Origin of the sequence: Buchnera aphidicola (Sipha maydis) (assembly GCF_024029855.1) — a bacterium.
In the GTDB taxonomy this organism is placed as follows: Bacteria; Pseudomonadota; Gammaproteobacteria; order Enterobacterales; family Enterobacteriaceae; genus Buchnera_J; species Buchnera_J aphidicola_BI.
Map to the genome: position 1 here is coordinate 403,700 of NZ_CP097205.1, position 57,671 is coordinate 461,370.

The following is a 57,671-nucleotide window of genomic DNA, read 5'->3' on the forward strand; positions in this document are numbered from 1 at the left end:
AAAATAAAAAGAGAAATAAGATTCCTTCAACAAACTTTAATTTATCATAATTATTTATATTTTTGTTTGGATAATCCCATTATTTCAGATCATGAATATGATTTTTTGTTTAATAAATTAAAATTTCTTGAAAAAAAATATAAAGAAAGAAAAAGTAATTCTCCTACGCAAATTGTTGGTTCAAAAATTTTTTCTAATTTATTGTTAAATCGACATTTAACACCTATGTTGTCGTTAGAAAATATTTTTAAAAAAAATGAGTTTTTTACCTTTCATAAAAAAATTTTAAAATATAAGAAAAAAGATCAATTAATAGATTTTACTTGTGAGTTAAAATTAGATGGAGTTGCTGTAAATTTAATTTATGAAAATGGAATTTTAAAAAAAGCTTCTACAAGAGGAGATGGAGTAAAAGGAGAGGATATTACAAAAAATATTTTTTTAATAAAATCTATACCTAAAAAAATAAATACAAAAATTATTCCAAAATTAATGGAAATTCGTGGAGAAGTCTTAATTTCCAAGAAAGATTTTAAAAATTTAAATAAAAAAAACATTTTTTTAAAAAAAAATGTATTTTCTAGTGCTCGAAATTTAGCTTCTGGATCTTTACGTCAAAAAAATTTAAAAAATTTTGTTAATAGAAAATTAGTTTTTTTTTGTCATGGTTTTGAGATGTTTAATTTTTTTTTACATAATAGTTATTATGATATTCTTTGTAAAATTAAAAAATGGGGATTTAGTATTAGTCCGGAAATTTTTTTTTCATCATCTTATGAAAAGATTTTAAAATTTTATTCGAAAGTTCAAAATAAGCGCTCTTTATTGGAATTTGATGTAGATGGAATTGTTATCAAAGTTAATGATTTAAGATTAAGAAAGAAAATTGGAATGAGATCTAGATCACCGCGTTGGGCTATTGCATATAAATTCCCTAATCAAGAAAAAAAAACTATTTTAAAGAAAGTGACTTTTCATGTTGGAAGAACTGGAATTGTGACTCCTGTCGCGCATTTTATTCCGATCTATATTTCTGGAATTAAAATAGAGAAAGCTACTTTATATAATAAAAATTTTTTAGAAAGTTTAAATTTACATATTGGAGATAAAATTATTGTTTGCAGATCTGGAGATGTAATACCGAAAATTATTAGTAAAGAAATTACATGTTTTAAAAAAGAAAACGTTCAGGTAATTTTTCCTAAAAAATGTCCTTCTTGTAAAAATTTGTTAAAAAATTTAAATAATAGAAAAACTGTTTGTAAAAATTATTTTTTTTGTAAATCTCAAATTAAAAAACGTTTAATATATTTTTTTTCTAAAAAGTCTTTTGAAATACAGGATCTCGGTCCAAATATTATTAATCAATTAGTAGATAAATTAAATTTTAAAAATCCGATAGATTTTTTTCAATTAGATATAAAAACTTTAAATGATTTAAATAATGTAGGAGAAAAAACCGCCACAAGTATTGTAAAATCTATTAAAAAAATTCAATCAATTTCTTTAGAAAAATTTATTTTATCTTTTGGTATTTTAGGTATTGGGGAAATAGCATCTAAAAAAATAGCAAAGCATTTTAAAAGTATAAATAATGTTTTAAATTCTAGAAAAAAAGATCTTATTAAAATTAATGGTATTGGAGAAATTACAGCAAAAAATTTTTTGCGTTTTATAAATAGTTATCATAATAAAATGATAATTAAAAAACTGATGAAAAATTGTCAAATTAATATTTTTTTTTCTCAAAAAAATTTTCATAAAGAAAAAAAATCTTCTTTTTTTTTAGATAAACAAGTTTTAATAACAGGAGTTTTAAAAAATTTTACTAGAAGAAATTTATTTAAGATATTAGAAAATTTAGGTGCGACTCTTCAATATAGTTTTTCAAAAAAAGTTAATTTAGTTATTAGAGGTCAAAATCCAGGAAAAAAATTAGATTACGCTAAAAATTCAGGTGTAAAAATAATAAATGAAAATGATTTATTGAAAAAAATTCCAAAAAATTTTTTGGGTCGTGCAGGATTTGAACCTGCGACCAATTGATTAAAAGTCAACTGCTCTACCGAGCTGAGCTAACGACCCATTAAAATAAATTAGGTAATGACGGATTCGAACCGCCGACATCCTCCGTGTAAGAGAGGCGCTCTACCAACTGAGCTAATCACCTTTGTAAATAAAAAATAATTTTATTTAAATTTTTTATTTTTTTTATTTATTATATAATATTTTTAATGAAAAATAAAATTATATTTATTAATAAAATAAATTATGTTAATTAAAACGCGTTTTGCTCCTAGTCCATCTGGAGAATTACATTTTGGAAATATTAGGACTGCTTTATACTCATGGTTATATGCTAAACAAAATAATGGAGTTTTTATATTACGCATTGAAGATACAGATACATCAAGATCTTGTAAAAAATTTTCTAAAAATATTATTGATACATTAAAATGGTTAAAATTAAATTGGAATGAAGGTCCTTATTTTCAGAGTAAAAAGATACATCGTTATCAAGAAATTATTAATTTTATGTTATCTCAAGATTTGGCATATAAATGTTATTGTGGAAATGATCAGTTAAATTATGTAAAAAAAATACAATCTTTGCGAGGAATTAAAACAAAATATAATGGAGCATGTAGAAATTTAAAAAAAAATCTTCATACTTTACAAAAATATGTTGTTAGATTTAAAAATCCCTTATCTGGTGAAGTTACTTTTCATGATATGATTAGAGGGAAAATTGTTGTAAAAAATATAGAATTAGATGATTTAATTATTCAGCGCGAAAATGGAATTCCTACATATAATTTTTGTGTAGTTATTGATGATATGGACTCAGAAATTACTCATGTCATAAGAGGAGAAGATCATATTAATAATACTCCACGTCAAATAAATATTTTGAATGCTTTAGGAGCAAAAATACCAAATTATGCGCATTTATCTATGATTTTAAATAGTAATAAAAAAAATCTTTCTAAAAGAAATAATTTATTAAGTGTATTGAAATATAAAAAATTAGGGTATTTACCTGAAGCAATTTTAAATTATATTGTTCGTTTGGGTTGGTCACGAGGAAACAAAGAAATTTTTAGTTTGAAGGAAATGATTGATTTATTTAATTTTAAATCGATGACTAAATCTTCTAGTGTGTTTGATGGTAAAAAATTACTTTGGATTAATAAATATTATATAAATTCTTTGAAAAAAAGTAAAATTACCAATCTCATAATAAAAATTTTTAAAAAAAAAAATATAGATTTTACACAAGGTCCTCGTTTATCAGATGTAATTTCAGTTTTTTCTTCACGTGTTTCAACAATTCTTGATTTATTTCATGAAGTATCTTTTTTTTATAAAGATATTTTTATAGAATATGATAAAAAATATTTAAATAATTATTTTAATTTGCAATCTTTAAAAATTTTACGACAATCTTATAAAGAGTTTTTAGGTCTTTCTAATTGGAATATGCAAGAAATTTTTCAAATTATAAAGAAATTATCAATTAGATTTAATGTATTAATAAAGGATATTATTTATCCTATGAGAGTTGCTTTAGTTGGAAAATCTAATTCTATTGGAATAAATAAGGTTATGTTTTTTTTAGGAAAAGAAAAATCTTTATCTAGGTTAAAAAATTTTTTAAATATTTATAATGAATTTTTTTTATAGTGTAATTTTATAAATTTTTTTTTATAAGTTGTATATAAAATTTATTAGAAAATAATACTTTTTTTAAAAAAATCTTGTACTAAAAATATACTTATAGTACAAGATTGTCAATTTTTTTATATTTGTATATTCATTATTTCATGATACGTAGAAATTAGTGTATCTTCGATTTTTTCTAAATTTCTTAAAGAAATATGAGATTTTTGACAAGTATCTATTATATTTTTTATACAATTTTTGTTTTTTTGATTAATACTAAAATTATTCATTTCATTTGTAATGAAAGTAAATGTATTCATTTCATTTTTTAACGATTTTTTTATATATTCAGAAAATTTATTACAATTTATTTTTTCATTTTGAATGAATTGATTTTTTAAATAATTATTCTTTATATTAAAAATATAATGATATTTATTTATATACATATATTCCTTTAAAAATAAAAATTTTTGTATTAATATAATAATTATAACATGGATACATTAAAAAATATAAATTTTAAAATTGATATTTCAATTTATTTTAAATATTTTATTATAATAATTGTTTATACACAATTAATTCTATAATATATTTTGACTTAGGTTATTTAAAAATCATGAAAAATAATTCTATAGATCATGAAAATTCAAAGATTAAACAATTATATAAAAATATTTTTTTTTATTTTACAAAAAATAGAAAAATATTTATTTTATTTATATTTTTGAGTGTAATTATTTTTTCTTTTTCTTTTTTTTTAGTAAAAAGATCGAACTATATTATTGTATATAAGAATTTATCTGAAAGGTATAATGTTCAAAAAGTTTTTAAACAATTAAAGAGTTTAAAGATTCCATATAAATATTCATTTCAGTATGATTTTTTGTCTATTCCTTCAGATAAAATAGATGTATTTTATGCTCATCTGAATGATATGCATTTAAATAATGAAAATCTTCCAGGATTTGAGTTATTAGATCAAGAAAAATTTGGTTCTAGTTCTTTTCTTGAAGAAATAAATTATCAGCGAGCGTTAGAAGGAGAACTTTCTCGTACTATAGAAAAGTTTCATGCTGTTCAAAGTGCGCGTGTTCATCTTGTTTGTGTAAAAAATACACCCTTTCTTGACAAAGATAGTTTTTCTTCTGCAGCTGTTTTTATTACAATTGACAAAAGTATTCAATCAAATATTCATTTATATTATTCAATAATTTGTTTATTATCAAATAGTATTTTCAATTTAAAAAAAGAAAATATTACTATTGTGAATCAGTATTGTGATGTTTATAATGGAGATGATAAGATTTTTCAAAATAATCCAAAATTTCAACATATAGATTTTCATCAATGTAATAAAAGTCACTTGATAGAAAAAAAAAAATGTGATTTAGATATTCTAAATGCATGTAATAAAATGCCTACAGAGTGTTATTTTTTTATTGAAGAAAAATTAAGATCAGTTTATAATATAAAGGGTTTAAACAAAAAAGAATTTTTTAATTTAAAAAAAAATAATGTAAATTTTTTTAAAAATAATAATTTTAATATACAGTTACTACAAGGTTCTAATAAAAAAAATGTTATACATACTCGTTCTTTGCGCTGTCAAATATATGATGTCTTAAAAGAAAAAATTAAAAGTACACAATTTTTACATATTACTGGTGTCAGAAATAATAGTATAAAGTATCAAGAAAAAGATAATTTTTTAGATTTAAAAAGTTTTTTAAATATTAATACTATTATGAAAAAAAGTATAAATTTTGCTAGATTTATAAGAGAATCTTTTAATATTCTACATTGTAGATTTTTTAATACTAATGGGTTTATTTTTAAGAATATTCCTGTAGAGAAAGATAAATATTTAAAAAAAAAAATACTTTTATTTCCTTGGTTTTTAATGTTTTTTTTTGCTGTTTTATTTATGACTTCTTTTGTTTCTTTTAAGAAATTTATGCAAAAAATAAAGAATAATAAAAAAGTAGAAGTTATACATGATTTTACACAATATTATCAAAATAAAAATATGAAAGAAAAATAAAAATCTAATTTTCTTTAAAAAATTTATATAAATAAATGATTTTTAATTTTATTACTTTCAAGTTAATTTATAGATATTAAATAAAATAAAAAAGGATATTATTTTATTTTTTGAAAGAAATGTTTTTTTTATGAATTTCTATAAAATTATATAAAATATAATAGGATAATTAAAATTCTGAAATTTTTAAAGATTACAAAATAATTGATTTCATTATGTAAAGAAATCAATTATTTGATAGCATTTAAATGCTAGATAAATATATTAAGAATAAAAAAAAAAATAAGAAAATAAATATTTTTAATTTTTAAAATTAAATATTTTATTCAATATAAAAATAAAAGTTTTTTATAACTTTTAAAATAAAATAATTTAAAAATTATATCTTGTTTAATATAATTTATCTGTATTTTAAAAAAATAAATTTTTGAGAATAATATAATGATATTTCGTAGTTTTTTATTTTTATTTTTATGCTTTTTTCCTTCTCAAGCTTATGCAAATAATCTAGATGTAATAAATAATTTCTGGAAAGATAATGCATTTTTATTTGAAAATACTGTTTCTATAAAAACTTTTATCATTGTTTTTTTATTAACATGTTTTCCATTTTTTCTGTTAGCAATGACATGTTTTACGAGAATTATAATAGTTTTTGGAATATTAAGAAACGCAATGGGAACTCCATATCTTCCTTCTAATCATATTTTAATTAGTTTATCTTTATTTTTAACTTTTTTTATTATGGAACCTGTTTTTAAAAAAATTTATTCTAAAGCTTATGTTCCTTATGTACAAAAAAAAATTACTTTTGATGTTGCATGTCAGAGAAGTTGGTGTCCATTAAGAGTTTTTATGTTAAAACAAATGCATAAAAAAGATTTATTATTTTTTTCAAAACTTGCGCATATAAATTCAATTAAAGATATTAAAGATGTTCCAGTCCGTGTTTTGATACCTTCTTTTATTATGAATGAAATAAAAACAGCATTTAAAATTGGAGTAACTATTTTTATTCCTTTTTTAATTATTGACTTATTAGTTTCGAGTGTTCTTATGTCTTTAGGAATGATGATGGTTCCTCCTTCGACAATTTCTTTGCCTTTAAAATTAATTATTTTTGTTATGTCGAATGGTTGGCAATTACTGATGGAATCATTAGTATATAGTTTTCGTACATAAAAAATTAAACGAAAAAAAAAATATTTTTTTGATAGGATTTTAAAGATAAAGGTATTTTCACATAAAATGTTTATGAAGAATGTTTTTTTGGATGCAATAAAAATTTTATTTTTACTATCATGCCCTTTATTGTTTTCTGTTTTTTTTGTTGCAGTAATTATAAGTACTCTCCAAGCAGCTACGCAAATTAATGAACAAACTTTATCTTTTATACCAAAAATTATTACTGTTTTTATTATTTTATTTTTTTTTGGTCCATGGATGATCGATGTATTAATTCAATATATAAATAGTTTGTTTAAAAGTATAATATATATTATTGCTGAATAAATATATGAATAAATTTATATGCAAAATTCGTACAATTTAATTGTATTAATAAATATAATTTTTTTTCTTTCTATAAGAGTTTTTTTTATTTTTTATAGTATTCCTTTTTTTAATAAATATTTAAATTTATATATTAAAGTTTATTTATCTGTTTTATTAAGTTTTGTTACCGTTTTTTATATTCCATCGTGTAGTTTGTTATTTCCACATCGATCTGGATTAATTGTTTTTTTTGTACAAATTTTTGTAGGTACTTTTTTTGGATTATGTGTAAATTTAATTTTTTCTATTACTCACATTGCAGGAGAAATTTCTGGTTTACAAACTGGTTTATCTTTTTTTAATTTTTTTGATAATACAAATCGTACTAATTTTCCAGTTTTATCGCGTTTTTTCAATATTTTATTTATTTTTATTTTTTTATCATTGAATGGGCATTTTTGGATTATCATGATGCTTGTAAAAAGTTTTTATATATTTCCTTTTGATTGTGAATTTGTTTATTCTCGTATTATACTTTCAGGATTTCAATTATTTGAAGTAGTTTTTTTTAGCGGTATACAAATGATATTTCCTTTTATTTTGATTTTATTATGCATAAATTTAATTATATACTATTTGAATAAAATTTTTCCTCAGGTATTAATATATTCTGTTCTTTTTCCTATAACTTCAATTGTAGTGATTTTATTATTATATCTTTCAATATATTATTTTATTCCTTTCTTAAAAATTTATTGTGATAAAATGTTTGTATTAACTTTTGATTTTATTTAAAAGAGTTTCTTTTGATTGAGAAAGTAATATAGTATAAAAATACTACAGCATTTTTATACTATTTGAATAAAATTTTTTTGAATTTTTCAATATTTCTTGAAAATTATTTTTTTATGATTATGTGAACAAAAATATTTTATTTTATTTTATATTCTTTATATATAGTTCTTTTTTTTGCAATCGGATCATATTTTTTTAGTTCTAATTTTTTTGTTGTATTTCTTTTATTTTTTGTTGTTGTATAATAATGTCCAGTATTTAAAGAGGATATTAATTTTATTTTTTCTCGTATTTTTTTAGCCATTTGAATTCCTTTTGTATTATTTCAATTGTTTTATTTTGTTTTCTTGTAGTACTTTTTCAATACTTTTTTTATTAATTATTCTAATAGCTCTTGTAGATAATTTTAATTTAATAAATTTTTTTTTTTTAGCAATCCAGAATTTATGAGTTTTTAAATTAATGTTAAATTTTCTTCTAGTAGTATTTAAAGAATGTGATTTTTTATTTCCAAAAAGACTTTTTTTTCCAGTAATTTGACATATTTTTGGCATGGTTTATTCCTTGAAAAAAATTTACATAAAATAAATTTTTTTATATAAAATTTTTTACAGCTTTGATATAGATAGAAATAATAAAATATTATTAATTTATTTTTTTTTTAAATTTTAATATAGAAATTTTTATATATTGATTTTTCAATCAATAATATATTAATTATTTTCTGTAATATTTATCGTGTGTTTTGTGAATATCTCTTTACGGATAATAAAATTTCTTTTTTTGCATGTTTTGCATTTTCCCATTTTATAATTTTTGTCCATTTTTCTTTTTCTAGTTTTTTATAACATTCAAAAAAATGTTCTATTTTTTTTAATAAATTTTTTGATAGATCTTTTACTTCTTTAATTTTTTTGTTTTTTTTGCAAACATTATTAGTAGGAACACATATTATTTTATGATCGAATCCAGATTCGTCTTGCATATTCAGCATACCTATCGGTCTGCATTCAATGACAGAATATGGTAGTAAAGGGTAAGAAGTAATTACCAAAGCATCTAAAGGATCTTCGTCAAGAGAGAGTGTTTTATTAATAAATCCATAATTACATGGATAAAACATGGCTGTAGGAATAATTCTATCAACAAAAAGCATATTATTTTTTTTATTTATTTCATATTTTATTGGATAAGAATTAGCTTGTATTTCAATGATTACATATATTTTTTCTGGAATTTTCTTTCCAGATGGTATTTTATTTATATTCATATTATATACTTGTAATTTTTATAAAAATAAAGATTAATTTTTTTTACATTATATGTTTTACATATCATAATAGCAATTTTAGAACTTTTATTTTTTTTTATTTTTTTTTTTTTTTTTTTTTTTTTTTGAATTGTTCATATTGAAGATTTTAATATTTTTGAAAATTTTTATAAAAAAATATGTTACAGGATAAATAAATTATTAATCAAAAATGAAAGGGTAATAAATGTATGAATTAAAAGATATTTTAAAAGATGAACAAACTTTAAAAAAAATTATTTTTCAAGCTCTTTTTGAACTTCAAGGGAAAGTGGATGATTCTCATATATGTATTCAAAAAACTTATAATAATATTATAACAGTAAGAAATGGATTAACAGAATATATAGAGTTTAGTGATGACATTTTTTTTTCTATTACTGTATACTTAAATCATAGGAAAGGAACTGTTACATCAACTGATATTAGTATAAAATCTTTAAAAAGAACTATAAATTCTGCTATTGAAATTGCTAAATTGACTTCACCTGATTATAATTCAGGTCTTCCAAAATTTAATTTATTTTCTTATGAAGCATTAGATCTTGATTTATTTCATCTTTCTATTTTAGATCTAAAAGATGGAGTAAAATTAGCTCGTTTAACTGAAAAATATGCTTTGAACTTTGATAAAAGAATTATTAATACAGAAGGTAGTTGTTTTTCTTCTAGTATAAAAATTACTGCTTTTGGAAATACGAAAGGAATTGTTCAAACATATAAATCTAGTGAATATTCTTTATCTGTTTGTACTATTTCTCAAGAGAGACATTCGAAAAAAAAAGAAAGAGATTATTATTATTCTATTTCAAGAAAGTTCAATGATTTAAAATCTCCGAAATATATAGGGAATAAATGTTCAGAAAGAGCTTTAATGCGTTTAAATTCACATAAAATATCTACTCAAAAATTATCTGTTATTTTTATTTCGGATATATCTTCAGAAATATTTGATTGTTTAGCACAAGCTATTCAAGGAGATAAAGTATATAAAAAATCTACTTTTTTATTAAATAGTTTACAGAAAGTTATCTTTCCAGTTTGGTTAAATATATTTGAAAATCCTCATATAAAGAGAGGTCTTTATTCTGCTCCTTTTGATAATGAAGGAACTTTGACAAAACCACGTTTTATTGTAAAAAATGGAGTTTTACAGACATGGTTGTTAAATTCTTATTCTGCAAGAAAATTAAATTTACAGAATACAGGGCATGCAGGCGGTATTTATAATTGGATTTTTTTACAAAAAAATAATATTGCACTAGAATTTTTGTTACAAAAAATGAATTTTGGATTAGTTATAACAGATTTTATGGGAGATGGATTTAATTTAGTAAACGGAGATTTTTCAAGAGGCGCGTCAGGATATTTGATAGAAAATGGAACTTTTAAACATGCTATTAGTGAAATCACTGTTTCTGGAAATTTAAAAGAAATATATAAAAATATTGTTTGTATGAGTAATGATTATGATAGAAGAAAAAGTATACAATCAGGATCAATTTTAATATCTGAAATAAATATTTCAGGAATGTAGAATAAATTTTGTAATAAAGTTTTTATTTCAGTGGATAATGATTATATAAAATTTATTTCTTTTGAAGTTGACCGATAAGCCGGGTTCTGTTTTAGACAATCATTTATCTTGACTAAATATCACTATTTAGTTCTAGCAGCCTACCCAGGTTTAAGTACGGACAAATACTGTATTTACCTATATTTGGCCTTGCTCAAAGAGGAGTTTACCGAAGCTATAAACTGTTACCAATTTATACGGTGCGCTTTTACCGCACCTTTTCACCCTTTCCGTTTATTAAATAATATTTAAAATAAACAAAAATATTTAATATTTTGGTGGTTATTTTCTGTGGCACTTTTCGTAGATTGACATCTCCCAGATGTTATCTGGCTCTTTTGTCCTATAGAGCCCGGACTTTCCTCTCTTTTTATTTTTTTAATATTCTAAAAAAGAGCGATTGTCTGGTCAACTTCATTTTAAATATTATAATAATTTTTTATTTTTGTCATTATTTTGTTTTTTTAACAGGTATTTATATAAAGAATTTTTTTTTATTTTATGTATTTTGGATGTTAATAATGCTGTTTTTTTTAAAGAAAAATATTTTTTTAAAATTTTTAATGTTTTTTTTATCTTTTCAGAAATTTTTTTTTTTTTATTGTATCCTGAAATTATTAAAACTATTTCTCCTTTACAAATTATTTTATTTTTCTTATATTTATTAAATATATAAGAAATTTTATTACAATAAATTGATTCCCAATATTTAGTTAATTCTCTTGCTATTGTTATTTTTCTATTTTCTCCAAATTCTTTTAATAATTCTTTTAAACTTTTTTTAATTCTACGCGCAGTTTCAAAGAAAATTATTGTTCTTTCTTCGAATTTTAAAGATTTTATTTTTTTTATACGTTCTTTTTTTTTAGATGGAATGAATCCTTCAAAACAAAATCGGTTTGATGGAATACCGGAAGCACTTAAAGCAGTAATAATTGAACACGCACCTGGTAAAGGAATAATTTTAATTTTTTTGAAATGACATTCTCGAATGAGTAAAAATCCTGGATCATTAATAGTAGGTGTTCCAGCTTCTGATACTAAGGCGATATTTTTTTTTTTTAAAAGATTAGAGATAATTTTTTTTATATTTTTAAATTCATTATGTTGATGTAAAGATATTATTGGTTTTTTGATATTAAAGTTATTTAATAATCTTAATGTTTTTTTATAATTTTCTGATGCTATATAATCAATTTTTTTTAATGTTTCTATTGCTCTATAAGTTATATCAGATATGTTTCCTATTGGTGTTGGTACAATAAAAAGATTTCCAAAATTTTTTATCATTTTTATTTAAGATATTTTATTTTTTATAAAATTATATCATATTTGTATAAATGTATTTTTTTGTTGTTTAAAAATATAAAAAATATTAGGAATTATATGAAAAGAGTTGTAGTTACTGGTTTGGGAGTATTATCTAATATAGGAAAAAACAAAAAAACTGTTTTAAAATCTTTAAAAAATGGACGATCAGGAATTATTTTTTCAGAAGAAATGCAAAAAATAGGAATGAAAAGTAATGTTTGGGGTAAAATAAATTTTAATTATCAAAAGATTCTACAAAAAAAAATATTTAAATATATGAATACGGAAACTATGTATGCATATTTTGCTATGAAAAATGCTTTAAAAGATTCTCGATTAAAAAAAAATGAATATCAAGAAAATGAAAAAGTTGGGATAATTGTCGGAACAGGTTTTTGTTCTGCAAGAAACAATTTTTTAGAATTTAAAAAAAATATTTTTTATAAAAAAAATATTTTTGATGAAAATTTTGATAATTTAGATATTTATTATTTATTTAAAGTTATGAATTCTAGTGTTTCTGCTTGTTTATCTACTTGTTTTAAAATTCATGGATTAAGTTATTCGATTAGTTCAGCTTGTGCAACATCAGCTAATTGTGTTGGTCATGCATATGAATTAATTAAATCTGGGCAACAAGATATAATTTTTGCCGGAGGATCAGAAGCATTGACATTAGATACTGCTTATTCTTTTGATCTGATTAATGCTCTTTCAAGTAAATATAATAATTTTCCAAAGAATGCTTCTCGTGTTTATGATATGAATCGTGATGGATTTGTTATATCTGAAGGGAGTGGAATAATTGTTTTAGAAGAATTAGATTCTGCTTTATTAAGAAAAGCGCATATTTATGGAGAAATTATATCATATAGTTCTAATTCTAATGGAAGTAGTATGTTTTTTCCTTCGGAAAAAGGAATAATTAGATGTATTAAAAATGCTATTGGTTCGAAATTTATGAAAATAGATTGTATTAATGTGCATGCAACTTCTACAAAAATCGGAGATATTATCGAATTAAATGCTATAAAAAAAGTTTTTAGAAATAAATATTTACCTTTAATTTCATCAACAAAATCTATGACAGGCCATTCTTTAGGAGCTTCTGGATCACATGAAATAATTTTTTTGTTATTAATGTTAGAAAATAATTTTATTGCTCCAAGCATTAATATAGAAAATTTAGATCCAAAAATTAAAGATATTAAAATTATAACTCAATATTACAAAATTTTTTTAAAAACAGTTATGTTAATTAGTTTAGGATTTGGAGGTGTTAATACTGTTTTGATTTTTAAAAAATTTAAAAATAAAAAATGATTTTTTTTAAAAAATATAATTATTAAAATAAGTTAATATATAATATTATAATGTTTTTTATTTTTTAATTAAAGGTGAATTTATTTTATGAATCAATTAGAGCAATTAAAAAATTATACAAAAGTTGTTGTAGATAGTGGCGACATTAATAATATAGAAAAATATAAACCACATGATGCAACAACAAATCCTTCTTTAATTTTAAAAGTCATAAAAATGCCAGAGTATCAATATTTATTAAAAGATGCGATAAATTATGCACATAAAAAGGGAGGAAATAAAACACAAAAGATCATTAATGCTACAGATAAAATTATTGTCAGTATTGGAATAGAAATTTTAAAGAAAATACCTGGATTTATATCTAGTGAAGTAGATTCAAGATTATCTTTTAATACTGAAGAAAGCATTTTAAAAGCTCATAAAATTATTGAGATGTATGAACAAGAATATGGAATTCCAAGATCGAAAATATTAATAAAGTTAGCATCAACATGGGAATGTATAAAAGCTGCACAGTTTTTAGAAAAAGATAATATTAAATGTAATTTAACTTTGTTATTTTCATTTGCTCAAGCTCGAGCTTGTGCAGAATCTAATGTTTTTTTAATATCTCCTTTTGTAGGAAGAATATATGATTGGTATAAATCTAAATATCCAGAAATTATATATAATTCTTCAAATGATCCAGGAGTAAAATCTGTTAAAAAAATTTATGAATATTATAAAAAATATTCTTATAATACAATTATTATGGGAGCAAGTTTTAGAAATGTTGATCAAATTTTAGAGTTATCAGGATGTGATCGTTTAACTATTTCTCCTGAATTATTAGGTTTTTTGCAATGCAATACTAAAAAAATTTTTTGTAAATTAAAAAAACCGAACAAGAAATATCAACATCCAAAACATCGACTATCTGAATCAGAATTTAGATGGTTACATAACCAAGATGCTATGGCTGTTGAAAAATTATCTGAAGGAATACGGCAATTTAGTCTTGATCAAGATATATTAGAAAAAATTGTATTAAAAAATTTTTAATTTTTTAAGAAAATAATTTATTTTTTTTTTTTTTTTTTTTTTAAATTTATTATTTGATAATAGGAGAAAAAATGTTTTTGAAAAAAAATTTATCTAATGCTATTCGTGCATTAAGTATGGATGCAGTACAATTAGCTAATTCTGGACATCCAGGAACACCAATGGGAATGGCAGATATTGCAGAAGTTTTATGGCGTTATTTTTTAAAACATAATCCTAAAAATCCATTTTGGGATAATAGAGATCGTTTTATTTTATCTAACGGTCATGCATCTATGCTTTTATATAGTTTATTACATTTAACAGGATATGATGTAAAAATTTCTGATTTAAAAAATTTTAGAAAATTACATTCGAAAACTCCAGGTCATCCTGAAATAGGATATACTCCAGGTATAGAAACTACGACAGGTCCTTTAGGACAAGGTATTGCAATATCTGTAGGAATGGCTATAGCAGAAAGAACTTTAGGTTTGTATTTTAATAAACCGAATTATAAAGTGGTTGATCATTATACTTGGGTATTTGCTGGTGATGGTTGCTTAATGGAAGGAATTTCGCATGAAGTTTGTTCTTTAGCTGGAACTTTAAAATTAGGGAAGTTAGTTCTTTTTTATGATAGAAATAATATTTCAATAGATGGAAAATTAGATGACTGGTTTTCTGAAGATGTTAAAAAAAGATTTGAATCATACAATTGGTATGTCATTGATAACATAGATGGGCATAATCAAGATTCTATTTTTGATGCAATTAATCAAGCTAAAAAAATAAAAAATAAACCAGTAATTATAATTTGTAACACAATAATTGGTTTTGGATCACCTAATAAATCTGGCACAGCTGATGCTCATGGAGCTCCTTTAGGCGAGGAAGAAGTTTTATTATCGAAAAAAAATTTAAATTGGAAATATAAAAAATTTGAAATACCAGATTATATTTATAAAGAATGGAATGCTGAAAAAAAAGGAAAAAAATTAGAGCAGTCTTGGAATATTATGTTCGAAAAATATAAAAAGAAATATCCAAAATTAGCCAATGAATATAAACGTCGTATGAAAAAATCTCTTCCGAAAAATTGGAAAGAAATTATTGATAATTTAGTTAAAAAATTGAAATTATGTAAAGAAGATATATCTACTAGACAAGCTTCAAAAAATATTATTGAATATTTTGGTCCTTATCTTTTAGAATTAATTGGTGGATCTGCTGATCTTGCTCCAAGTAATTTAACTAAATGGTCTGGTTCAAAATCAATTAATAAATATTTTTCTGGAAACTATATTCATTATGGTGTGCGAGAGTTTGGAATGACAGCTATCGCAAATGGAATTTCACAACATGGCGGCTTGATTCCTTATACAGCAACTTTTTTAATATTTTTAGAATATGCACGCAATGCAGTAAGAATGTCTGCTTTAATGAAAACACAACAAATTTTAATATATACACATGATTCAATTGGTTTAGGTGAAGACGGTCCAACTCATCAACCAATAGAGCAATTAATGAATTTAAGATCTACTCCAAATATGAGTGTTTGGAGACCATCTGATTATTTAGAAACTTTGTTTTCTTGGAAACATGCCATAGAAAGAAAAAATGGTCCAACAGCTTTAATTCTATCTAGACAAAATTTAAGTTTTATTGAAAGAGATAATATGCAAATTAAAAATATTAAAAAAGGAGGGTATATATTAATTGATAGTTCTAAAAAATTAGATATTATTTTAATATCTACTGGTTCAGAGTTACATTTAGCTGTTTTATCTGCGGAAAAATTGATAAAATTAGGATATTCTGTGCGTGTCGTATCTTTACCTTCAACAGATGTTTTTGATAATCAAGATTCAGATTATAAAGAATATGTTTTGCCTGAAAAAATAAAAAATAGAATTGTTATTGAAGCAAGTTTTTCAGATTATTGGCATAAATATATTGGTTTAGATGGTATGATTATTGGAATGAAAAATTTCGGAGAATCTGCTCCTGCGAATGATTTATTTAAAAAATTTGGATTTACTGTCTCTAATATTGTTAAAAAATCTATCTCTTTAATTAACAAAAAATAATTTTTAATTCAAAATAATATATAAAAAATTTTTATGTCAGGAAGTTATGCTTAATTCTATTATTAATTTAAGTAAAGAGTTAATTAAAATTCCTTCTATTAGTCCTCTTGATTTAGGTTGTCAAGAGATTTTAGCTCAAAAATTAAAAAAAATTGGTTTTATTATAGAAAATATTAAAATTAATCGAACCAGTAATTTATGGGCATATAAAGGACATGGAAAGACTTTGACTTTCGTTGGTCATACTGATGTTGTCCCAGCTGGAAATATTAAAAAATGGAAAATTCATCCATTTCAACCTATAGTAATTAATGATTATTTGTTTGGTCGAGGTTCTGCAGATATGAAAGGATCTATTTCTGCAATGATTTGTGCTACGGAAAATTTTCTTAAAAAATATAATTTTCATAAAGGAAGAATTTCTTTTTTATTGACTTCTGATGAAGAATCTCGTGCTTGTGATGGCACAAAAAAGATTGTTCAAATTTTAAAAAAAAGAAAAGAAAAAATAAATTATTGTTTAGTAGGTGAACCAACTAGTAATAAAATTTTAGGTGATTGTATAAAAAATGGGAGAAGAGGATCTCTAAGTGCTGTAATTACTATATATGGAATTCAAGGACATATTGCGTATCCTAATTTGGCAGAAAATCCTATTCATAAATCTATTGTTTTTATTAAAAAATTAATTAATTTAGAGTTAGATCGTGGAAATGATTATTTTAAACCTAGTTGTTTGCAAATTTTTTTTATTTCTTCTGGAAAGTTAAATATTACAAATATGATTCCTGATTCTATTAAAATTGGTTTAAATATTAGATATACTCCTGAAATCAAGAAAAAAAATATTGTTTTAAAAATTGAAGAAATGTTAAAAAAAAATAGTTTAAAAAATAAAATATCTTGGTTTTTTTCAGGTGATCCTTTTCTTACTAGTTCAGGAAAATTATTACAAGTTACAAAATCTTCTATTCAAAAGATTTTAAAAATCTCGCCTTATTTATCTACTTCTGGAGGCACTTCAGATGGTCGTTTTTTTCCTTTATTAAAATCAGAAATTATAGAATTAGGACCAGTAAATAAAACAATACATAAAATAAATGAATGTGTAAAAGTTCAAGATTTATATTTATTAAGTAAAATATATGAAAATATTTTAAAAAAACTATTTTTATAAATAATTTATTGAAATATATTTCAAAGAGAAATATATTTCAATTTTTTTCTTTATTTTGTAAAAATGAAAATTTTTTTTATTATTTTTTTTTAAAAAGATTAAAAATATTATTTTTTTTAGTAGTGTAAATCTTCTTTTTTTTCAACTCTGTAGAAATAATTTTTCTTAATTTTTTTGATGGTTGTGTCATAGGTAATCTTAACGTATTATATTTAATTAAACCTAATTTGTAAGCAGCCCATTTAATTGGAATGGGATTAGATTCCAAGAATAAAATATTATGTAATTTAATTAATTTTTTATTTATTTTACGTGCTTGAGAAAAATCTCCAGATAGAGATAATTGACATATTTTTGACATTTCTTTCGCAGCGATATTTGCAGTCACTGAAATGATTCCATTCCCTCCAAGTTGCATAAAATCAAGACTAGTACTATCATCACCGCTAAAAATCAAAAAATTTTTGTCTACTAAGTATTTTATTTGATTTAATCTAGATAAATTTCCACTTGCTTCTTTAATTCCAATAATATTTTTTAATTTAGATAATTTATAAATTGTTTGTGGTAATAGATCACATCCTGTTCGAGATGGAACGTTATATAAAATTTGAGGAATATTAGTGTTTTCAGATATTGTTTTAAAATGTTGATATAATCCTTCTTGTGAAGGTTTATTATAATATGGAGTAACACTTAAACATGCTGAAATTCCACTTTTTTCGAATTTTTGAGTTAAAAGAACAGCTTCTTTAGTTGAATTTGCTCCTGTTCCAGCAATGATAGGTATTTTGTTTTGTGATAATTTTATTGTTAATAAGACTAATTTTATATGTTCTTGATGAGTAAAAGTAGATGATTCTCCTGTTGTTCCTAAAGAAACTATTGCTTTTGTTTGATTATAAATATGATAATTTATAATATTTCTTAAACTTTTTAAACAAATTTTTTCTTTTTTATTCATAGGAGTAATTAATGCAACAATATTTCCTTTAAACATTTTTTTTTCCATAATAATTTTAAATATAAATTTAATGATAAAATTAATAAATTTTAAAAAAAAATTACTTTTTATTAAAATACAATGTTATATTTATATGACATAAATTTTATTGCAACAAGATATTAGAATATTTTTTTACAACAAATAATAAAAAAGATAATTTTTAAAAGATTTTTAAAATTTGAATAATAATAATTTTTAATATTTTATATATTTGATTTTTAATCAATCGTTTGTATTAATTTATTTTTTTAAACATTGAGCTTTAAATCGTAGTATATGATCCATAATTACAATAGCAATCATGGATTCTGTAATAGGAACAGCTCGTATTCCTACGCATGGATCATGTCTTCCTTTTGTAATAATATTTATAGGTTTATTATTTATATCGATTCCTTGTGCTGGTATACGTATACTCGAAGTAGGTTTAAACGCACTTTTAACAATGATATCTTGTCCGTTGCTAATACCTCCTATTATTCCACCATCCCGGTTACTTAAATATCCTGTAGAGTTCATTTCATCTCTATGTTGACTTCCACGTTTTTGTATAACAGAAAATCCATCTCCTATTTCTACTCCTTTTACTGCATTAATACTCATTATTGCATATGCGATTTCTGCATCTAGTTTATCAAAAACTGGTTCTCCTAAACCACAAGGAACATTTTTTATTATTGTAGTGATTTCTGCTCCTATAGAATCTCCATTTTTTTTAATTTTTCTGATTAAAGAATCTATTTTTTGTATTTTATTTTTGTCTGGACAAAAAAAATCATTTTTTTCTATTTCTTTTAAAGAAATTAAAGGAATTTTTATATTACCAATTTGTGATAAATATCCTTGAATAATAATTTTGTAGTTTTCTTTTAAATATTTTTTTGCAATCGCTCCTGCTGCTACCCGCATAGCTGTTTCTCGCGCAGATGCTCTTCCTCCTCCCCTATAATCTCTGATTCCATATTTTTTTTGATAAGTATAATCAGCATGACCTGGTCGAAAAGAATCTTTAATATTTTTATAATCTTGTGATCGATGATCTGTATTTTTAATAATTAATCCAATACTTGTGCCAGTGGTTTTATTTTTAAAAACTCCTGATAATATTTTAACAGTGTCTTTTTCTCTTCTTTGAGTAGTATATTTATTTTTTCCTGGTCGTCGTCTATCTAATTCTTTTTGAATATCTGATTGAAGAATGTTCATTCCTGGAGGCATTCCATCAATAATACATCCTATTGATTTTCCATGGGATTCACCAAAAGTAGTTACTATAAATATTTTTCCAATTGAATTTCCTGACATGTTTTCCTCGATAATAAAATATTTTCAATATTAGTAGAATTTAAAGAAAATTTGAAAATATAAATTTGATAAGGTATTATTGTATAAAATTGTTTTTTCAAATTAAGTTTTTCATATATTATATAAAAATTTTTGATCAAAATTTTTTATTTCTAAAAAAAAAAGAAATTAAAAAATATAAAAATATTTTTATATATTTATTTTTTTTGAATTTTTATTTAATAAATTTTATTCTGGTTTGTAATAATGAGTAAAAAAAACTTTTTAAGTTCTAAAGATAAATTTATTTTTAGAAAATTAATTCGTGGAACCAAAGAAATAACACAAGATACTATTTATTATTCTAATAATAATTTATGTTTTTTATCATGTAAAATGAAAGAACATAATGAACACTTACATCGTGATTATTTTTCTCATACTCACTCTCGCAATAAATTACACAACAATCCTTTATATTATATAAGATATGATTGTAGTGCAAATAGATTAAAAAAATTAAAAAAGGGTCATTATATTCCAGAAATTTTCTTAGATTTACATGGATTGAATAAGTTTCAAGCTAAAGTAGAATTAGGAAAACTCATGTATTTTTGTGTTAAAAAAAAAATTAAATGCGTTAATGTTATGCATGGATATGGAAAAAATATATTAAAAGAAAAAATTCCATTGTGGTTATCAAGACATCCGAATGTTATTGCTTTACATCAATCTCCAAAAATTTTTGGGAATGATGCAGCTGTTTTAGTGTTAATTGATTTTTCATAAAGAATTCTTCAATATTAGATTTTATTTAATTTTTTAAATTTTAAAAATTTTATATAATTTATTTTTTAAATTTATATAAAGAGATTTTTTATTAATAAAAAAAAGAAATTATACATTTTATAAAAATTTTATAAAATTTTTTATTAAAAAATTTTATGTTTTATAAATTTATATATGTTTTAAAAAAAAATAAAAAAAAATAAAATTTTTTTAATAATTTCTTATTTTATAAGTTTATTATTATTTTTTTCAAAAGGTTTATAAATGTTAAATAGTAATAGATTAAGAATAGCGATGCAAAAATCTGGTCGTTTAAGTCATAATTCTAAAAATTTATTAGTAAATTGTGGGGTTAGAATTAATTTACAAGATAAGAAATTGATTTCTTTTGCTGAAAATATGCCAATTGATGTCATTCGCGTGAGAGATGATGATATTCCTGGATTAGTAATGAATAAAATAGTAGATTTAGGAATTGTTGGAGGAAATGTTTTAAAGGAAAAGATATTAAGTCGTGCATTTAAAAAACAAAAATCTTCTTATAAATTATTACTAGATTTAGATTTTGGATTATGTCGATTATCTTTAGCTTGTCCAAAAGATAGTTTTTATAAAGATTTATATTCTTTAAAAAATTTTACTATAGCAACTTCATATCCATATATATTAAAAGAATATTTAGAATCAAAAAATATTAATTTTAAGTCTTTTACTTTAAAAGGATCCGTAGAAATAGCTCCTAGAGTTGGTTTGTCAGATATGATATGTGATTTAGTATCAACAGGAGCTACATTAGAGGAGAATAATTTACGTGAGATAAATGTCATTTATAAATCTAATGCGCAAATTATCTCTAGAACTGGAAAATTTTCTTCTATTAAAAAAGAATTAATTCATAAATTAATTACACGTATAAAAGGTGTAATTAAAGCAAGAGAATCAAAATATATTATGCTTCATGCTCCAACATCAAAAATTAATCAAGTCGTTTCTTTATTAAAAGGAGTTGAAACTCCAACTATACTTAAGTTAGCTGGAAACTCAAAAAAAGTAGTTATGCATATGGTAAGTAAAGAAAATTTTTTTTGGGAAACTATGGAAAATTTAAAAAAATTAGGAGCAACTTCTATATTAGTGTTACCAATTGAAAAAATGATGGAATAAATTTTATATGAAAGTTTTAAATAAAATAATTTTTTGGAATGATATTTCACATCATCATAAAAAAAATATATTAAAAAGATCTATTTTTAATAAAAAAAAAAATATTGAAAAAGATGTATTAAAGATTGTTCAAGATATTTTTTTAAAAAAGGATGCAGCATTGAAATATTATACATCGTTATTAGATAATTTTTTTTTGAAAAATATAAAAATTTCTAAAAAAAAAATATTAAAATCTGAAAAATATATGAGTAACGAGTTTAAAAAATCTATTTTTCATGCTATTAAAAATATTTCATATTTTCATTCACAACAACGCATAAAAAATCTTGATGTGGAAGTGCGTCCTGGAATACGATGTGAACAAATTATTAAACCAATAAATTCTGTTGGATTATATATTCCTGGTGGTTTATCTCCCTTATTTTCTACTTTATTAATGTTAGCTATACCTGCAAAAATTTCTGGATGTCAAAATATTTCTATTTGTTCTCCTCCGCCAATTTCTAAAAAAATATTATATTTAGCGAAAATATTTAAGATATATGATATTTATCAAATTGGAGGTGCTCAAGCTATTTCTGCATTAGCTTTTGGAACAGAAAGTGTCAAAAAAGTAGATAAAATTTTTGGTCCTGGAAATGAATATGTTACTGAAGCTAAAAGACAAGTGAGTTCTTTCTTTAATACTGTTTCTATAGATATGTTAGCTGGACCTTCAGAGTTGTTAATTATTGCTGATTCATATGCAAATAGTGATTTTATAGCAGCTGATTTATTATCTCAGGCAGAGCATGGAAAAAATTCTCAAGTTTTTTTAGTAACTGATTCTGAATATTTAGCTATAAAAGTTTTGAAAAAACTAAAATATTATTTATATACATATAAAAATATTGAGATAATAAAACATTCATTGAAAAAAAGTCATATTATTGTAACTAAAAATTTAGAACAATGTGTAAAGATTTCGAATAAATATGCACCTGAACATTTAATTATTAATACGAAAAATTATCGTGAGTTATTGAAAAATATTATTAACGCAGGATCTATTTTTTTGGGTCAATGGTCTCCTGAAACTGCAGGTGATTATGCTTCTGGTACTAATCATGTTTTGCCGACTTATGGATTTTCTAAAAGTTGCTCTGGAATTAGTGTTTCTGATTTTTCTAAAAAAATTACTGTACAAGAGCTTACAAAAAAAGGATTTTATGATTTGTCTTCTGTGTTACAGAATTTATCTTGTGAAGAAGGTATGTTAGCTCATAAGAATGCTGTAGATGTGCGATTATCTTTATTAAAGGAATAAATTACGATGATTAATATTAATAAATTTGTTCGTAAAAATATAAAAAAATTAATTCCTTATCAATCTGCAAGAAGAATTGGAGGAGTAGGAAAAATTTGGTTAAATGCAAATGAATCTCCTTTTCGAAATAATAAAAATCTTTTTTGTAAAAATTTGAATAGATATCCTGATCAAGAATATCATATGTTACTAGATAAATATTCTAGATATGCAAACGTATTACCTGAAAATATTTTAGCAACAAGAGGATCAGACGAAGCGATTGAACTTATTATTAAAGCTTTTTGTAATCCAGGAAAAGATAAAATTATGTTTTTTCCTCCTACTTATGATATGTATAAAATTTATGCTGATATATTATGTATAAAAATTTCTACAGTATTGCAATTAAAAAATTTCCAATTAAATATAAATAGCATAAAAAAGAAGTATTCTTCAGTAAAAATAATTTTTATTTGTAATCCAAATAATCCAACTGGAAATACTATTTTATCTCAAGATATTATAGATATTTTAGAGTTTTTTAAAAAAAAATGTTTGGTTGTTATTGATGAAGCTTACATAGATTTTTGTTTACAAGAAACTTCTATTATGTTATTAAATCGTTTTTCTAATTTAATAATTTTACGTACTTTATCTAAAGCTTTTGGTTTAGCAAGTATTAGATGTGGATTTCTTATCTCTAATGAAAGAATTATTAATATTATTAATAAAATTATTGCACCCTATCCTTTAGGTACTCCTATTTTAAATATTGCTTTAGATGCATTAACTAAAAGTAATATCTCTGTTATTAAAAATAATATTTTCAATCTTATAGAGAATAAAAATTTTTTAATAACAAAATTAAAAAAACATAAATTTATAAAAAAAATTTATCCAAGTAAAACTAATTTTATATTAATTAAATTTTTTTCATCTAAAGATGTTTTTAATTTATTATCTCAGTTTGGAATTATTACAAGAGATCAAAATTTTAAGATTTTTTTAAAAAATTGTATTCGAATATCTATTGGAACATATGAAGAATGTTTAAATTTAGTTAATATTTTAAAAAAAATTGAAAAATAAATTTTATATATTAAAGAGAAATTTTATGTATAAAAAGGTTTTATTTCTTGATCGAGATGGTACATTAATTCGTGAACCAAAAGATAATTATCAAATTGATAACATAGAAAAACTGGAATTTGAACCTAACGTTATTGTTATTCTTTCTAAATTACAAAAAATGAATTATAAATTTGTAATGGTTTCGAATCAAGATGGTTTAGGAAAAAAAAAATTCAATTTACGTGATTTTTATTTATGTCATAATTTAATGCTTTCAATATTTTTTTCTCAAGGGATTTCTTTTTATGACGTTTTGATTTGCCCACATACTTTAGGCCAAAATTGTGAATGTAGAAAACCAAATATTGGTTTAGTAAAAAAATTTTTTTTTTCACAAAATAAATTATCCACCAAAAATTGTTTTGTTATTGGAGATAGAAAATCCGATATAGATTTTGCTAAAAATTTAAATATTCCAGGTATCTTATATTCAAGAAAGAATTGTAATTGGGAAAATATTTATCAAAAACTTAAATATAAGGAAAGATTTTCAGAAATTTTAAGAAAAACTAGTGAAACAGAAGTTCATGTTAAAATTAGCTTAGATAATTTACAAAAAAATTTCTTTGATACAGGAATATTTTTTTTTAATCATATGTTAGAGCAAATTTCTATTCATGCCAATATATCTATTTATATCAAAGTGAAAGGTGATATAGAAATTGATGATCATCATATTATAGAAGATGTAGGAATAGCTTTGGGAGAATGTTTTTTACGGTGTTTAAAAAATAAAAAAGGGATTTGTAGATATGGTTTTGTCCTTCCTATGGATGAAAGTATTGCATCTTGTATTTTGGATATTTCTAATAGACCGTTTATATCTTTTCAAGCGAAATTTCAATATCAAAAAATTGGAGATTTAAGTACAAATATGATTTTTCATTTTTTTTATTCATTAGTTTATGCAATGAAAATTACTTTACATTTAAAATCTAAAGGGAAAAACGATCATCATTGTGCTGAAAGTTTGTTTAAAGTATTTGGTAAATCTTTAGGGCAAGCAATACTAAGAAATGGAACATCGTGCGTTCCTAGTTCAAAAGGAACTTTACAATGAATATTGTAATTGTAAATACTGGTTTTTCGAATTTATCATCTATTTATTGGTCTATTAAAAGAATTGGATATGATCCTATTATTAGTTGTGAGAGAAAAATCGTTAAAAAGTCAGATAGATTAATCTTACCTGGTTTAGGAACTCCAGATTTTGTTATGAATAGTTTAGAAAAAAATAAATTGGTAAATGTTATTCAAGAGTATAAAAAACCTGTTTTAGGAATTTGTTTGGGAATGCAATTATTTTTTAAATTTAGTGAAGAAAGTAAAGATATTTCTATGTTAAATATTTTTGGTAGAGATTGTATTTATAAATTACAAACTTGTAATTTAGTTTTACCTCATATGGGATGGAATAAGGTTTATTTTCAACAAAAAAATCCTTTATTTAAAAATATTTCCAGCGGAGAATGGTTTTATTTTATCCATAGTTATTTTGCAAAAATTAGCGCAATTACGATTTCTAAAACATTTTATGGAAGTTTTTTTAGTTCAGCTGTACAATATAATAATTTTTTTGGAGTGCAATTTCATCCTGAAAAATCAGGATTTTCAGGAATGCTTTTATTAAAAAATTTTTTAGAGATTAAAATATGATGATAATTCCATCTTTAGATTTTAGAAAAGGGAAAATTGTTCGTTTATATAAAGGAAATTATTTAGAAAAAACAGATTATCAAGAGAGCTACGCGCATTATATAGAAAATTGTATAAAAAATGATATAAAAATGATGCACATAGTTGATTTAGATGGTGCAAAAAATCCTAATAAAAAACAATTTTTTTTATTAAAAGATATTTTAAAAGATAAAAGAATGAATTTTCAGGTTGGTGGAGGTGTAAGGAAGGAAAAAGATTTAGAAAAATTATTTTCTTTAGGTGCTAAAAGAGTTGTTCTGAGTTCAGTAATTTTTGAAAAAAATATTGATGTTAAAAATTGGATTCAAATATATGGTAATGATAGCATTGTTTTAGCACTGGATGTTCAAATAAAACGATATTTTAAAGAAGTTGTTGTTTCAGGATGGAGAAATTATACTGGAATTTCTATCGAAGATATTATTAATGAATTTTTAGAAAATAATATTAAATACATTTTATGTACTGATATTTCCAAAGATGGTACTTTAACTGGTCCAAATTTATTGTTGTATTCTGAATTAGTTAAAAAATATCCTTCTATTTCTTTTCAAGCATCAGGGGGTGTTAGTTCGCTACATGATATTTTTAATTTAAAAAAAACAGGTGTGAAAAATATAATTATTGGAAAAGCATTTTTAGAAAAAAAATTTACTTTTTCTGAAGCAATCAATGTTGAAAAAAATATTTTTTAGTTTTATTTTAATAAATATATCTCATGTATTAAGTATTATTAATAATTAATTTTTATATTATATATGTATTTTAAAGGTTTGGTTCAATGTTAGCAAAAAGAATAATTCCATGTTTGGATGTAAAAAATGGTTTAGTAGTAAAGGGTGTAAAATTCCAGAATCATAGAATTATTGGAAACATTTTATCTTTAGTAAATAAATATATTCAAAATAGCGCTGATGAATTAGTTTTTTATGATATTTCTGCCTCTATCAAGAATACCATTGTGAGTAAAAAATGGATATCTATGATTTCTGAAATTATTAATATTCCATTCTGCGTTGCTGGAGGAATAAAAAGTTTTAATGATGCACGAGATATTTTATCTTGTGGAGCAGATAAAATTTCAATTAATTCTTATGCAATTCAGAATCCTATTTTAGTTAGTTCTATTGCAGAAAAATTTGGAGTTCAGGCTGTTGTTGTTGGCATAGATTCTTATTATCATAAAAAAGAAAAAAAATATTTTGTACATCAATATACTGGAGATTCAAAGTTTGAAAAAAAAACAAGTTTAGAAACTATTGAATGGGTTGATAAAATGCAAAATTTAGGTGCAGGAGAAATTGTTTTAAATTCTATGAATCAAGACGGTGTAAAAAATGGATATGATATTAAGCAATTAAGGGAAATAAGAAAAATATGTAAAATTCCATTAATTGCTTCTGGAGGTGCTGGAAATATGAATCATTTTTATGATGTTTTTAAATTTTCAGATGTTGATGGCGCTTTGGCAGCATCTGTTTTCCATGATAATATTATTAATATTAAAAAATTAAAAAATTTTTTATTAAAAAAAAACATAGAGATTAGAAAATGTTAACTATTGATCAAATGCTAAATTTAAATTGGAAAAAAGTAAATGGATTAATTCCTGTGATTGCACAAGATTTTGTTTCTAATGAAATTTTAATGCATGGATATATGAATAAAAAAGCTCTTTTAAAAACATTTAATAGTAAACATTTAACTTTTTTTTCGCGTACAAAAAATCGTTTATGGACTAAAGGAGAAACATCTAAAAATTATTTAAAAGTTATAGATATTATTGAAGATTGCGATAGAGATTCATTATTAGCTTTAGTTAAACCTGTTGGTCATACATGTCATTTACAGCGTAAAAGTTGCTTCAATATCGTAAGTACAAATTTTTCTTTTATTTTACAATTAGAAAAAATTTTAGAAAATAGAAAAAAAAAAATTAATAGTAAATCTTATACATATTCTTTGTACAAAAAAGGAGTAAATAGAATTGCTCAAAAGGTTGGAGAAGAAGCGGTAGAATTAGTTATTTCTTCAATTTGTAAAAATAAACAAGACATTATTAATGAATCTTCTGATTTATTTTATCATTTATTAGTATTATTACATGATCAAAATTTAGAATTTTCAGATATTATTTCTGTATTAAAAAAAAGAAATTCTTTATAGATTTCTTTTTGAAAAAATATTGTTATAAAACAATTCCAAGATGTAATAATTTTAAATTAGGAGAAAATATAATGTCTTTAAATCAAATTGGAGTTATTGGCATGGCAGTTATGGGAAAGAATTTGGCTTTAAACATTGAAAGTAAAGGATATACGGTATCAATTTTTAATAGATCAGCAGAAAAAACTAAAAATGTTATTGATAATAATAAAAATAAGAATATTTATCCTTTTTTTAAGATTAAAAATTTTGTTTCATCATTACAAAAACCTCGTATTATTTTGTTAATGATTAAATCTGGGAAAGCAACAGATATTACGATTGATTTGATTTTACCATATTTAGATAAAAAAGATATCATAATTGACGGAGGTAATAGTTTTTACAAAGATACAATTAAAAGAAATATTTATTTATCAAAGAAAAATATAAATTTTTTAGGTGTAGGAATATCTGGAGGAGAAGAAGGAGCATTAAATGGACCTGCGATTATGCCTGGAGGTAATAAAAAAGCATATTTAAAGTTAGAAAATTTATTTAATAAAATTTCTGCAAAAACAAAAAATGGTACACCTTGTGTAAATTACATTGGTTCTGATGGTTCAGGACATTATGTGAAGATGGTGCATAATGGTATTGAGTATGGAGATATGCAATTAATTTCTGAAGCATATTTTATTTTAAAAAAATCGCTAAATTTAAATAATAAAATTCTCCATAAAATTTTTAAAGAATGGAACAAAGGAGAGTTAAAAAGTTATTTAATTGAAATTACAAAAAATATTTTTTTAAAAAAAGATAATTCTGGAAAATATATTCTCGATACTATTTTAGATTCTGCAAGTAACAAAGGTACTGGTAAATGGACGAGTAAAAGTGCTTTAGATTTAAACGAACCTTTATCTTTAATTACTGAATCTGTTTTTTTTAGATATTTATCTTCTTTAAAATCTCAAAGAATGAAAGCATCTAAAATTCTTTTTGGTCCGAAAAATAATTTTTCTGTTATGAATAAAAAAAAATTTATTGAGGATGTTAGGCGTTCTTTATATTTAGGAAAAATTATTTCATATGCACAAGGTTTTTCTCAATTAAGTAGAGCATCTGATGAATATCAATGGGATTTGAACTATTCTAATATTGCAAAAATTTTTCGTTCTGGATGTATTATACGAGCAGATTTTTTGAAAGAAGTTATATATGCATATAAAAAAAATAATCAATTGATTAATTTGTTATTGATAGATTATTTTAAAAATATTGCTAACTCTTATCAACATTCTCTTAGAAATATTGTTTCTTATTCAGTTTTAAATGGAATTCCTATTCCTGCTTTTTCTTCTGCTATTTCGTATTATGATTCTTATCGTTCCTCTGTACTTCCTGCGAATTTAATACAAGCTCAAAGAGATTATTTTGGAGCTCATACATATTTTCGGGTTGATAAAAGTGGAATTTTTCATACAAATTGGTTAGAATAAGTTATTGAAATTTAATTTTTCTAAAAATATTTTTAGGAGATATTTATGTCTATATTATTTTATATTTTTAGTTAATAAGTTTTATTGTTTTTTATTTCAAAACCTTCTTAGAGAAAAATAAAATTATATTCTATCTAAGAAGGTTTTTGTAATAGTTTTATTTGAGAAAATTTATTTATTTTTTTTATATATTTGGTTTAATTTCCAAATATTATTTAATATTTCAATCATAACGTATACGGAAGATTTTAAAAGATTTTTAGATGTATGTGTTGAGTGGAACTTTTTATTGTTATATTCTGCAATTAAATTAATTTTATTGAAAATTTTTTTTCCTTTTGTGATAGAACTTATTTGAAAATTTTTAATAAATATGTTAAAACTAGAAATTTTTTTTAACCCTTGATAAATTTTTTTTATTACATCATTTTTTGTTTTAATAAATAATTTTTTAATTTTTTTTCCACATATTAAATCTATAAAAATTTTTGTTTTACCATAAAATTTTAAAATAATTTTTAAATTTTTTAAGATAAAATATGGTTTTTTTTCTAAATATTTTTTTTTAAAAGCTAATTTTTCTAGATCATAATCACAAATTTGACCTTTTTTATCGGCTAGTTTTAAAAAATTTTTATATAATTTTTTTAAATTATAATCTTTTTTTTCTATATATCCTATTTCTTTCATTCTCTGTTTGACTGCTGCTCGTCCTGAGCGTGGTGTCAAGTTGAATTGTATTTTTTTTAATCCTATGTCTTTTGGAGACATAATTTCGTAATTTTTCCTATTTTTTATAACACCATCTTGATGAATTCCAGAAGAATGAGAAAAAGCATTTTCTCCTATAATTGCTTTATTTATTGGTATAGGAATATTACAAATTTCACTAACTATTTTACTAGTATGATAAATTTCTTTATGTTGGATATTTGTAAAAAAATTTAATAATTTTTTTCGTGTTTTAATAGCCATGATTATTTCTTCTAATGCTGTATTTCCTGCTCTTTCTCCAATTCCAGTAATAGTACCTTCAATTTGTCTTGCTCCAGCTTGGATTGCAGAAATAGAATTTCCAACCGCCATTCCTAAATCATTATGGCAATGTATGGATATAATTACTTGATCGATGTTTGGAACACGTTTATATAAATTTTCAATTATTTTGCTAAATTCATTAGGAATTGTATATCCAACTGTATCTGGAATATTTATTGTTTTAACACCATTTTTTATTAAAGATTCTACAATACGACATAAATTATCAATAGATGTACGTCCTGCATCTTCACAAGAAAATTCTATATCATCTGTATATTTTTGTGCTATTTTAATAGATTTTAATGCCATTTGATGTATTTCTTGAAAATTTTTTTTTAGTTTAGATTCTATATGTAATTTAGATGTTCCTAAAAATAAATGAAGACGAAAGTTTTCTAATTGAGACATTGCTTCTGCTGCAATTCTTATGTCTTTTTCAAGACATCTTGCTAAACTACATATAGTGCTATTTTTTACATGTTTACAGATTTGTTGCACAGATTTAAAATCTCCAGGTGAAGATATAGGAAATCCTGCTTCTATAATATCGATATTCATTTTTTCTAAAGCTAAAGCAATTTTCACTTTTTCTTTTATATTTAAGCTTGTTTGTAGAGATTGCTCTCCATCGCGTAAAGTCGTATCAAAAATAATAATTTTTTCTTTCATTGATTTATCTTATATAAAATATTATTCAAGATGTAATTTTTTAAATTATTTTTATTTAAAATTTTTTAAAATATATAAAAATTTTAAGAGAATAGTTTTCTATTTTCTAAATATTTTAGTTTATTTTTTTTTTCATAATCTATGATATTTTGAATTTTTTTTAATGTTAAATCAATTTTATCGAGTCCATTTATTAATTTAAATTTATAAAATTTATCGATTGAAAAGTGGTACTTGATTTTTTCAACATAAATTTTTTCTTTTAACAGGTTTACAATACATTTTGTTTTCTTATTTTTTTTGATGAATGAAAAAATTTCTTGTATTTGTTTTTTATTTAATTGAATTAATAAAAGATTATTATTTACACTATTATTATAAAAAATATCAGCAAATTGAGAAGAAATAATGACTTTGATTCCATAATCTATTAATGCCCATACTGCGTGTTCACGTGATGAGCCACAGCCAAAATTTTCTCCTGTTATTAATATACTTGTATTTTTATATTTTTTTTTATTTAGAACAAAACTTTTATTTTTTTTTTTGGATTTATTATCTATATATCTCCAATTGTGAAATAAATGTTTTCCAAATCCAGTTTTTTTTGTACTTTTTAAAAATTGTTTTGGTATAATAATATCTGTATCGATATTTACGATATTGATAGGAGCAATTATTCCAGTATGTTTTTGAAATTTTTTCATTTAATTTTTCTCTTGATATAGTTTTCTAACATCTATAAAGTGTCCAAATATTGCAGAAGCAGCAGCCATAGATGGACTTACTAAATGCGTTCTTCCACCTCTACCTTGTCGCCCTTCAAAATTTCTATTACTTGTTGATGCACATCTTTCTTTTTCTTTCAATCTATCTTTATTCATTCCAAGGCACATTGAACAACCAGAAAATCTCCATTCAAATCCTGATTTAATAAATATTTTATTTAATCCTTCTTTTTCTGCTTGAAGTTTTACTTGATTTGAACCGGGAACAATTATTGCTTGAACATTTTTATTTACTTTTTTCCCTTTAACGATTTTTGCTACATCTCGTAAATCTTCAATTCTAGAATTTGTACATGAACCAATAAATACTTTATCAACTTTTGTTTTTTGTAAAGAAGAGTTAGGTAAAATTCCCATATATTTAAAAGAATTTTTTATAGATTTTTTTATATTTTTTTCTTGAAAATTTTCTATTTTTGGAGTTTTTTCATTAATTGATATGATTTGATCCAGATTTGTTCCCCAAGTTATTTGTGGAGATATATTAGTAATATCTAAGTTAATAATTTTATCAAAATAAGCATTTTTATCAGATTTAAGTGTTTTCCAATATTTTAAAGATTGAGTCCAATTTTTTCCTTTTGGAGAGAATTTTTTGTCTTTCAAGTAATTAAATGTTATTTCATCTGGAGCAATTATTCCAGATTTAGCACCCATTTCTATCGCCATATTACATACAGTCATTCTTTGTTCCATACTAAATTTTTTTATTATATTTCCACAAAATTCAATTATATATCCTGTTCCTCCCGAAGAACCTATTTGTCTAATTACATATAATATAACGTCTTTAGCAGTTATTCCTGTTTTTAATTTTCCTTGAATTTTCACTTTCATATTTTTAAATTTATTTTGTTGTATTGTTTGTGTGGCTAAAACATGTTCTACTTCTGATGTACCAATTCCAAAAGATAAAGCTCCAAAAGCTCCGTTTGTTGATGTGTGAGAATCTCCACATACGATTATTGTTCCAGGTAAAACCATACCTTGTTCTGGAGCAATGACATGCACTATTCCTTGATTTTCATGTAAAATATCATATAATGGTATTTTTTCATTTCTACAATTTTCTATCAGTTTTTGCATTTGTATTTTGGCCATTTTCCCGGATGCATTAATATTTTTTTCAGTTGTTGAAACATTATGATCCATAGTTGCAAAAGTTTTATCAGGTCTTCTTACACGTCTATTTTTCATTTTTAATCCATCAAATGCTTGTGGAGATGTCACTTCATGAATTAAATGAAGATCAACATACAAAATAGAATGTTGATCTTTTGTTTGTATTAAATGTGAATCATATATTTTTTGATATAAAGTTTTTTTCATTTATTATATTCCTTGATTAATGATTTTGTAATTTCATCTCCCATTTGATTCGTGGTAATAAATTTGTTTCCATTCGAAATATCTAATGTTTTATATCCTTTTAGTAGTGTTTTTTGTATAGAGAGATTTATTTTTTCAGAGATTTCATATAATTGAAAACTATGTTTTAAAAGTAGTGAAAAAGAAAGAATTTGCGCAATAGGATTTGCGATATTTTTTCCTTGAAGATCAGGAGCAGTTCCTCCAGCAGGTTCATATAGACCAAATTTTTTTTCATTTAAGCTTGCAGAAGCTAACATTCCTATAGATCCAGTTAAAATTCCGCATTCATCTGAAATAACATCTCCTATAAGATTTGGGCATAAAATTACATCAAATAAATTTGGGTTTTTAATGATTTGCATAATTGCATTATCAAAGTATAAATGTGATAAATTTACTTTAGGATATTTTTTAGCAACTTCTTCAACTGTTTTTTTCCATAATTTTGAAGTATTTAGTACATTAGATTTGTCTACAGATACTACTTCACATTTTCTTTTTAAAGATTCTTGAAAAGCAATATGTGCTATTCTTTCAATTTCATGTTTATGATAGATCGTTGTATCTAAAGCGTAATGCTTATTTTTTTTTTGTATTTCAATAGATGGTTTACCAAAATATATTCCACTTGTTAATTCTCTTACGCATAAGATATCAAATCCTTTATTAGAGATTTTTTTTTTTAATGGGGATAATTTATATAATTTCGGATGTAAAAAAGAGTGTCTTAAATTTGCAAATAATTTAAAATGTTTTCTTATTTTTAATAAAGAAGCTACTTCTGGTCTTTTGTGTGCAGGTAAAGAATCCCATTTTGGTCCTCCAACAGATCCGAGTAAAATTGCATGAGATTTTTCACATCCTTTTAGTGTTTTTTTAGGTAATGCTTGACCCCATTTTTCAATAGCAATTCCACCAATATCGTATTCTTTTATTTGTAAATCTATTTTAGATTTAATTTTGATGACTTCGATAATTTTATATACTTCACGCATTACTTCAGGACCAATACCATCTCCTGGAAGAACTGCTATTTTTAGTTTTTTTTTCATTTTTAATATTTATATTTGTTTTTAATTTTAATTTCAAAGTATCATTGATCGTACCATATAAAGAGTTAGTTTGAAACTTTTCAAAGAAATTACAAGTTTATTATTTTTATGTAAATTTTTATATTTTTATAAAAAAATAAATGAAGTATTAAAATTTTTTAAAAGTATTGATTGTAAAAAAAAATATGTTAATAAATTTTGTGTACATTAAGTATAATTCTTATTATAAATATAATTTTTAAAAAAAAAATATTATTTGTTTTATATATGTTAAAAAAATTTTGTGTTGGAATATTTTCTTAAATTTATTTTTTAAAATTTTTTATAAATAAAATTTTTTTGTGTTTTATATCAAAGAATTACTTTTTTAGAAAAATTTTTTATTTATCAAGTTTGTGCAAATTAAAATATTTTTTATTTACGTTCATAAATTTTTTTAATGGTAATGAGTTTTTATCTATGTCGATTTTGAATAAAAATTCGATCTAATTTTTATAGTAGTTTTTTAAAAAAATTTATTTTGATTTAAAATAAAATATTTTATATTGATTATAAAAAAAAATTTTTATATTTTTAATTGTTTAATTTAATAACTATTTTTGAAGTTTGAAATTATTTAAAATATTTTTATGTCATATAACAATGAAATTAATGTATTATAAATAGCATGAATGTAAAAAATTGAATTTTTTATTTTAAATTTTTTAAAAAAAATATAATTAGAAAAATTTTTCTACAATTTATAAAAATTTTTTAATTATTAAAGAAAGTGAAATTATATAATATGATGAAAAAAAATATTTTAGTTACATGTGCTTTACCATATTCTAATGGACCAATACATATTGGGCATTTATTAGAGCATATTCAAGCAGATATATGGGTGAGATATCATAAAATGAATAAAAGATCTGTTATTTTTATTTGCGCAGATGATACTCATGGAACTCCTATTATGTTAAAGTCTGATAAGATGAAAATGAAACCGAATGATTTAATTAAAAAAACTTTTCGTGAACATTTTCGTGATTTATCAAATTTTAATATTTTATATGATTATTACAGTCATACAAATACTAAAGAAAATTTATTTTTTACAAAGAAGATATTCTTATCTTTAAAAAAAAAAGGATTTATTATAGAAAAAAATATTTTTCAATTATATGATGTATTAAAAAATATTTTTCTTCCAGATAGGTTAGTTAAAGGAGAATGTCCGAAGTGTTTTTCAAGCAATCAATATGGAGATCATTGCGATAAATGTGGATCAGTTTATTCAGCTCAAGATCTTTTACATCCACGATCTGAAATTTCTAATTCTATTCCTATTTTAAAAAAAACTAAGCATATTTTTTTTAATCTTTCAAGTTTTGAAAAAACTTTAAAAAATTGGATTTCTTCAGGTGTATGTAATTTACAGGTTGAGCGAAAATCTAAAGAATGGTTTAAAAATGGTTTACGTTTGTGGGATATTTCAAGAGATGCTCCGTATTTTGGTTTTAAAATTCCTGGTTACAAAGAGAAGTATTTTTATGTTTGGTTAGATGCTCCTATATGTTATATTAGTACTTTAAAAATTTTATCAAAAAAAAGAAAAGATATATGTTTTGATGAATTTTGGAAAACTTCTCATAAAACTTCTATATATCATTTTATAGGTAAAGATATTATTTACTTTCATAGTTTATTTTGGCCTGCTATTTTAGAGGGAATTAATTTTCGCAAACCTACTGGAATTTTTGTACATGGATATGTAACGATCAATAATAAAAAAATGTCAAAATCAAAAAATTTTTTTATCAAAGCTTCAACTTGGTTAAAACATTTTGATTCTGATAGTTTAAGATATTATTTTGCATCTAAACTTTCATCTAAAATTCATGATATTGATTTAAATATAGATGATTTTATTTCTCGTATTAATTCTGATATCGTTAATAAAATTGTTAATTTAGCATCAAGATGCTCTACTTTTATTAATAAAGATTTTAATAATATGTTGAGTAGTTTCGTATTACAAGAAAAAATATACGTTTTTTTTTATAATAATACAAAAAATATTTTGTCTCTTTTTAAAAGAAGAGAATTTTCTGCAGTAATACGATCTATTGTAGAATATGCAAATTTTGCAAATAATTATATTAATGATATGCGTCCATGGGTTTTATCAAAAAAAAATAAATATGATATTCAGATACAATTGATTTGTACTATGGGAATTAATTTATTTCGTTTTTTAATGACTTGGTTAAAGCCCATTATGCCGGATTTAAGTTATCGTTCAGAATTTTTTTTATCTACAAAATTTTCATTTGAATCTTTAAAACATCCTTTGTTAAACCATAAAATTCTTAAATTTTTTTGTTTATATAAAAGAATTAATGTTTCTAGAGATATATTTTTTAAATAAAGTTTATATTTTTTTATTCCATATAATAGAAATTTTTTCTTTTTTTGTATTATATTTCTTATTCGTAACAAACATTCCTATAGCAGATATAAATGTATTATTATAAAACAGAAGAGGTATTTTTTTTCTTTTCCAGGGAGGTATTTTATATTCATTAAAAATTTTTTTAAGTGTTTTAGGGCGGTTGTTATTGATTTTTATTTTTTTATTTGTATGAAATTTAATACTTATAATTTGTTTTTTTTTTGGAGCTCTAATATTTAAAGATTTTTTCGTGTGTTTTTTATTTTTCATTTTCAAAAATCCAAAGTTTTTCGGAAATGTGATTTTTTTGTAAGGATAATGCCAAAATATAATAAAATCTTTCATCTTAGGAGTTTTTTTTATTAAATATAAATGTTCATTATAATTCCAAATTTCATATTTTTTAAATTCTATATGGGGATTTTTTTTTTTATTTTTTTGAAGGACATTTTTTATTATTTTTTTTATAAAATGATGTGAAAGATTTTTTTTTATGCGGAATGAAATCCATTTTTTAATAATTAAATATTGCATTTTATTATGCATTTTTTTTATTTTATTTAGTTTTAAAGCGTTTTTTTTGTATAAGTTTTTTTTTAATATTGATAATATCAATTTATTTAATAATTTATGTTCTTGATAAATTATTTTAGAAATTTTTAAACAATTTTTTTTAAAAAAATTCCATCTTTGATGAATTTTTGGAATGATTTTATGTCTTAAAAAATTTCTATCATATGATACATCGTAGTTACTTTTGTCTTCTATCCATGTAAGATTTTTAGATATAGCCCATTTTTTTATTTTATTTTTAGAAAATTTTAGCAAAGGTCTAATTAAATAATTTTTAAAAAATTTTTTTTTATAAGAAATTCCTGAGAGTCCTTGTAATCCACTTCCTCTTTTTATTGATAATAATAATGTTTCACATTGATCATCTAAATTATGTCCTGTTAATAAAACTTCTTTAGGAAGTAAATTTTTTTTAAAAATATGATATCTTTGTTTTCTTGCTTGTGCTTCAATATTTTTTTTTAAAAAATGTATTTTTTTTACAATTATCGGAATATTATTTTTATTACAAATTTTTTTACAATATTTACTCCAATTTTTTGATTCTGGATTAATTTGATGATTGATATGAATTGCTCGTATTGATATATTTTTTTTTTTTTTATATTTTAATAGTTTATATAATAAAACAGTTGAATCTATTCCTCCGCTATAAGCCAAAAGGAATTTTTTATATTTTGATATTTTTTTTTTAATGTTAATCACAGTTTTAAAATAAATTAGAATATTTTTGTGAAAATTTTGAATGAATTTTTTAATTAAATATACGTTCGAGTGGATTTGAACCACTGACTTCTACCATGTCATAGTAGCGCTCTAACCAAACTGAGCTACGAACGTTTGTCAATTTTTGAATATAAAATTCTTTATAAAAAAATATTTTTTTTTACTATGGACAATTATTCTAAAAAATTTATAGTAAATTATCAAGAAAAATTTTTTATTTCAAAAAGATATTTTATATATAATTAATATTTTTATAATTTATACCAATACCGAAAATATTTTTAAGATGTGTTATATGATGAATGAATATATAAAAAATATTGAAAATTCGAGAAAATTTTCATAGTAAAATAAATATAACATACTAGGAGATTTTTATTAAAAATTAATATGATTTATTTAATATTTATTAGATAACAATATAAAAAAAATTTTATAATTATTTAAAATATTATAAAAAATTTATATGTGTATGAAATTTTTATTTTTTTTAATAAATTTATAAATTTAATAGATCAAAAATATTTTAATTAAATTTGATTTTTTTTTAATTTTTTTCATATTATAATAAAAATATTTTTGTTTTTACATAAATCTGAAAGAAAAGTAAATACGTAAATAAAAATATGAATCAACAAAAAAGAATAAAAATCTTATTTTTATTAAAAAAAAAATATGGTTTAAAAAAAAAAACAGATTTAATTTTTTCATCTCCTTTTGAATGTTTAATTTCTGTTGTATTATCTGCTCAAGCAAGAGATACAGTAGTCAATAGAATTACTAAAAATCTTTTTTCTATTGCGAACAATCCGGTGAAAATGCTTTCTTTAGGAGAGAAAGGAATTAAGAATATAATTAGAAAAATTGGATTATTTCGTAAGAAATCTAAAAATATTTATAAAATATGTAAAATTTTATTAGAAAAATATAATAGTATTGTACCAAATAATAGAAGAGAACTGGAATTATTACCTGGAGTTGGAAGAAAAACATCTAATGTCGTATTAAATATTATTTTTAAAAAAAAGAAAATTGCAGTAGATACTCACGTTTATCGAGTGTGTCAACGTACTGCTTTTGCTTGTGGGAAAAATGTTATAGAAGTTGAGAGATTGTTATTAAAATATGTTCCAGAAAAATTTAAGATATATGTGCATCATTGGTTTATATTTCATGGAAAAAATACTTGTAAGGCAAGAAATATGAAATGCAATAATTGTATTATAAATAAATTTTGTGAGTATTATCAATATCTTGCAAAAGAAAAATTTTTAAAAATCTTTTAAAAAAATTTTAGAAAAGGTTGTATATGTTAGAAAAAAATATTTTAAATTATTTTAAAGAACGTAAATTAATTTCACAAATTACTAATGAAAAGAAGCTTGATGAAATTTTGACTAAAAAGAAAATTTCTGTATATTGTGGATTTGATCCAACTTCAGATAGTTTACATGTTGGTCATATTCTTCCTTTATTATTTTTAAGAAAGTTACAACTTCAAGGTCATACTCCTATTGTTTTAATTGGTGGAGCAACAAGTTTAATTGGTGATCCAAGTTTTAAACTACAAGAAAGAAATTTGTTTTTTTATCATGATATTTTTGAATGGATTGAAAAAATTAAAAAACAAATTTTTTTATTTTTAGATTTTTCAGATATTCCTAATAAAGCTATTATTGTGAATAATTATAGTTGGTTTAAGAAATTAAATATTTTATCTTTTTTAAGAGATGTTGGAAAAAGATTCTCTATTAATAAAATGATTAATAAAGAATCTGTTAAAAATCGTATTTCTAGAGAACAGGGAATTTCTTTTGCTGAGTTTTCTTATAGTTTATTACAAGCGTATGATTTTTCTATTTTATATAAGGAATATGGTGTTTATTTACAGATAGGCGGATCGGATCAGTGGGGAAATATTACTTCTGGAATTCATTTAACAAATGTTTTATATAATCAAGAAGTATTTGGTTTAACTATACCATTATTAAAAAAATCTGATGGAAAAAAATTTGGAAAAACTTCTTCAAAGACAGTTTGGTTAGATCCACAAAAAACTTCTCCTTATAATTTTTATCAATTTTGGATCAATGTTCGAGATACAGATGTTTATCGTTATTTACGATATTTTACTTTTTTAAGTATGGAAGAAATTAAAAGTATACAAGATCATGATAATTTCAAACGGAAAAATTTAAAATCAAAACAGATATTAGCAGAAATTATGACACGTTTAGTTCATGGAGATTCAAATTTTTTATTTGCTAAAAATAATTCATTAGTTTTTTTCTCTAAAAGTGTAAAAAATTTAAATAAAGAAAATTTGGTAAAATTGAAATCTAGTAATGCTCCATGTGTTATTTTAAAAAATGATTTATGTACTTTACAAAATGTTTTAGTGTTAACCAATTTAGCATCGTCCAAAAAAAATGCAAGAAATTTAATTTCTTCGAATGCAATTTCTATAAATTATCGGAAAGAAAATAATATTAATTATTGTTTTCAAGATTCTGATAAACTTTTTAAAAAATATACATTATTAAGTAAAGGAAAAAAAAATTTTTATCTTTTGGTATGGGAATAATTTTCAAATAAGAAATTATTATTTTTGAATTTGAAAGCTTATTCCGCATCCACATTTATTTTTTGAACTTTCATGGTAAAAAGAAAAATTTTGTTGAAATTTTTTTATAATAAAATCAATAATTATTCCATCTAATAAATGAATTTTACTTACTGGTAAAAAAATTGATATTTCATAATTTGAATATAAAATTTCTTTATCAGTTTTTTTTGTATATTTTTTTAGTATATATTTAAATCCAGCACATCCTGATTTTTTTATATCAATCATAATACCAAGAATTTTTTTATTTTTTTTTAATATTTCAGATATTTTTATATAAGCTTTTTTGGTAAGAAAAATTCCTTTGAGATTTTTACTTTTTGTTTGTAAAAAATATTTTTTCATTTTTATACTCTTTTTCTTTTAATTAATTTATACGGTTGAATAAAATTTATTTATTTCAAAAAAAATTTATATATTTTATATAAAATACATTTATTCATTATATAAATTAGTGTTAATTTTTTATTAAAATAAAGTATAATAAATTTTAAGATTAAAAATAAAATTTATTATTAATGTGATTTATTTTGTAAAACATAAAAAATGTAATAAAAATTCTTGAAAAATTATTTTTAAATTTTTTGTATTTATATTTTTTATTTTTTTTTTTATTTAAAGTAAATAAAATATAAAAGTAAACTTGTAATCATTAATATTTTTATAAATTAGTAAAAATTTTAAAGAAAAGATAAATATTTATTTAATTTTTTTTTTTTTTTAAATAAAAAATTTTTTTTCATATATTTATTTAAAATAAAATAAAATTTTTATAAAAATTTTTTATATTTATAATGGTAAGTAATTTTAAAATAGAGTATTATTTTTTTATTTTAATTATCTAAGAATTTTTAATTTGTATTAAAAATTATTTTTTTAATATTTTTTTATTTATATATTTTTATTAATTTAATCAAAATATTATTATATTATCATATTATATATTTTTATAAAAAAATTTTATATAAACATCTATTTAATTTTTTCTTTCAAATTTTTTAAAATTTTTATGTAAAATTTCATATATTTTTTGTATTATTTATTTTTTAATTTTTGCTATATAGAGGAAAAAATGAAAAAAACAGATGAATTAAGAACATGTAAAATGGATCCATTAGTTACTCCAGCTAGTTTATCAGAACGTTATGTACTTACTTCTAAGATTATTAATAATATAATTAAAACAAGAAATGCTATTTCAAACATAATGTCTGGAAAAGATAAACGTTTATTAGTTATTATTGGTCCGTGTTCTTTACATGATCCTGTTGCAGCTATGGATTATGCATATAAATTAAATGATTTACGCAAAAAATATAAATCATTTTTAGAAATAGTTATGCGTACATATTTTGAAAAACCCAGAACTGTTATTGGTTGGAAAGGATTGATTTCTGATCCGGAAATTAATAATACTTTTAAAGTAAATGATGGTTTAGCAATTGCTAGAAAATTATTATTAGATATCAATAAAATTGGTTTACCTGCAGCAACTGAGTTTTTAGACATGGTAGTTGGGCAATTTATTAATGATTTAATTAGTTGGGGAGCTATTGGAGCGCGAACTACTGAAAGTCAAATACATCGTGAAATGGCTTCTGCGCTTTCTTGTCCTGTTGGTTTTAAAAATGGAACTGATGGAAATATATTGATTGCTATAGATGCAATTCGTGCAGCTAGAGAGCGTCATGTATTTTTAGCACCTAACAAAAATGGAAATATGACAATTAATCATACTAGAGGGAATGCATTATCTCATGTTATTATGAGGGGAGGAAAAACTCCTAATTATCATAAGAAAGATATAGATATTGCAATAAATAGTTTAAAAAAATTTCAGTTACAAGAAAGATTAATGATTGATTTTAGTCATGGAAATTGTTTTAAAAAACATTTATTGCAATTTAAAGTATGTGATTCAGTATGTAAACAAATTGTAGATGGATCAAAAAATATTTTTGGTGTTATGATTGAAAGTTTTTTAGAAGAAGGATCACAGAATATTAAAAGTAAAGAAAAAATGAAATATGGTCAATCTATTACTGATTCATGTTTATCTTGGGAAGATAGTGCTTTAATGTTAAAACAATTATACCAAACAATAAAGAAAATCATTTAAAAAAAAATAAAATATTAGTTTTAACAAGAATATTTTTACATAAATTTATATAGAAATTTTCTAGTTTATTTATTTTAGGTAAAGGATTATATAATGCCTATTATTACATTTTCTGACGGATCAAAAAAAGAATATAAAAATTTTATTTCTATTAGAGAAATTATTCAATATGATTATAAAATTAATGAACAAAATTATATTTCTGCATTGTTAAATAATACAGTTGTTGATTTAGATACTAAAATTCAAGAAGATTCACAATTATTTTTTATTCATAAAAATGATAAATTAGCATTAAACATTATTCGAAATACGTGTATACAATTATTTAGTTATAGTATAAAAATTCTATGGCCAGAAATAAAATTATGTAATTTTTTTTTAAATAAAAATAATTTTTATTACGACTTTTATAAAAAAACTCCACTAAAAAAAAGAGATATCTGTTTAATTGAAAATAAGATGAATTCTTTAATTAAAAAAAAATATATTATTTTCAAAAAAAATGTTTTTTTTAGAGATTTTGAAAAAAAATTAAAAAATTTAAATGAATCTTTTAAATTAAAAATTTTAAAAAAAAATTTTCAAAATCAACATAAAATTAATTTTTATTTACATGAAAATCATATAGATTTTTTAACTGGAATACAAGCTCCAAACATTAATTTTTGTAAATATTTTAAATTAAATAGTATTTCTGGTGTTTATTGGAATAATAAAAAAAGTAACATAATGATACAAAGAATTTCAGGAGTTGTGTTTCAAAATAAAAAAGAATTGCAAAAATATGTGATTTCTTATAAAGAAAGAAAAAAATTTGATCATCGGAAAATTAATTCTAATTTAGATTTGTTTCATTTACAAAAAAATTCTCCAGGAATGGTTTTTTGGCATCATAATGGATGGTTTGTATTTAAACAATTAGAAAATTTTATTCGAAATAAATTAAAGAAGTTTAATTATCAAGAAGTGAAAACTCCTTTTTTAATGAATAAATTGATTTGGAAACAAACTGGTCATTTGGAAAATTATGAAAATTTAATTTTTTCAACTTCTTCAGAAGACAAAAAATATTGTATTAAACCTATGAATTGTCCTGGGCATATAGAAATTTTTAATTATAAATTACGTTCATATAAAGAATTACCGATACGAATTTCAGAATTTGGAAGTTGTCATCGAAATGAATTTTCTGGTTCTTTACATGGTTTAATGAGATTAAGAAATTTTACACAAGATGATGCACATATTTTTTGTAGAAAATCTCAATTAAAAGAAGAAATTAATAATTGTATTAAAATGATTTATGATATATATAATATATTTTCTTTTAAGAAAATTCTTGTTAAATTATCTACGAGACCAAAAAAAAGAATTGGAAGTAATGAAGTTTGGGATTATACTGAATCGATTTTAAAAAAAGTACTTATTGAAAATAAAATTTTATTTTCTTATCAAGTTGGTGAAGGTGCATTTTATGGTCCAAAAATAGAGTTTGAGTTACAAGATTCTTTTAATAGAACTTGGCAATGCGGAACGATTCAATTAGATTTTTATTTACCTAAAAGATTAAAATCTTATTATATAAGTAAAAAAAATTTAAGAAAAAATCCAGTATTAATTCATAGAGCTATTCTAGGATCTTTAGAAAGATTTATTGGAATTTTACTTGAAGAATATAAAGGATATTTACCTCTTTGGTTGGTTCCAATACAAGTAAAAATTATCAATGTATCTGAAAAAAATATTCAATATTGTTTAGATATATTAAAGAAATTAGAATCATATAAAATTCGTGCAAAAATAGATTCTAGAAATAAAAGTGTTGGTTCTAGAGTTAGAGATAATGTATTATTAAAGATTCCTTATATATTAATTTGTGGAAATCATGAATATAAAAATAATATAATTTCAGTGCGCGAATATTCAAATGAAATTGTTAAAATTTCTTTATTAGAATTTATAAAAAAAAACTTTCATAAAAATTGTCATTTTTAAAATTTTTTATATGGAGGAATAGGGTATTAAAAGCTGGAAAAGAGTTAAAAATAACAGAATGCATAGAATTAATGAGGAAATTCAAGCTAAAAGTGTTCGACTAACTGGCTTAAAAGGTGAAAAAATAGGAATTATCAGCACTATAGAAGCGTTAAGTAAATCAAAAAAAGAAGGTCTTGATTTAGTTGAGATTAGTCCACATTCTAAACCTCCTGTGTGTAAAATTATGAATTATGGAAAATTCCTTTATAATAAAACAAAAGCATTAAAGGAACAAAAAAGAAAACAAAAAATTATTCATATTAAAGAGGTAAAATTTCGACCTAGTACAGATGAAGGGGATTATCAAGTTAAATTAAGAAATTTAAATCGTTTTTTAAACGATGGTGATAAAGTAAAAGTTACTCTACGTTATCGAGGTAGAGAAATGGCTCATCAAGAAATTGGAATAAATGTTTTAAATCGTATCAAAAAAGATTTAAGTCATATTTCTTGTGTTGAGTATTTTCCTTCTAAAATTGAAGGACGGCAAATGATTATGATTTTATCACCTAAAAAAAAATGATTCAACGATAGAGTTATTTTTTTTTTTTTTTTTTTGGAAAATATATGAAAAAATTAAAAACTTTAAAAAGCGCTGCTAAACGTTTTAAAAAAACTGCTTCTGGAAAATTCAAAAGAAAACAAGCAAATTTAAGACATATTCTTACAAAAAAAACAAGTACTAGAAAAAGACATTTAGGTTTAAAAAAAATTATTTCTAAATTTAATCATAAAGCAGTGAAATCTTTTTTTCCATATATTTAAATTATTTATAAAAAATTTTTTAATAAATTAAGGATTTTTCATGACTCGAGTTAAAAGAGGAGTATTTGCTCGCTCTCGTCATAAAAAAATTTTAAAAAAAGCAAAAGGATATTATGGAGCTAGATCAAGAGCTTATCGTGTAGCTATTCAAGCTGTAATAAAAGCTGGTCAATATTCTTATCGAGATAGACGTCAAAAAAAAAGAATATTTAGAAGTTTGTGGATTACGCGAATTAATGCTGCTGTAAGAGAAAAAAATTTATCTTATAGCTCGTTTATTTGTGGTTTAAAAAAATCTTCTATATTTATTAATCGAAAAATTCTTTCTGATATAGCAATTCATGATTCTAGTGCTTTTTCAAAATTAATTCAAGTAGCACGTGAAAATTTAAATTAATAAAATTTTTTTATATAAAAAATATTGCATGAAAATAATAATCTATTTGAAAGATATAAAATTTATATAAACTTTTTTGAAATTTTAAATTGAAACTGATAAGCTTCCTCAAAGGAAGCTTTTTAGTAATTAATTTTTATTGAGAGAAATATGTGTATTAAAACATGCATTCAAGATATTTTATATGAAATTGATCAATGTAAAAGTATTTATGAGTTAAATTTAGTTAAGACAAAATATTTAGGGAAAAAAGGTTATATTTTTAAACAGATAAAGAGAATAAAAAAATTAAATATTCATGAAAGAAAAAAATTTAGTATTAAGATTAATAAAATCAAGAAGACTGTTGTAAATCAAATTTATTGGAAAAAAAAAAATTTTCTTGCATTAGGAAATAAATTAGTTCAAGAAAAAAAAATGATTGATGTATCATTATCTTCTCAAGAAAATAATTACGGTTCTTTACATATTGTCACTCAAACTGTTAGAAAAATAAAATCATTTTTTTCGAAATTAGGTTGTAAAATTGTTCTTGGTCCAGAAATAGAACATAAATATTATAATTTTGATGCTTTAAATGTACAAAAAAATCATCCTTCTAGAAATTTTCAAGATACTTTTTGGTTTAATAAAAATTATTTATTACGTACTCAAACTTCTAGTGTTCAAATCCGCGTTATGGAAAAAGAAAAACCTCCTATTAAAATTCTTGTTCCTGGAAAAGTTTATCGAAATGATTCCGATTTAACTCATAGTCCTATGTTTCATCAGATAGAAGGTTTAATTGTAGATAAAAAAATAAATTTTTCTAATTTAAAATGGATGATGGAAAATTTTTTATTATATTTTTTTGAAGATAAAATAAAAATAAGATTTAGAAATTCTTATTTTCCTTTTACTACTCCTTCGATGGAAGTTGATATCTTTAATAAGAAATCAAAAGAATGGTTAGAGGTTTTGGGATGTGGAATGGTTCATCCATTTGTTTTTAATAACGTTAATATAGATATTTCTAAATATTCTGGATGTGCTTTTGGAATAGGAATTGAACGTATTATTATGTTAAAATATGAAATTTCTAATATTCGTTCTTTTTTTAAAAATGATTTAAGATTGCTTAGACAATTCAAATAAATAGTGAGAGAAAATGAAATTAAGTATTTCTTGGATAAAAGAATATGTATGTCAAAATATTAAAAATTCTTTAATTTGTGAACAATTAACACAAATGGGTTTTGAAGCGGATTTGATTCAAATAGAAAAAGATTTTAAAAAAGCATTAATTGGAGAAATTATTAAAATTGTTTTTGTTAAAAAAAAATATTTTTCTTTAAAAATAAAAGTAAAAAAAAATATTTTTTTAAAAATTTTATCTAAAAAAAAAAATTGTTATCCTGGTATGAAAGTAGCTGTTGGTATAAAAAAATCTATTAATCAAATTATTCAAACAAAAATATTGAAAAAGAATGTTTATTTAGAAGGGAAAATTTATAAATATTCAGATTTAAAAATTTTTGGTAACAAGAATGATATTATAGAATTTCCGAAAAATACAACTATTGGGAAGGCTGTAAAGAATTATTTTAAAAAAAATTCAGACGATTTAATAAATATAAATATTCCAGCTAACAGACATGATCTTTTAGGTGTTTTAGGTATTGTAAGAGAATTATCTGTGTACAATAATTGTTTATTGAAATTTGATTTTTTTCATTTACATAATTTAAAAAAACAATTTTCAACAAAAAAAATTAAAATTTCTCTTTGTGATAAAAAAATTTGTTCCAATTATTTTATTAAAATAATTCAAGGTGTTGATTTATCAATCAAAACTCCTTTCTGGATACGTGAAAAATTAAGAAAATCACATATTTTATCTACTGATATAGTTTCTGATGTTATTAATTATGTTTCATTAGAATTAGGTCAATCTATTCATGTTTTTGATATGGATAAAATAAAAAATTTTAATATTACTGTTAGACTATCTAGAAAATATGAAAAAATTCAATTAAAAAAAAATTTTTTTTTAGATGTTTTTCCAAATACTACTGTTATTGCAAATGAATCTGATATTATTTCTTTAGGAGGGTATATACATTCAGAAAAATTTTTAATAAGTAAAAAAACAAAAAATTTATATTTAGGAGCTGCTGTATTTCATAATTCAGTAGTTGATATTATAAAAAATAAATATAATAAATATTATTTTTCATATGATAATTATTATAGAAGATGTGAAGAAAAATTATCTTTGCTTGCTTTAGAAAAAATTTCTATATTAATTAAAAATTTTTGCGGAGGTGAGATAAGATATGTAAATTATTCCCAATTAAATGTGAATGTAAATAAAGAAATTTATTTATCATATAAAAAAATAAATAAAGTATTAGGTATTTTTATTAATAAATTTTTAATAATAAACATATTAAAAAAATTAGAATATTGTGTTATGGATAAATTATCTAAACTAAAAGTTTTTCCTCCATATTTTCGTTTAGATATTTTGTGCGCAGAAGATATCATCGCTGATATAATACGTTTTTATGGATATAATAGAATTTTTTCTCGTCCTTTAGAAACTCTTTCTGATATTCCTATTAGAAATTATATTTTTGATTATATTTCAAAAATAAAAAATTTTTTATGTATGAATCATTATTCAGAAGTTATAAATTACAGTTTTACTGATAAAAAAATTCAGAACTTATTTTTTCAGGACAGAAAAGTTATTAGGATTATTAATCCTATTTCAAAAGATTTATCTTGTATGAGGAAATCTTTATTTCCTGGATTATTAAAAAATTTAAAATATAATAATAATCGTCAAGAAAAAAATATACGTTTTTTTGAAAGCGGATTATGTTTTACGAAAAATTCTAAAAAAATTTTTAATGTGAAACAATTTTTAGTGGTTTCTGGAATTATTAGTGGTTATAAATATGAAAAAAATTGGTTTCATAAAGATAAACAATTTTCTTTTTATGATTTGAAAGAGGATATAGAAAATTTTTTATATTACTTTTCTGATTTAAAGGATATTTATTTTAAAAATACACATATTTTAGGTTTTGATAAAAATATTTGTTCTGACATTTATTATAAAAATTTTAAAATTGGATGTTCTGGAATGTTAAGCAGTGACGTTAAAAATTTTTTTAATTTAACAACAGATGTATTTGCTTTTGAAATTTTTATAAAAAAATTTCCAAAATTTATTCAGAATAATGTAAAAGAGTTTTTTTCTTATCCTTATAGTGAAAGAGATATTTCAATTATTTTAGATAAAGATATACCAGCTTCAGAAATATTATCTGCATGTTATAAAACATCTTTAAAATATATTTTTTTTGTAAAAATTTTTGATGTATATTTTGGAAAAAACGTTCCAAAAAATAAAAAAAGTTTATCTATTAAAATTTTTTTTAAGAATGATAAAAAAAATTTTACTAGTTTACAAATTAAAAATTTATTTTTTTTATGTATTGAAAATTTAAAAAAGAAATTTCATGCAGTTTTACGCGATAAATAAAGATATCTTTATTATGAATTTTAAAATTTAGTTAAATAATATTATTTATAATTTTTATTTTTTTATTTAAAATGAATGTTTTTTTGTTAAAATAAAATTATTAAAGTGTTTTGAATGATTTTATTTTTTTAACTTTTTTTTTTGAAAAAATATAAATAATATAATTTTTATAAAATGACTAAAAATTTAAAAATTTATTTAAATATTTTAGTCACATTTATTATATTTTTAATATAGATAAGAAAAATTAGCAATCATAGAAAAAATTTTTTTTATTTTATTTAAGATTGTAAATCTATTAATTTTTATTTCTTCTATTTTATTATTAATTTTTACTGTATTAAAAAATTTTTTTATATATTTATTTATTTTGATTATTTCAATTATTGTTTGATTATATTTTTTTTTAAAGTTTAATAAATGAATTTTTTTTTTGAGTTTTCCTATTTTTTTTACTAATTTTTTTTCTATATTTTTTTTTAATAAAGACTTTTTAATTTTATTGGGCAATTTGAGAGATTTTTTTTTAAAAAAGTTCTCAATTCTTTTATTTGTTATTAAAATTTCTTTAAAATCATTTGATTGAATGAATTTTAATATCATTTGTATTTTTTTATTTATTTTTAATAAATTAATTTTTTTAATAGATATAACAGATTGAATTATGTTTTTAATATTTTTTTCTTTACAATAAAAATTGTTAAATCTTTTGATTATAAAAATTACAATTTTTTTATAAATTTGTGGAGAAGAAATTTTAACATTATATATCATAATAATTTTTTTAATAATTTTATTTAAATTCAATGAAATTTTATTTTGTATAATAATTTTAATTATTCCTATTGCAGCTCTTCTTAAAGCAAATGGATCTTTTTCTCCTTTTGGTTTTTGTCCGATCATAAACATCCCTACAATATTATCTAATTTATCTGATATTGATAAAGCTATTCCTATAGATGTTTTTGGTAATTTATCATTTTTATATTTAGGAAGATATTGTTCTCTTATTCCTTGATATATATTTTTACTTTCATTGCTAACTTTTGCATAATATGAACCTATAATACCTTGTAAATCAGGAAATTCAGTTACCATATGTGTGATAATATCGCATTTTGAAAGAGAAGCTGCGCGGATTCCTTCTTGTAAATTGAATTGAATTTTTTTTTGAAAAAACGTGATTATTTTTTTTAGTCTATTTGATTTTTCATACATATTTCCTAAATTTTTATAAAATATTACTTTTTTTAAAGATTTTTTCTTTTTTTTTATTTTTTCTTTGGTATCTCGTTTAAGAAAGAAAAGAACATCTTGTAATTTAGATAATATTACAGATTGATATCCTGAAATAATTTTTTTATGATTTTTTTTTTTAATATTTATTACAATAATAAAAATAGATTTTAATTTATTTTTTTTATTAAATAATGGAAAAGATTTTAAGATTTTTTCAATAATATAAATATTAATTTCTTGAGGAATAAAAAGGTATTTTTTTTGAAAAGGTACAATCAGAGTATGTGGATATTCAATTAATGAATTGACTTCTTCTAATAATGAATTATTTATCTTAAGATAGCTATTGTTTTTTGAGGCTAGTTTGATAATTTTTGAATGAAGTTTTTGTTTTCTTTTTTCATAATTTGCAATAACTTTCCCTTTTTCAAGTAATATTTTTGGATAATCTTTCGCATTTAAAATTTTTATATCTTTTTTTGTATTATATAGATAACTTTGTGTATAATTATTTGTTTTTAAACCAAATATTTTATATTTAATAACTTTTTTATTTAAAATCATTAGAATATTTCTAATAGGTCTAATGAATTTATATTTTTTTTCATTCCATCTCATGGAATAAAAATATGATAGTGAATAAAGTATTTTTTTTGTTATTTGAGCTAGTTTTTTTTTATAATTTATTTTTTTTTTTTTTTGATAAGTCAAATATTTTTTTTTTTTTATTTTTAATATTTTTATTTTATTTGAAGAAATATTAAATTTTTTCATCCATATTTTTGTGATTTGTGTTTTTTTTCCTTTTTTATCAAATGCGATTTCTGTTGCAGGGCCTTTGTAAATTTTATATTTTTCTTGATTCTTTAAATGAATATTTTTAATTTTAATAGCTAATCTCCTTGGTGTAGAAAACCATTTTATTTTTTTATAAAAAAAATTTTCTTTTTTTAATTTTTGAATAAATTTATTATATATAGATAAAGAAAGTTTTTTTAATAAATGAGATGGAATATTTTCCACTTTTAATTCCATTAGAAATATTTTTTTTTTCATAATTTACTCTATTGAATTTTTTTTATAATATATTTTTGCAATTTTTTTTGTAATTTTCCTAATTTTAAAAATATAGTTTTGTCTTTCTGTAGAAGAAAGAACATTCCTTGCATCTAAAAGATTAAAATAGTGTATTGCATGTAATATGCATTCATAAGATGGAATTAATAAAATTTTTTTTTGAGATAATAATCTTTTTGATTCTTTATAAAAAGATTGAAAATTTTGAAATAAAAATTTTTTATTTGATTTTTTAAGATTATATTTTGATTGTTCAATTTCATTTTTATAAAATATATCTTTATATTTTACGATGTTCTTTTTGTTACACCATATAATTTCATAAATATTATTAATGTTTTGTATATGCATTGCTAATCTTTCTAATCCATAAGTAATTTCTATGGAAACTGGATTACAATTTATTGCTCCTATTTGTTGAAAGTATGTAAATTGTGTAATTTCTATCCCATTTAACCATACTTCCCAACCTATTCCCGATGCTCCTAATGTTGGATTACTCCAATTATCTTCAATAAATTTAATATCATTATTTTCGAATTTTATATTAAATATTTTTAAAGATTTTAAATATAGTTCTTGAATATTTTCAGGAGCTGGTTTTATAATAACTTGAAATTGATAATAATGTTGTAGTCTATTTTTATTTTTTCCGCTTCTTCCGTCTGTAGGACGTCTAGAGGCTTGGACATAAGCATACGCAACATTTTTATTGCCTAAACATGAGAAAAATGTTTTATGATGAAATGTTCCTGCTCCTATTGGTATATCTAATGGTTGTAATATTGTACATCCGTGTTTATTCCAAAATTTTTTTAGGTTCATAATAATTTCATAGAATGTATGTTCTAATTTCATTTTTTGATAATTTCCTTAATGATTTGTAAGTTTATTTGTAATAAAAAGAATATTTTATATTAATTTTTTTAATCTTTGATCATTATAAAATTATAAATAATTTATAAGAAATATTGCATAAATTTAATAATTTTTTTTTTTAATTTTGATATCTTTTTAAATTTTTTTTACAAAAAAAATTAATTTTTTATTAGGAATAAATGCAAATGAAATATATTGGATCGCATATTAGTATTTCTGGAGGAATAACAAAAGCAATTAAAAAAGCTTTTAAGTTGAACGCTACTGCTATAGGTTTTTTTTTAAAAAATCCTTTACAATGGAATGTTCCAGTTATGAGCGAAAAAAATATTCAAGATTTTAAAAATTGTTGTCAAAAATATAAATATTTACCTAATCATATTTTACCACATAGTGGCTTTTTAATTAATTTAGGTCATCCAAATATTGAACTTTTATATAAATCTCGTGATTCTTTAATACAGGAAGTTATTCGATGTGATCAATTAGGATTAAAGTTTATTAACTTTCATCCTGGTAGTTATTTAAATAAAATTTCAAAAAAAAATTGTTTAATTAGAATTTCTGAATCTATTAATTATATTTTAAATAAAACTAAAAATGTTATTCTTGTATTAGAAAATACATCTGGACAGGGAACTAATTTAGGTTATCGTTTTAAACATTTATCATATATAATTAAAAAAGTAAAAGATAAAAATCGTATTGGTGTATGTATTGATACTTGTCATTTATTTTCATCCGGATATGATATAAGAGATTTTTATAGTTATTCTAAAGTATTTAATGAGTTTGAAAAAGAAATAGGATTTCATTATTTAAAAGGAGTACATTTAAATGATTCTAAACATATTTTGAATAGTCGTAAAGATCGACATGAAAATTTAGGTTTAGGATATATTGGAAGAAATTTTTTTAAATTAATTATGGAAGATAAACGTTTTCAAGATATTCCAATGATTTTAGAAACAGTAAACCATAATCTTTGGAAAGAAGAAATTTCGTGGTTAAAATCAAAAGTTTTGTAAGCAATTTATATTTTTTATTATAAGTATTTATATAAAGAGAGAAATTATGGTTAAAATTTATGCAGATATTAGAAAAAATTTTGGAACAAATAGTAGTCGTAGATTACGTTTAAAAAATTTTTTTCCAGCTATTATTTATGGAAAAAATAAACCGGCTATTTTAATCAAATTAAATCAAAATGATATAATGAATTTGTTTGAAAAGAATATTTTAAAAAAAAAAAATTTATTTGTAGTTTTAAAAAAAAAAAAAATTAAAGTAGTTATTCAAGAGATACAAAGACATCCTATTAAACATAAGTTTTTACATATAGATTTTTTAAGAATATAAATTTATATATAAATTGACGGCACATATAATATTTTTTGTTTGATATTCTTTTCATGCGAAGAGAGTTTATTGTGCCATTTTTTCAGATTGTATTTTTTTTTAAAAGAAGAATATTTCTATGATTAGTTTTCTTAATAAAATCATTTTTGAATTAAACTGTAAAAGAAAAATATTAATTATTCCTATTATTAACATTAATTTAGGAATCCAAAAAATATTTTTTTTTATTAAAAAATTAATTATTTTATTGTTTTTTTCTTTTATACTTGTCCAAATAATCCACGTATTTATAGTAATTATTAATATGTTAGATATTAAAAATGTTTTGAAATAACTATTATCATGGTAATTTGGAAGTTTAAGTAAAAGTGTTGTGATAATTCCTGGCATTAAATATAGTAATGGCCAGATTATACAACTAAATAAATTAGGCCAAAAAAATTTTTTGAAAAAAGGAATCTTTAACATTCCTGATATTATTGGTATAATAGGTCGAGTAAAACCAATTAGTTTTCCAAAAAATATAGTGGAGATACTATATTTATATAGTGTTTGTTGAATTTTTTCTATAATATATGAATTTCTTTTAAATATTTGAAATGTATATATCCATTTTTTAAATTTCCGTCCAATAAAATAAGAGATCCAATCACCTAGTAAACAACCAATAGAAGAACAAATCCAAGCTGGATAAAATTTGTTATGTGCATTTGCAATAATTGCTCCAATTGCAGACATAATTATAATTCCAGGTAGAAATAAACCAATAAAAGCTAATGATTCACAAAAAGAAATAATCATTACTATGATACAAAAAGAAATGAGTGATTGATGAGAAATATAGTTTAATAGATATATTATCATTTGTATGCCTTTTAAAAATAAAAACAACTAAAAGAATAAAATATTCGTTGCATATTAATAAGAACTTTTTATGTAAATAATTTTCATTTATTTTTTCATTAAAAATAAATTTTTATTGAAAATAGTTTTTTCAATATTAATTTTTATATTTAAATAATCAAAATATTTTAAAAATATTTTATAAATATTTTTATATATAATATATATAAAATAAAATTTTTAATAGATTATTAAAATTTTTTATTTTAAAGAAGTAAAATATAAAAAGTTTATTTTTCATGAAATTAAATAAATTTATATAAATTTTAGCAAAGTAAAATATAAATATATAAAAAGTTGATTTAATATAATTTATTTATACATAATAAAAATTTATTTTGATAAATTTTTAAAATTTATTTATTATCTAATGAGTAATTTTTAAGTTGAAACATAAATAATATAATATTTATAAAATTTATTTTGAACATTTTTTTTTTTTTTTTTTTTGATTTATTTATAGGTTTTTAAATAAATTTTTATATGAAGTATTTTAATTTATATAAAAATTATATTTTTTAATATTATAGTAAAATATTATTTTTGTGTTTTTTAGAAAAGAGATAAAATAGTGATTAAAAATAATTTTTTTTATAAAAAATTTTTTGGACAGAATTTTTTAATAGATAAATCAGTTATAAAAAAAATAGTATCTTTAATTGATCCGAAAAAAAAAGAATTATTTTTAGAAATCGGACCAGGAAAAGGAGCGTTGACTTTTCCTATGTGTAATTTTTTAAATAAATTATTTGTTATTGATATAGATTCTGATGTTTTATTTTTTTTAAAAAAAAATAATTTTTTTTATAAAATTCATTTTTTTTTACAAGATATTTTAACTTTTAATTATTTAGATTTTTATATACAAAATGGTAAAAATAGGATAAGATTTTTTGGAAATTTGCCATATAATATTTCAAATAAAATTTTATTTTCGTTAATTAAAAATTTTATAGTGATTAAAGATATGCATTTTATGTTACAAAAAGAAGTCGCTGAGAGGATTTTATCTAAACATAATACAAAAAAATACGGTAGATTGAGTATTATTATGCAATATTTTTTTCACATTGTGAAATTAATCGATGTACCTTCTCGCGCATTTTTTCCTAGTCCTTTAGTAGATTCTATTTTTTTAAAATTCTTACCTCATAAATTATTTCCAAAAATGTTTTTTGATTTTCATATATTTAGTGATATAACAAGAGTAGCATTTAATCAAAGAAGAAAAACAATAAAAAATAATTTTAAAAATGTTTTTGCTCAAGATGTTTTTTTACAATTTAATATTGATCCGAATTGTCGACCCGAAAATATTTCTTTAAAAAAATATTGTCAATTAACAGATTATTTTATTAGATATAATTTTAAAAATAAAAAAAAAATTACTTAAATATTTCTGAGTTTTTAATTAGGAGAAAATTATTAATGAGTACTTATATCATAGGTGATATTCATGGTTATTATGATCAATTTCGTTATTTATTAGAAAAAGTTAAATTTGATCCTTGTAAAGATACAATATGGATTACAGGTGATTTGATTGGTAGAGGTCCTAATTCTTATCAAGTTTTAGAATATGTTTTTTCTTTAAAAAAAAATGCGAAAATTGTTTTAGGAAATCATGATTTTAATTTAATTTTAATATATTACGGTGTACATAAAAAAGTTATTGCAAAAGATATTTTAGATTTGTTAAATCGTCAAAATATATCAATTTTTATTAATAAATTACAAAGATCTCCATTAGTGCAATATGATTTAAATAAAAAAATTATTATGGTGCATGCAGGTGTTTATCCAAAATGGAATTTACAAGATTTATTATCTGTTTCTAAAGAGTTTCAAAAAAGAGTATCTAGTAAAAATTTTTTAACGTATTTAAGATTTGCAAGTGGAAATTTCCCAAATATTTGGTTAGAAAAATTAAATAAATATGAACGTTTTCGTTTTATTGTTAATGCATTTACTCGAATGAGATATTGTCATTTCAATGGAGAATTAGATTTTAGTTATAAAGATACACCTCCACATTGTAATAAAAATTTGGTTCCGTGGTTTTTTGTAAAAAATGATTTATATGAAGAATATTCTGTTTTTTTTGGACATTGGTCATCTCTAAAAGATACAAAAATACCGCATAATATTTATCCTTTAGATACTGGTTGTTGTTGGGGGCGTGATTTAACTCTTTTAAGATGGGATGATAAAAAAATATTCAAAAAAAAATGTGATATTACTTCATAGTTTATGTTATTTG

The 57,671-nt window shown here is 21.5% G+C and carries 51 protein-coding genes, 3 tRNA genes and 1 other RNA gene (1 of these 55 cut by a window edge); 35 read left to right on the plus strand and 20 right to left on the minus strand.

Features of this window, described 5'->3' with window-relative positions:
• On the plus strand, positions 1-2,046 hold the 3' portion of the coding sequence (ligA, locus tag M3Y47_RS01960) for an NAD-dependent DNA ligase LigA (protein ID WP_252839402.1). It extends 6 nt beyond the left edge of the window; the window shows 2,046 of its 2,052 coding nt (coding positions 7-2,052); the start codon falls outside the window, past its left edge; the stop codon is at positions 2,044-2,046.
• On the opposite strand, the gene M3Y47_RS01965 is transcribed toward ligA, so the two are convergent.
• Positions 2,012-2,085, minus strand: a tRNA-Lys gene (locus M3Y47_RS01965). The genes ligA and M3Y47_RS01965 overlap by 35 nt on opposite strands.
• A gap of 12 nt (positions 2,086-2,097) precedes the next feature.
• Positions 2,098-2,170, minus strand: a tRNA-Val gene (locus tag M3Y47_RS01970).
• 101 nt (positions 2,171-2,271) lie between these two features.
• Between M3Y47_RS01970 and gltX the strand changes: the two genes are divergently transcribed.
• The gene (gltX, locus tag M3Y47_RS01975) at positions 2,272-3,684 is read left to right on the plus strand and encodes a glutamate--tRNA ligase (RefSeq protein WP_252839403.1); all 1,413 of its coding nucleotides are present in this window, start codon (positions 2,272-2,274) and stop codon (positions 3,682-3,684) included.
• A gap of 116 nt (positions 3,685-3,800) precedes the next feature.
• On the opposite strand, the gene M3Y47_RS01980 is transcribed toward gltX, so the two are convergent.
• A complete protein-coding gene (locus tag M3Y47_RS01980) occupies positions 3,801-4,112 on the minus strand; it encodes a flagellar hook-basal body complex protein FliE (protein ID WP_252839404.1) in 312 nt (103 codons plus the stop codon).
• Positions 4,113-4,285: 173 nt separating this feature from the next.
• On the opposite strand from M3Y47_RS01980, the gene M3Y47_RS01985 reads away from it, so the two are divergent.
• The 4 genes from M3Y47_RS01985 to M3Y47_RS02000 all read left to right on the plus strand — a co-directional run bounded on the left by M3Y47_RS01985 (position 4,286) and on the right by M3Y47_RS02000 (position 7,999).
• On the plus strand, positions 4,286-5,710 hold the full coding sequence (locus M3Y47_RS01985) for a hypothetical protein (protein ID WP_252839405.1): 1,425 nt from the start codon (positions 4,286-4,288) through the stop codon (positions 5,708-5,710).
• A gap of 441 nt (positions 5,711-6,151) precedes the next feature.
• Positions 6,152-6,892, plus strand: coding sequence for a flagellar type III secretion system pore protein FliP (gene fliP / locus M3Y47_RS01990; protein WP_252839406.1), 741 nt, complete (start codon positions 6,152-6,154; stop codon positions 6,890-6,892).
• Between the two features lie 66 nt (positions 6,893-6,958).
• Positions 6,959-7,222: a flagellar biosynthetic protein FliQ gene (locus M3Y47_RS01995; RefSeq protein WP_434475814.1), complete on the plus strand. Its 264-nt coding sequence runs from the start codon at positions 6,959-6,961 to the stop codon at positions 7,220-7,222.
• Between the two features lie 18 nt (positions 7,223-7,240).
• Positions 7,241-7,999 carry a flagellar biosynthetic protein FliR gene (locus tag M3Y47_RS02000; RefSeq protein ID WP_252839408.1) on the plus strand — a complete coding sequence of 253 codons (759 nt, stop codon included), beginning with the start codon at positions 7,241-7,243 and terminating at the stop codon, positions 7,997-7,999.
• 136 nt (positions 8,000-8,135) lie between these two features.
• On the opposite strand, the gene rpmG is transcribed toward M3Y47_RS02000, so the two are convergent.
• The 3 genes from rpmG to ppa form a co-directional block, all read right to left on the minus strand.
• Positions 8,136-8,303 (minus strand): 50S ribosomal protein L33, encoded by a 168-nt coding sequence (rpmG, locus tag M3Y47_RS02005; RefSeq protein ID WP_252839409.1) that lies wholly within the window; start codon positions 8,301-8,303, stop codon positions 8,136-8,138.
• 16 nt (positions 8,304-8,319) lie between these two features.
• On the minus strand, positions 8,320-8,553 hold the full coding sequence (gene rpmB, locus M3Y47_RS02010) for a 50S ribosomal protein L28 (protein WP_252839410.1): 234 nt from the start codon (positions 8,551-8,553) through the stop codon (positions 8,320-8,322).
• Between the two features lie 179 nt (positions 8,554-8,732).
• On the minus strand, positions 8,733-9,269 hold the full coding sequence (ppa, locus tag M3Y47_RS02015; protein ID WP_252839411.1) for an inorganic diphosphatase: 537 nt from the start codon (positions 9,267-9,269) through the stop codon (positions 8,733-8,735).
• Positions 9,270-9,495: 226 nt separating this feature from the next.
• On the opposite strand from ppa, the gene pmbA reads away from it, so the two are divergent.
• Positions 9,496-10,845: a metalloprotease PmbA gene (gene pmbA, locus M3Y47_RS02020; protein WP_252839412.1), complete on the plus strand. Its 1,350-nt coding sequence runs from the start codon at positions 9,496-9,498 to the stop codon at positions 10,843-10,845.
• Between the two features lie 59 nt (positions 10,846-10,904).
• Here the strand turns inward: pmbA and rnpB are convergent.
• An RNA gene (gene rnpB, locus M3Y47_RS02025) (RNase P RNA component class A) lies at positions 10,905-11,300 on the minus strand.
• Between the two features lie 10 nt (positions 11,301-11,310).
• Positions 11,311-12,174, minus strand: coding sequence for a 16S rRNA (cytidine(1402)-2'-O)-methyltransferase (gene rsmI / locus M3Y47_RS02030; protein ID WP_252839413.1), 864 nt, complete (start codon positions 12,172-12,174; stop codon positions 11,311-11,313).
• 96 nt (positions 12,175-12,270) lie between these two features.
• Between rsmI and M3Y47_RS02035 the strand changes: the two genes are divergently transcribed.
• From M3Y47_RS02035 to dapE, 4 genes are all read left to right on the plus strand, one after another.
• A complete protein-coding gene (locus M3Y47_RS02035) occupies positions 12,271-13,518 on the plus strand; it encodes a beta-ketoacyl synthase N-terminal-like domain-containing protein (protein WP_252839414.1) in 1,248 nt (415 codons plus the stop codon).
• 87 nt (positions 13,519-13,605) lie between these two features.
• Complete coding sequence (tal, locus tag M3Y47_RS02040; RefSeq protein WP_252839415.1) at positions 13,606-14,562, plus strand: transaldolase; 957 nt, start codon at positions 13,606-13,608, stop codon at positions 14,560-14,562.
• A gap of 71 nt (positions 14,563-14,633) precedes the next feature.
• Positions 14,634-16,634: a transketolase gene (gene tkt / locus M3Y47_RS02045; protein ID WP_252839416.1), complete on the plus strand. Its 2,001-nt coding sequence runs from the start codon at positions 14,634-14,636 to the stop codon at positions 16,632-16,634.
• 46 nt (positions 16,635-16,680) lie between these two features.
• On the plus strand, positions 16,681-17,811 hold the full coding sequence (dapE, locus tag M3Y47_RS02050) for a succinyl-diaminopimelate desuccinylase (RefSeq protein WP_252839417.1): 1,131 nt from the start codon (positions 16,681-16,683) through the stop codon (positions 17,809-17,811).
• 79 nt (positions 17,812-17,890) lie between these two features.
• Here the strand turns inward: dapE and dapA are convergent, their stop codons facing one another.
• Both dapA and aroC read right to left on the minus strand, forming a co-directional pair.
• Positions 17,891-18,811 (minus strand): 4-hydroxy-tetrahydrodipicolinate synthase, encoded by a 921-nt coding sequence (dapA, locus tag M3Y47_RS02055; protein WP_252839418.1) that lies wholly within the window; start codon positions 18,809-18,811, stop codon positions 17,891-17,893.
• A 246-nt stretch (positions 18,812-19,057) separates the two neighbouring features.
• On the minus strand, positions 19,058-20,122 hold the full coding sequence (gene aroC, locus M3Y47_RS02060) for a chorismate synthase (RefSeq protein WP_252839419.1): 1,065 nt from the start codon (positions 20,120-20,122) through the stop codon (positions 19,058-19,060).
• A 246-nt stretch (positions 20,123-20,368) separates the two neighbouring features.
• On the opposite strand from aroC, the gene smrB reads away from it, so the two are divergent.
• The 10 genes from smrB (at position 20,369) to gndA (ending at position 29,821) form a co-directional block, all read left to right on the plus strand.
• Positions 20,369-20,890 (plus strand): endonuclease SmrB, encoded by a 522-nt coding sequence (gene smrB, locus M3Y47_RS02065; RefSeq protein ID WP_252839420.1) that lies wholly within the window; start codon positions 20,369-20,371, stop codon positions 20,888-20,890.
• 264 nt (positions 20,891-21,154) lie between these two features.
• A complete protein-coding gene (hisG, locus tag M3Y47_RS02070; protein WP_252839421.1) occupies positions 21,155-22,054 on the plus strand; it encodes an ATP phosphoribosyltransferase in 900 nt (299 codons plus the stop codon).
• A gap of 7 nt (positions 22,055-22,061) precedes the next feature.
• Positions 22,062-23,363, plus strand: coding sequence for a histidinol dehydrogenase (gene hisD / locus M3Y47_RS02075; RefSeq protein ID WP_252839422.1), 1,302 nt, complete (start codon positions 22,062-22,064; stop codon positions 23,361-23,363).
• Positions 23,364-23,369: 6 nt separating this feature from the next.
• Positions 23,370-24,434, plus strand: coding sequence for a histidinol-phosphate transaminase (gene hisC, locus M3Y47_RS02080; protein WP_252839423.1), 1,065 nt, complete (start codon positions 23,370-23,372; stop codon positions 24,432-24,434).
• A 25-nt stretch (positions 24,435-24,459) separates the two neighbouring features.
• Positions 24,460-25,536 (plus strand): bifunctional histidinol-phosphatase/imidazoleglycerol-phosphate dehydratase HisB, encoded by a 1,077-nt coding sequence (hisB, locus tag M3Y47_RS02085; protein ID WP_252839424.1) that lies wholly within the window; start codon positions 24,460-24,462, stop codon positions 25,534-25,536.
• On the plus strand, positions 25,533-26,132 hold the full coding sequence (hisH, locus tag M3Y47_RS02090; RefSeq protein ID WP_252839425.1) for an imidazole glycerol phosphate synthase subunit HisH: 600 nt from the start codon (positions 25,533-25,535) through the stop codon (positions 26,130-26,132). The genes hisB and hisH overlap by 4 nt, the downstream gene beginning before the upstream one ends.
• Positions 26,129-26,869, plus strand: a complete 741-nt coding sequence (locus M3Y47_RS02095; protein ID WP_252839426.1) for a 1-(5-phosphoribosyl)-5-[(5-phosphoribosylamino)methylideneamino] imidazole-4-carboxamide isomerase — start codon at positions 26,129-26,131, stop codon at positions 26,867-26,869. The genes hisH and M3Y47_RS02095 overlap by 4 nt, the downstream gene beginning before the upstream one ends.
• 86 nt (positions 26,870-26,955) lie before the next feature.
• Positions 26,956-27,732, plus strand: a complete 777-nt coding sequence (gene hisF, locus M3Y47_RS02100; protein ID WP_252839427.1) for an imidazole glycerol phosphate synthase subunit HisF — start codon at positions 26,956-26,958, stop codon at positions 27,730-27,732.
• Entirely contained in the window at positions 27,726-28,340 is a 615-nt protein-coding gene (gene hisIE / locus M3Y47_RS02105; RefSeq protein ID WP_252839428.1) for a bifunctional phosphoribosyl-AMP cyclohydrolase/phosphoribosyl-ATP diphosphatase HisIE, read from the plus strand. Before hisF ends, hisIE begins: the two co-directional genes overlap by 7 nt.
• Positions 28,341-28,411: 71 nt before the next feature.
• Positions 28,412-29,821 (plus strand): NADP-dependent phosphogluconate dehydrogenase, encoded by a 1,410-nt coding sequence (gndA, locus tag M3Y47_RS02110; RefSeq protein WP_252839429.1) that lies wholly within the window; start codon positions 28,412-28,414, stop codon positions 29,819-29,821.
• A gap of 171 nt (positions 29,822-29,992) precedes the next feature.
• Here gndA and leuA read toward each other — a convergent pair whose 3' ends face one another.
• From leuA to leuB, 4 genes are all read right to left on the minus strand, one after another.
• On the minus strand, positions 29,993-31,531 hold the full coding sequence (leuA, locus tag M3Y47_RS02115) for a 2-isopropylmalate synthase (RefSeq protein WP_252839430.1): 1,539 nt from the start codon (positions 31,529-31,531) through the stop codon (positions 29,993-29,995).
• Between the two features lie 83 nt (positions 31,532-31,614).
• The gene (gene leuD / locus M3Y47_RS02120) at positions 31,615-32,238 is read right to left on the minus strand and encodes a 3-isopropylmalate dehydratase small subunit (protein ID WP_252839431.1); all 624 of its coding nucleotides are present in this window, start codon (positions 32,236-32,238) and stop codon (positions 31,615-31,617) included.
• Positions 32,239-33,648: a 3-isopropylmalate dehydratase large subunit gene (gene leuC, locus M3Y47_RS02125; protein WP_252839432.1), complete on the minus strand. Its 1,410-nt coding sequence runs from the start codon at positions 33,646-33,648 to the stop codon at positions 32,239-32,241.
• Complete coding sequence (leuB, locus tag M3Y47_RS02130; protein WP_252839433.1) at positions 33,645-34,742, minus strand: 3-isopropylmalate dehydrogenase; 1,098 nt, start codon at positions 34,740-34,742, stop codon at positions 33,645-33,647. Before leuB ends, leuC begins: the two co-directional genes overlap by 4 nt.
• Before the next feature lie 784 nt (positions 34,743-35,526).
• Between leuB and metG the strand changes: the two genes are divergently transcribed.
• The gene (gene metG / locus M3Y47_RS02135; protein WP_252839434.1) at positions 35,527-37,152 is read left to right on the plus strand and encodes a methionine--tRNA ligase; all 1,626 of its coding nucleotides are present in this window, start codon (positions 35,527-35,529) and stop codon (positions 37,150-37,152) included.
• Between the two features lie 3 nt (positions 37,153-37,155).
• Here metG and tilS read toward each other — a convergent pair whose 3' ends face one another.
• Both tilS and M3Y47_RS02145 read right to left on the minus strand, forming a co-directional pair.
• Positions 37,156-38,409 carry a tRNA lysidine(34) synthetase TilS gene (tilS, locus tag M3Y47_RS02140; protein ID WP_252839435.1) on the minus strand — a complete coding sequence of 418 codons (1,254 nt, stop codon included), beginning with the start codon at positions 38,407-38,409 and terminating at the stop codon, positions 37,156-37,158.
• Between the two features lie 105 nt (positions 38,410-38,514).
• A tRNA-Val gene (locus tag M3Y47_RS02145) sits at positions 38,515-38,589 on the minus strand.
• Positions 38,590-39,101: 512 nt separating this feature from the next.
• Here M3Y47_RS02145 and nth point away from each other — a divergent pair.
• Together nth and tyrS are read left to right on the plus strand one after the other, a co-directional pair.
• Positions 39,102-39,761 carry an endonuclease III gene (nth, locus tag M3Y47_RS02150; protein ID WP_252839436.1) on the plus strand — a complete coding sequence of 220 codons (660 nt, stop codon included), beginning with the start codon at positions 39,102-39,104 and terminating at the stop codon, positions 39,759-39,761.
• A 23-nt stretch (positions 39,762-39,784) separates the two neighbouring features.
• On the plus strand, positions 39,785-41,059 hold the full coding sequence (tyrS, locus tag M3Y47_RS02155) for a tyrosine--tRNA ligase (RefSeq protein ID WP_252839437.1): 1,275 nt from the start codon (positions 39,785-39,787) through the stop codon (positions 41,057-41,059).
• Between the two features lie 18 nt (positions 41,060-41,077).
• On the opposite strand, the gene M3Y47_RS02160 is transcribed toward tyrS, so the two are convergent.
• A complete protein-coding gene (locus M3Y47_RS02160) occupies positions 41,078-41,446 on the minus strand; it encodes an iron-sulfur cluster assembly accessory protein (protein WP_252839438.1) in 369 nt (122 codons plus the stop codon).
• A gap of 727 nt (positions 41,447-42,173) precedes the next feature.
• Here M3Y47_RS02160 and M3Y47_RS02165 point away from each other — a divergent pair.
• The 7 genes from M3Y47_RS02165 to pheT all read left to right on the plus strand — a co-directional run bounded on the left by M3Y47_RS02165 (position 42,174) and on the right by pheT (position 49,954).
• Positions 42,174-43,220 carry a 3-deoxy-7-phosphoheptulonate synthase gene (locus M3Y47_RS02165; RefSeq protein WP_252839439.1) on the plus strand — a complete coding sequence of 349 codons (1,047 nt, stop codon included), beginning with the start codon at positions 42,174-42,176 and terminating at the stop codon, positions 43,218-43,220.
• Between the two features lie 93 nt (positions 43,221-43,313).
• The gene (gene thrS, locus M3Y47_RS02170) at positions 43,314-45,218 is read left to right on the plus strand and encodes a threonine--tRNA ligase (protein WP_252839440.1); all 1,905 of its coding nucleotides are present in this window, start codon (positions 43,314-43,316) and stop codon (positions 45,216-45,218) included.
• A 25-nt stretch (positions 45,219-45,243) separates the two neighbouring features.
• Positions 45,244-45,783: a translation initiation factor IF-3 gene (infC, locus tag M3Y47_RS02175; RefSeq protein WP_252839646.1), complete on the plus strand. Its 540-nt coding sequence runs from the start codon at positions 45,244-45,246 to the stop codon at positions 45,781-45,783.
• A 44-nt stretch (positions 45,784-45,827) separates the two neighbouring features.
• Positions 45,828-46,025: a 50S ribosomal protein L35 gene (rpmI, locus tag M3Y47_RS02180; protein WP_252839441.1), complete on the plus strand. Its 198-nt coding sequence runs from the start codon at positions 45,828-45,830 to the stop codon at positions 46,023-46,025.
• 40 nt (positions 46,026-46,065) lie between these two features.
• Complete coding sequence (rplT, locus tag M3Y47_RS02185) at positions 46,066-46,422, plus strand: 50S ribosomal protein L20 (RefSeq protein WP_252839442.1); 357 nt, start codon at positions 46,066-46,068, stop codon at positions 46,420-46,422.
• A gap of 150 nt (positions 46,423-46,572) precedes the next feature.
• Complete coding sequence (gene pheS / locus M3Y47_RS02190; RefSeq protein ID WP_252839443.1) at positions 46,573-47,556, plus strand: phenylalanine--tRNA ligase subunit alpha; 984 nt, start codon at positions 46,573-46,575, stop codon at positions 47,554-47,556.
• A gap of 13 nt (positions 47,557-47,569) precedes the next feature.
• A complete protein-coding gene (pheT, locus tag M3Y47_RS02195) occupies positions 47,570-49,954 on the plus strand; it encodes a phenylalanine--tRNA ligase subunit beta (protein ID WP_252839444.1) in 2,385 nt (794 codons plus the stop codon).
• A 228-nt stretch (positions 49,955-50,182) separates the two neighbouring features.
• Here pheT and glyS read toward each other — a convergent pair whose 3' ends face one another.
• A complete protein-coding gene (gene glyS / locus M3Y47_RS02200; protein ID WP_252839445.1) occupies positions 50,183-52,249 on the minus strand; it encodes a glycine--tRNA ligase subunit beta in 2,067 nt (688 codons plus the stop codon).
• A gap of 3 nt (positions 52,250-52,252) precedes the next feature.
• On the minus strand, positions 52,253-53,128 hold the full coding sequence (locus tag M3Y47_RS02205) for a glycine--tRNA ligase subunit alpha (protein WP_252839446.1): 876 nt from the start codon (positions 53,126-53,128) through the stop codon (positions 52,253-52,255).
• A 206-nt stretch (positions 53,129-53,334) separates the two neighbouring features.
• Here M3Y47_RS02205 and nfo point away from each other — a divergent pair, with 206 nt between their 5' ends.
• The gene (gene nfo, locus M3Y47_RS02210) at positions 53,335-54,177 is read left to right on the plus strand and encodes a deoxyribonuclease IV (protein WP_252839447.1); all 843 of its coding nucleotides are present in this window, start codon (positions 53,335-53,337) and stop codon (positions 54,175-54,177) included.
• Between the two features lie 46 nt (positions 54,178-54,223).
• Positions 54,224-54,508 (plus strand): 50S ribosomal protein L25, encoded by a 285-nt coding sequence (gene rplY / locus M3Y47_RS02215; protein WP_252839448.1) that lies wholly within the window; start codon positions 54,224-54,226, stop codon positions 54,506-54,508.
• Between the two features lie 99 nt (positions 54,509-54,607).
• Here the strand turns inward: rplY and M3Y47_RS02220 are convergent, their stop codons facing one another.
• Positions 54,608-55,372: a DedA family protein gene (locus M3Y47_RS02220; RefSeq protein ID WP_252839449.1), complete on the minus strand. Its 765-nt coding sequence runs from the start codon at positions 55,370-55,372 to the stop codon at positions 54,608-54,610.
• A gap of 610 nt (positions 55,373-55,982) precedes the next feature.
• Between M3Y47_RS02220 and rsmA the strand changes: the two genes are divergently transcribed.
• Together rsmA and M3Y47_RS02230 are read left to right on the plus strand one after the other, a co-directional pair.
• On the plus strand, positions 55,983-56,804 hold the full coding sequence (gene rsmA / locus M3Y47_RS02225) for a 16S rRNA (adenine(1518)-N(6)/adenine(1519)-N(6))-dimethyltransferase RsmA (protein WP_252839450.1): 822 nt from the start codon (positions 55,983-55,985) through the stop codon (positions 56,802-56,804).
• A gap of 35 nt (positions 56,805-56,839) precedes the next feature.
• Positions 56,840-57,658, plus strand: coding sequence for a symmetrical bis(5'-nucleosyl)-tetraphosphatase (locus tag M3Y47_RS02230; RefSeq protein WP_252839451.1), 819 nt, complete (start codon positions 56,840-56,842; stop codon positions 57,656-57,658).
• The last annotated feature ends 13 nt before the right edge of the window (positions 57,659-57,671 follow it).

Coding starts and splice junctions, on each gene's coding strand:
- M3Y47_RS02220 (WP_252839449.1), bottom strand. CDS start 55,372: ATGATAATATATCTATTAAACTATATTTCTCATCAATCACTCATTTCT.
- rpmB (WP_252839410.1), bottom strand. CDS start 8,553: ATGCCAAAAATATGTCAAATTACTGGAAAAAAAAGTCTTTTTGGAAAT.
- hisG (WP_252839421.1), top strand. CDS start 21,155: ATGTTAAATAGTAATAGATTAAGAATAGCGATGCAAAAATCTGGTCGT.
- rsmI (WP_252839413.1), bottom strand. CDS start 12,174: ATGATAAAAAATTTTGGAAATCTTTTTATTGTACCAACACCAATAGGA.
- tal (WP_252839415.1), top strand. CDS start 13,606: ATGAATCAATTAGAGCAATTAAAAAATTATACAAAAGTTGTTGTAGAT.
- leuD (WP_252839431.1), bottom strand. CDS start 32,238: ATGAAAAAATTTCAAAAACATACTGGAATAATTGCTCCTATCAATATC.
- nth (WP_252839436.1), top strand. CDS start 39,102: ATGAATCAACAAAAAAGAATAAAAATCTTATTTTTATTAAAAAAAAAA.
- M3Y47_RS02230 (WP_252839451.1), top strand. CDS start 56,840: ATGAGTACTTATATCATAGGTGATATTCATGGTTATTATGATCAATTT.
- rplT (WP_252839442.1), top strand. CDS start 46,066: ATGACTCGAGTTAAAAGAGGAGTATTTGCTCGCTCTCGTCATAAAAAA.
- hisIE (WP_252839428.1), top strand. CDS start 27,726: ATGTTAACTATTGATCAAATGCTAAATTTAAATTGGAAAAAAGTAAAT.
- rpmI (WP_252839441.1), top strand. CDS start 45,828: ATGAAAAAATTAAAAACTTTAAAAAGCGCTGCTAAACGTTTTAAAAAA.
- leuB (WP_252839433.1), bottom strand. CDS start 34,742: ATGAAAAAAAAACTAAAAATAGCAGTTCTTCCAGGAGATGGTATTGGT.
- leuC (WP_252839432.1), bottom strand. CDS start 33,648: ATGAAAAAAACTTTATATCAAAAAATATATGATTCACATTTAATACAA.
- dapA (WP_252839418.1), bottom strand. CDS start 18,811: ATGTTTAAAGGAAATATTGTTGCATTAATTACTCCTATGAATAAAAAA.
- hisF (WP_252839427.1), top strand. CDS start 26,956: ATGTTAGCAAAAAGAATAATTCCATGTTTGGATGTAAAAAATGGTTTA.
- hisC (WP_252839423.1), top strand. CDS start 23,370: ATGATTAATATTAATAAATTTGTTCGTAAAAATATAAAAAAATTAATT.
- M3Y47_RS02035 (WP_252839414.1), top strand. CDS start 12,271: ATGAAAAGAGTTGTAGTTACTGGTTTGGGAGTATTATCTAATATAGGA.
- ppa (WP_252839411.1), bottom strand. CDS start 9,269: ATGAATATAAATAAAATACCATCTGGAAAGAAAATTCCAGAAAAAATA.
- M3Y47_RS01980 (WP_252839404.1), bottom strand. CDS start 4,112: ATGTATATAAATAAATATCATTATATTTTTAATATAAAGAATAATTAT.
- aroC (WP_252839419.1), bottom strand. CDS start 20,122: ATGTCAGGAAATTCAATTGGAAAAATATTTATAGTAACTACTTTTGGT.
- M3Y47_RS02095 (WP_252839426.1), top strand. CDS start 26,129: ATGATGATAATTCCATCTTTAGATTTTAGAAAAGGGAAAATTGTTCGT.
- metG (WP_252839434.1), top strand. CDS start 35,527: ATGATGAAAAAAAATATTTTAGTTACATGTGCTTTACCATATTCTAAT.
- fliP (WP_252839406.1), top strand. CDS start 6,152: ATGATATTTCGTAGTTTTTTATTTTTATTTTTATGCTTTTTTCCTTCT.
- leuA (WP_252839430.1), bottom strand. CDS start 31,531: ATGAAAGAAAAAATTATTATTTTTGATACGACTTTACGCGATGGAGAG.
- gltX (WP_252839403.1), top strand. CDS start 2,272: ATGTTAATTAAAACGCGTTTTGCTCCTAGTCCATCTGGAGAATTACAT.
- hisD (WP_252839422.1), top strand. CDS start 22,062: ATGAAAGTTTTAAATAAAATAATTTTTTGGAATGATATTTCACATCAT.
- M3Y47_RS01995 (WP_434475814.1), top strand. CDS start 6,959: ATGTTTATGAAGAATGTTTTTTTGGATGCAATAAAAATTTTATTTTTA.
- M3Y47_RS02160 (WP_252839438.1), bottom strand. CDS start 41,446: ATGAAAAAATATTTTTTACAAACAAAAAGTAAAAATCTCAAAGGAATT.
- M3Y47_RS02000 (WP_252839408.1), top strand. CDS start 7,241: ATGCAAAATTCGTACAATTTAATTGTATTAATAAATATAATTTTTTTT.
- dapE (WP_252839417.1), top strand. CDS start 16,681: ATGCTTAATTCTATTATTAATTTAAGTAAAGAGTTAATTAAAATTCCT.
- glyS (WP_252839445.1), bottom strand. CDS start 52,249: ATGAAAAAAAAAATATTTCTAATGGAATTAAAAGTGGAAAATATTCCA.
- hisB (WP_252839424.1), top strand. CDS start 24,460: ATGTATAAAAAGGTTTTATTTCTTGATCGAGATGGTACATTAATTCGT.
- tyrS (WP_252839437.1), top strand. CDS start 39,785: ATGTTAGAAAAAAATATTTTAAATTATTTTAAAGAACGTAAATTAATT.
- M3Y47_RS02165 (WP_252839439.1), top strand. CDS start 42,174: ATGAAAAAAACAGATGAATTAAGAACATGTAAAATGGATCCATTAGTT.
- hisH (WP_252839425.1), top strand. CDS start 25,533: ATGAATATTGTAATTGTAAATACTGGTTTTTCGAATTTATCATCTATT.
- M3Y47_RS02205 (WP_252839446.1), bottom strand. CDS start 53,128: ATGAAATTAGAACATACATTCTATGAAATTATTATGAACCTAAAAAAA.
- nfo (WP_252839447.1), top strand. CDS start 53,335: ATGAAATATATTGGATCGCATATTAGTATTTCTGGAGGAATAACAAAA.
- pmbA (WP_252839412.1), top strand. CDS start 9,496: ATGTATGAATTAAAAGATATTTTAAAAGATGAACAAACTTTAAAAAAA.
- pheS (WP_252839443.1), top strand. CDS start 46,573: ATGTGTATTAAAACATGCATTCAAGATATTTTATATGAAATTGATCAA.
- rpmG (WP_252839409.1), bottom strand. CDS start 8,303: ATGGCTAAAAAAATACGAGAAAAAATAAAATTAATATCCTCTTTAAAT.
- gndA (WP_252839429.1), top strand. CDS start 28,412: ATGTCTTTAAATCAAATTGGAGTTATTGGCATGGCAGTTATGGGAAAG.
- rplY (WP_252839448.1), top strand. CDS start 54,224: ATGGTTAAAATTTATGCAGATATTAGAAAAAATTTTGGAACAAATAGT.
- smrB (WP_252839420.1), top strand. CDS start 20,369: ATGAGTAAAAAAAACTTTTTAAGTTCTAAAGATAAATTTATTTTTAGA.
- M3Y47_RS01985 (WP_252839405.1), top strand. CDS start 4,286: ATGAAAAATAATTCTATAGATCATGAAAATTCAAAGATTAAACAATTA.
- pheT (WP_252839444.1), top strand. CDS start 47,570: ATGAAATTAAGTATTTCTTGGATAAAAGAATATGTATGTCAAAATATT.
- thrS (WP_252839440.1), top strand. CDS start 43,314: ATGCCTATTATTACATTTTCTGACGGATCAAAAAAAGAATATAAAAAT.
- tkt (WP_252839416.1), top strand. CDS start 14,634: ATGTTTTTGAAAAAAAATTTATCTAATGCTATTCGTGCATTAAGTATG.